This window comes from Streptomyces sp. NPDC041200 (genome assembly GCF_055591805.1).
Genome location: NZ_JBVIZF010000012.1, coordinates 113,671 through 167,837, shown reverse-complemented (window position 1 = coordinate 167,837; position 54,167 = coordinate 113,671). Strand labels below are relative to the sequence as shown.

Here is a 54,167-nt window from a genome sequence, read left to right as displayed (position 1 = left end):
CGCCGCGCTGTACGGGAGCCTGGACAACACGCTGCTCAGCGAGGTGCTGGAGGCGTTCTGGGACGCGTTCCACCGGGTGCGTACGGACCTGGTCGACGTGCCGACCGACCCCCACGTCACCCTCTCCCAGCACCGGCAGATCCTCGAAGCGGTGCGGTTCGGGGACGCCCTACGCGCCGAAGAGGCGATTCGCGACCACTTCTGCAACATCCGCAACAGATTGCGTTCGCCGCATCACGAATAAGCCGTTTTCGCGACCGGCCGCGACGGCTCTTCCTTGCGCTCCTTTGTCCGAATAAGGGTGCGTTTCTCCTTGCGATCACACAGGCGTGTTCGAGACCCTGATCTGGGTGCATCGCACACCAACACGGCCTGTGACACGGGGTGTTGGGATGCCCCGGGGGGAAACCGGACGGGAGGGGTCCGGCACACTTCGTACACAAGCAGAACGCGGCCATTCCATATTCGATTCCATTCGACGGACGCGGCCGCTCCACTATCGTGCCCGTACGGCCGTGGGGGGTCGTGCCGGCCAGGAGAACGTGACGACACGCACCAGCCCGCGTGCGGGGGGAATGACTCATGACGTCGACGCCGACAGGCGCCCGGCAGCATCCGCATGGCCAGAAGCCGCATGACCAGCGGTCGCAGGACCAGGATTCGTACGACTCGTCGACCACGACTCGCTTACGCATCCCGCGTCAGCAGCGCCCTCATCGGCGGCGGCCGCTGCCGAAGTACGACTACGAGCACTACAGCAGACTCGCGGGACCGCTGACCCAGCCCGACCCGACCACCGCCTATCGCGTGCGCTACCGCAGCCTGCTGGCGGACGAGCCGCACCGCATCCGCGCCGCGCTGCTGCTGGGCGCGGCGCCGCTGGTGTCGCTGGGGCTCCTCTTGTGGCTCATTCAGCCCGCGCACTGGACGGAGCGGGACGGCCAGAGCCCCACCATGGCGGTCCTGGACACCATCATGCTGGTCTCGATCGGGCTGATCGAGCTGTTCCGCACGATGAACGTCGCGTCCAACGCGCACGCGACGCTCGTGGCCCGCGATCCGGTCCCGGTCGTGCCCGAGACCGGGACGAAGGTCGCCTTCATCACCACGTTCGTGCCCGGCAAGGAGCCGATCGAGATGGTGACGAAGACGCTCCAGGCGGCGGTCAGGGTACGGCACCGGGGCGAGCTGGACGTCTGGCTGCTGGACGAGGGGGACGACCTTGAAGTGAAGGAGGTGTGCGCGCGCCTGGGCGTGCGCCACTTCAGCCGCAAGGGCGTCGAGAAGTGGAACCAGGCCAAGGGCCCGTACCGGGCGAAGACCAAGCACGGCAACTACAACGCCTGGCTGGACGCCCATGGCGACGCGTACGACCTCTTCGCCTCGGTCGACACCGATCACGTGCCGCTGCCGAACTACCTGGAGCGGATGCTCGGTTACTTCCGCGACCCGGACATCGCGTTCGTCGTCGGCCCGCAGGTGTACGGGAATTACGACGCGGCGGTGACGAAGGCCGCCGAGAGCCAGCAGTTCCTGTTCCACGCGCTGATCCAGCGCGCCGGGAACGCGTACCGCGCGCCGATGTTCGTCGGCACCAACAACGCGGTGCGGATCAGCGCCATCAAGAGCATCGGCGGGCTGTACGACTCGATCACCGAAGACATGGCGACCGGCTTCGAGCTGCACCGGCACCGCAACGCCTCCACCGGGCGGAAGTGGGGCTCGGTCTATACGCCGGACGTGCTCGCGGTGGGCGAGGGGCCGAACGCCTGGACGGACTTCTTCACCCAGCAGCTGCGCTGGTCGCGCGGCACGTACGAGACGATCCTCGGACAGTTCTGGAAGGCGCCGTTCTCGCTCCCGGCGGGCAAGCTCTTCAACTACACCCTGATGGTGATCTTCTATCCGATGTCGGCTCTGAACTGGATCCTGGCCGGGATCAGCTGCGCGCTGTTCCTCGGCTTCGGGGCGTCCGGCATCCAGATCGACCCCGCCATCTGGATGATGCTCTACGGCAACGCGTCCGCGCTCCAGATCGGCCTGTACATCTGGAACCGGCGGCACAACGTCTCGCCGCATGAGCCGGAGGGGTCGGGTGGCGTCGCCGGAATGGTGATGTCCGCGATGTCCGCGCCGATTTACGCGCGCTCCCTGATGGATGCCGTACTACGCCGCAAGAGCCGCTTCGTCGTCACCCCCAAGGGCGACTCGTCGAGCCCCGACACCCTCTTCGGGACCTTCCGGATCCACCTTTTCTTCCTGGTGGTCTTCGGCGGGTCGCTCGCCTCTTCCTTCTACTTCGGCCACAGTCATCCAGCGATGACCGTTTGGGCATCACTCGCCCTGGCTATCACAGCCGCTCCGATCATCGCCTGGCGGTGGACCGTCCGCCAGGAGAAACGGACAACGCAGCCCGCTCTTGGGGGACGATAAGACGTGAAGTACCGACCGAGTCGCCGCACCCGCCGCTTCGGAATCGGTGCGGCGGCCGTGACCGTGCTGGCCGGGATGAACGGCCCGGCACTCTACCGATTCAGCTCCGCGCAGTATCACGATTACAAGATCAACCAACCGGAGTACATGGCCGAGAACGGCCATTGGGGCGTGGTGAACGTCCCGGAGGAATATCGGATCAATACGATCCACGCCGCTCTGCTGCACACCGGCAAGGTGCTGCTGGTCGCCGGTTCCGGGAACAACGCCAAGAACTTCGACGCCAAGTCCTTCCGTACCGTCCTGTGGGACCCGGAGAAGAACACGTACCGGAACATCCCCACGCCCAAGGACCTCTTCTGCTCCGGACACACCCAGCTGCCGGACGGCAAGCTGCTGGTGGCGGGCGGCACGCAGCGGTACGAGAAGCTCCGGGGCGACGTCGAGAAGGCGGGCGGGCTGATGTTCGTCCACAACGAGGACCCGGACAAGCCGAAGACCTTCCCGTCCGGGACCCGCTTCACGGGCAAGAAGAACGGAAAGACGTTCGAGTCCAAGGACCCGGTCCTCGTCCCGCGCGCGAAGAAGAAGACGAACGCGAAGACGGGAAAGGTCACCGTCACCGCCAGCACGGCGCGGGTCTATGTCGAGGCGCGGCAGAAGGGCAAGAAGTACCAGACCGGAACCGAGGACAATTACCGGATCTCCGGGCTGAAGGGCAAGGACAAACAGAACTACTACGGCATCGCGCAGAAGCTGTCGTTCGACAAGAAGGACTTCCAGGGCATCAAGCAGGCCTACGAATTCGACCCGGAGTCGGAGCGGTACATCACCATCGACCCGATGAACGAGGCCCGCTGGTATCCGACCCTGACGACCCTGCAGGACGGCCGCGTGCTGGCCGTGTCCGGGCTCGATGAAATCGGCCAGGTCGTGCCGGGCAAGAACGAGATCTACAACCCGAAGACGAAGAAGTGGAAGTACCTGCCGAAGCGGCGCTTCTTCCCCACCTACCCGGCGCTCTTCCTCACCGAAAAGGGCCGCGTCTTCTACACCGGCTCGAATGCCGGATACGGACCGGCCGACAAGGGCCGCACCCCCGGCATCTGGGATCTGAAGAGCAACAAGTTCCAGGTGGTGCCGGGCATCAGCGACCCGAAGCTGCTGGAGACGTCGATGTCGGTCATGCTGCCCCCGGCGCAGGACCAGCGGTTCATGGTGCTCGGCGGCGGCGGCGTCGGCGAGTCCACCGAGTCCACCGCCGGGACGCGGATCGTCGACCTGAAGGACGACCAGCCGCGGTTCGAGGACGGACCGGACATGTACGAGAAGGCGCGCTATCCGAGCAGCGTCATCCTGCCGGACGACACGATCCTGACCACCAACGGCTCCGGCGACTACCGCGGCCGCAGCGACACCAACGTGCTGAAGGCCGAGCTGTACGACCCCAAGACCAACCGCACGCGCGGGGTCGCCGATCCGCTGGTCGGCCGCAACTACCACTCGGGCGCGCTGCTGCTGCCGGACGGCCGGGTCATGACCTTCGGTTCCGACTCGCTCTTCCAGGACAAGGCGAACACCAAGCCGGGCGAGTTCCAGCAGCAGATCGACCTCTACCGGCCGCCGTATCTGTACCGGGACTCGCGGCCCAAGCTCGACGCCGAGGGCGGCCCGAGGACGGTCAAGCTGGGCGCGACGACCACGTACAAGACCGAGCACGCCTCGGCGATCAAAAAGATGCGGCTGATCCGGCCCAGCTCCTTCACCCATGTGACCAACGTCGAGCAGCGGTCGATCGCACTCGACTTCAAGCAGACGAAGGAGGGCGTCTCGGTGACCCTGCCGAAGGACCCGTCGCTGGTGCCGCCGGGCTACTACATGCTGAACGCGGTCGACGACCAGGGAACGCCGTCCAAGTCGGTGTGGGTGAAGGTGCCCGCGACGGCCGCCCCCAAGGCCGCCAAGGCCGCCAAGGTCATCGGCGGGGCGGGCACCGCACGCTGAGCGCGAGCTAGGTGGCGTTCCGGGCGAGGTCAAGTGCGTAGCGCGGCCACCACTGGCCCGCCCGGGGGCCGCCCTTGCAGGGGCCGTCGGACTCGCCCGGGCGCTTGATCCACAGGTAGGCGTCGACCTTCTGGTCGCCGGTCTCGACCGTCGGCGGGTCGCCGAGCGCCCGGCCCTTCGGGTTGCACCAGGCCTCCGGGTCGTCCTTGCCGGGGGCCGGGCCGTTCCCGTTGCGGCCGGTGTCGATCACGAAGGGCTTGCCGCCGACCATCGCGGACAGCTTCCTGCCGTAGGCCTTGTTCTCGGCGGTGCTCTGGAAGTTGGAGATGTTGAGCGCGAAGCCGTCCGCCTTGGCGATCCCGGCGCGCTTGAGCGGCCCGGCCATCGCCTTCGGGTCCTTGATCCAGCGCGGGTTTCCGGCGTCCAGGTAGACCTTGGTGCGGGGCAGGCCCTTGAGCTTGTCGACGGCGCCGGTGAGCAGGTCGTACCGCTCCTCGTGGAACTTCTTCGGCGTGCAGCCGTCCGCCACGTGGGGCAGCGCGTCGGGCTCCAGGATCACCGTGGCCGGGCGGTTGCCGATGCCCCGGACGGCCTTGTCGAGCCACGCCCGGTAGGCGGCGCCGTCCGCCGCGCCGCCCTTGGAGTACTGGCCGCAGTCGCGGTGCGGGATGTTGTAGAAGACCAATAACGCGTCGCGGTCCTCGTGCGCGGCGGCCTGGGTGAAGCCGCGCGCCTGGCCCTCCGGGTTGTCCACCCCCAGCCACTCCGCGACCGGCTGCTCGGCGATCTTCTGTATCAGCCGGGCGTCGTCGGCCTCGCCCTTCTCGCGGTACGCGGCGACCTGCTTGGCGGCGCTGCCGTCGGGGTTGACCCAGTAGGGCACGGTGGCCTTGGGGCGCTGCTTCTGACGGTCCGGCGGGGCGGCGTTGTTCTTCTCCTTGGGGCCCTCGGAGGCGCCGAAGCAGCCGGTGAGCGTCGCAAGCGACAGCAGCGCTCCGGCGGCCGCCACGCCGTTGCGCCGGAGATTCCGCTTACGGTTGTGGTGGCGGGCAACAGTGTGCCGACGGCCGGTGTAACTGCCGTACATCCACTCCCCCTTGGGTGCACGCTCCGGGGGAGGAAAGTGAGCCCCCGGGTGAGACAAGCCGGTCGAATCCATCCTTGCACAGGGCCCCTGCCGCCCGGGCCCGCATCCTCAACCGGAGGCGGGTTTTCGCCCGTCCGGCGCGATTCGCACGGCGTTCTACCGACGGAAGCGGCGGCGCAGGCTCCGGCGGAGGCGGCCCCGGCGGGAAGCGCGGGCCGCGGGGCGGGGCGAGCCGAGGTCGCGGCTCGCCGGATGCCAGGGGTGGTCGGGGGACTCGATCGGTGCTTTGCGTTCCGCTTGCGCCCTGACCTCCAGGTGGGACTGATACCCCGACACCTGCCACGCCTGGTCATGTGCCGCCACGGCCGCGCGGATCGCCGACCCCGCGACACCCCGGCGGCGGGCCAGGACGGCCAGCCAGCCGAAGAAGCCCATGACGGCGACCAGCGCGCCGACGAAGATCACGTACGGCAGGACCCCACCCATACAGCCACCGCCTTCGCGTCCACCGAGTCCCCGGCTCCAGAACGGGCGGGGGTCAGCCCGCGTTCCCGGGGGTGGCCCGGGGGGCGTGCGGCCTTGCGCTCGTGCTCGTGCTCGTGCTCGTCAGGTACGCGGACACCACCACGTTCGCCGAGTACGTCCGGGTCTCCCGGTCGAACCGGCCGCCGCAGGTGATCAGCCGTAGCTCCGCCCGGCCTCCGGTTCGCGGGCCGTACACGCGGCGCGCGTCGAAGCGCTTGGCGGTCACCATCGCCACGTCCTCCACCGTGAACTCCGCCGTCGTACCGTCCGACCGCGCGACCCGGACCGTCTCACCGCGCCTGAGGTCGCGCAGCCGGTAGAAGACGGCGGGCTTGGAGCGGGTGTCGACGTGGCCGACCAGCAGCGCCGCCCCCGGCGTGCCCGGTTCGGGCCCGCCCCGGTACCAGGCGACGGAGTCCGCGCGGCTGAAGGGCGGCGGCTTCACCGCACCCTTGCGGTCCAGGCCCGCGCCGATGACCGGGGCGTGGACCCCGGCCGCCGCGATGTCGACCCGTTCCGGCCGGGCGGCCGGAAGCGGGGCGTGCGCCACGGGCAGCGGATGGGCCGGGGGACGGCCGACCGCGGCCGCGTCCCCCGTCATGGGCGCAGGGGCGCCCGTACCGTCGGTGATGTCCCGGCCCCACATCCACAGCCCGAGCAGCAGCGCCACCCAGGCCAGGCCCATGGCCAGCCGTCCGGTTCCGGCGAAGCGCGTCTCAGACATCGCCGCCCACCCGCTGCCGCTGCCGTCGCCGCCGTACCGCGAGCCCGGCGACGGCCACCGCCGTACCGCCGGACAGCACCAGGCCGTAGGCCTCCGCGCCGCCGAGGCCGCTGTGGGGTGTCTCGACGTCGGGCGCGGGCCGTGGGGCGCCGCCGCCGCCCGCGCGCACGGGCGCGACGGGCGAGGGCGGGCGCTCCACGGCGACGGACACCTTCCCGGTGCCGGTGCCCGGATCCGCGCCGCCGCCGCAGTCCACGGCGACCCGGTGCGCGCCCTTGGCCGCCGTCGAGCGGATCGTCGCCTCGCTGAACAGCCCGTCGCCGTCGGGGGTCAGCTCCGCGTCGCTGACGAACACCGGTGAGGTGGCCGTCGCCGCCCTGCCCTGGCAGCCGAAGGCCCGCACCTCCACCTCGGTGCCGGGCGCGATGGCGAGCGGACTGACCCGGATCGTGGCGGTGCCGTCGTGGCGGTGGTCGGCGAGTGCGGGGCCCGAGGCGATGAGGCAGAGCGTTGCCGCACAGAGTGTGAGGGTGCCGATGCGCATCGTGAACCTCCCACTTCGAGGCTCACGCGCCGGGCCGGGCCCCGCATCCGCTGCGGACCCGGCCCTGCTCCATATGGGTGCTCGGAAAGGTGCTCAGGCGGCTACTCAGCCGACTGCTCAGACGACGCGGTCCACGAGGTCCGCGATCGAGTCGACGACGGTGGACGGCCGGTACGGGAAGCGGTCGACCTGGTCGGCCTGGGTCACCCCGGTGAGCACGAGGAACGTCTCCATGCCCGCCTCCAGACCGGCCCGTACGTCCGTGTCCATCCGGTCGCCGATCATCGCACTGCTCTCGGAGTGCGCCCCGATCGCGTTCAGCCCGGCCCGCATCATCAGCGGATTCGGCTTGCCGACGAAGTACGGCTCCTGGCCCGTCGCCTTGGTGATCAGCGCCGCGACCGAGCCGGTGGCGGGCAGCGCGCCCTCGGCCGAGGGGCCGGTCTCGTCCGGGTTGGTCGCGATGAACCGGGCCCCGTCGTTGATCAGGCGGATCGCCTTGGTGAGCGCCTCGAAGCTGTACGTACGCGTCTCGCCGAGCACGACGTAGTCCGGCTCGACGTCGGTCAGTACGTAGCCGATGTCGTGCAGGGCGGTCGTCAGCCCCGCCTCCCCGATGACGTACGCGGTGCCGCCGGGGCGCTGCTCGTCCAGGAACTGGCCGGTGGCCAGCGCCGACGTCCAGATGTTCTCCACCGGTACGTCGAGGCCGATCCGGGACAGCCGGGCGTGCAGATCGCGCGGGGTGTAGATGGAATTGTTCGTGAGCACGAGGAACGGCCTGCCGGATTCGCGCAGCCGCTTGATGAAGGCATCGGCCCCGGGCACCGGTATGCCCTCGTGCATCAGCACCCCGTCCATGTCGGTGAGCCATGACTCGATCGGCTTGCGCTCTGCCACTGGTTGCTCTCCGCTCGGCTTGCCGTTTGAACGTTCGACCGTCTGGGCGACGTCCACAGCCTAACCGGGGGCTCCGGAGGCTCGGCGCGACAGACCCGCACAGGTGTCCGATCCTGTGGGGAGGGGGAAACGCGAGCCGACGGTGAGGAGACCGCCATGGGCATCATGGACAAGCTGAAGGACGCGATCGCCAAGAACCCGGACAAGAGCCGACAAGGCGCACGCAAGGGGGCGGAAGCCGCCGACAAGAAGACCGGCGGCAAGCACTCGGAGCCGATCCAGCGCGGCGCGGACAAGGCCGACGACGAACTCCGCCGCCGGGGCGAGGGGCCCCGGGGCGGTGAGCGGTAGCGTCCTCAGCGCCTAGTGCGCCGGGACTTCACGACGAGGGCGACGCCCCCTGCGACGAGCCCGACACTGACGACACCGAGCCCTGCGAGCCGGACGTTCTGCCCGGTCGCGGCCAGCTCGGGCCTCCAGTGCCCGGGGCGGCGGGCGTCGTCCTCGCCGTCGTGCCGGGCGTCGCCCTTGTCGGCGTCCTCGCCGGGGGCGTCCTCGCCGGGGGCGGTCTCCTCGGGGTCGGTTCCGGGGTCTTCCGTGTCGTATCCGGGGTCGGACGCGGGCGGGGTTTCGGTACCGGGGTCGGTGCCGGGGTCGGTACCCGTTTCGGTGCCGGGATCGGTTTCGGTCTCGGTACCGAGGTCGGTTCCCGGGTCGGTTTCGGTCCCGGTGCCCAGGTCAGTTTCGGGCTCGGGGTCGGTGTCGGTGTCGGAGGATCCCGTCTCGGTGCCCGTGTCCGTGCCAAGGTCCACGTCGGCGTCCAGATCCTCGTCGGTGCCGGAATCCGCCAGGTCCTCGGTGCCCTGATCCGTCTCACTGTCGGCGCTCGGCGGCACCGCGACCGGGCTCCGGTCCAGGCGGCGGGTCGGGCTCGGCGCGACGCTCGGCTCAGCGGGCTCGGCGCTCGGCTCGGGGTCCGGCTCCAGCTCGGCGCTGGGCTCGGCCTCCAGCTCCGCCCTGGGCTCGGGTTCCGGCTCGGCGCTCGGCTTCGTCTCCGGTACGACGGGTGCGCTGTCCGCCCCCGACGTACCGTCGTCCGCGTCGGCGCCCGTCCCCGCCCCCGTCCCAGCGTCGATCCGGAACGCGTAGTCGTTCGACTGCCCGACCCAGCCCCCGTCGTCCGCGCGCCGCTGTACGGCGATGGCGTTGGCCGTGACCGGGCCCAAGGGGGCATCAGAGGTGAAGCGGGAACGTATGTCGACGTCGACCGTCTTCCCCGCCGCGACCGTGAACCCCTTGAAGTCCTTCTCGAACACCCCGATGTTCTCGTCCTCATCGGTGGTCTGGAACGAAACGTCCCGCCAGGTGCCGCCGTCCGCGTACGGGTCCAGGAACTCCAGCTGGATCTGGCGGGGCCGCAGTGCGTGGCCGTGGTCGACGAGGACCGTGACGGGGTGGATCGCCCGGCATCCGGTGTTCGTGGTGTTGCGCAGTTCCAGGTGCCACTGCTGCCACCCGGCCCCCCGCGCGTAGTGGTCCGGCCCGCCGCGCAGCCGGGTTTCTATCGGGAAGTCGGAGGCGGTCTCGTCGCCGCAGGCCGGGGCGGGTTCGGGCGCGGGCGCGGCGGCGTGCGCTCCGACCCCGTACAGGGCCGGGGCGAGCGCGAGCGCGGCCGCGGGGAGGGCGGCGCGGAGGGACAGGGCGGCGCGGAGGGACAGGGCGGTGGGCAGGCGCATGGGTGACCTCTGCTGGCAGCGGCGTATCCCCGAGCACTCCGCCACATTCCGCGTGCGCACGCCGACACACCGCCGGGGCGGCCGATTGACCCCGACTGGCCGTCAACAAACCCTCGATCAGCCCAATGCGAAGAGCGGGGCGAGGACGAGCTGGGCCGCCCCCTCGACCACCGCCCGCGCCCCGCCGCGTACGACATCGACGGGGACCGTGGAGCGGTTGGTGCGGGCGGCGTCCTCGGCGAGCACGGCGGCCACGCCGCGTACATAAGACTCGGGCGCGGCCAGCACGATCCGGCCGCCGAGGAGCACCCGGTCGATGTCGAGGAGCCGTACGAGGTTGGCGGCGCCGACACCGAGCAGCCGGGCCGCCTGCGTCTGTGCGCCGCGAGCCACGGCGGCCAGGCACAGGGCTTCGAGGCAACCGTAGTTGCCGCAGCCGCAGCGCGGTCCGTCGAGCTGGACCACCTGGTGCCCGAACTCCCCCGCGTCCGTCCGCGCTCCCCGGTACACGCCGCCGTCGAGCACGAGCCCGGCGCCGAGGCCGGTGCCGAGGTGCAGATACGCGAACGAATCGACGGGGACGGCCGGGGCCGCGAGGCCGAGGGCGGCGGCGTTGGTGTCCTTGTCGAGGACGACGGGCAGGCCGAGCCGCCGGGCGAGCGCGTCGCGCAGCGGGAGCCCGTCCCACTGCGGGAAGCCGGTGACCCGGTGCAGTACGCCGGAGCCGTGGTCGAGCGGGCCGGGCGCGGCGACGCCCACCCCGAGCAGCCCGTTCGCCGCCGTATCGGCGATCAGCGCCCCGACCTCCGACGCCGCCGCCGTCAGCGCCCGGTCCGCCTCGGCGCCGAAGTCGAAGCGTGCCGTACGGAAGGCCACCGGCGTGCCCGCGAGGTCGACCAGGACCGCCGTCAGCTCGTCGCGGTCCAGGTGGAGGCCGATCGCGTGGCGGGCGTCCGGGACCAGGCGGAGCACGGTGCGCGGCTTGCCGCCGGTCGAGGCGCGGCGGCCCGCCTCGGCCGCCAGGCCCTCGGCCCGCAGCCGGGCGGTGATCTTGCTGACGGCCTGCGGGGTGAGTCCGGTGCGTTCGGCCAGTTCCAGCCTGCTGACGCCGTCCTCACCCGCGTCGCGCAGCAGGCGCAGGACGAGGGCGGCGTTGTGGCTGCGCAGGGCGGACAGATTGGCTCCGGGCCCGGCCGCCCCCGACATCGTGCTGTTCACACCCCCATTGTGGTCATCGCTTGCGCTTTAGCAACACTGTTGTCAAAGTGGCGGCATGGATGCCAATAGCAGGGATGACAGCAGCACGGATGAGCGCGGCAGGGACAAGAGCACGCTCCGGGCCGGACTGATCGGTTACGGCCTCGCGGGCTCCGTCTTCCACGCCCCCCTGATCGCCGCCGCCGAAGGCCTCGCCCTCGACACCGTCGTCACCGCCAGCCCCGAGCGGCAGCAGCAGGCCCGCGACGAGCACCCGGGCGTGCGGATCGCCGCGTCCGCCGACGAGCTGTGGGCCCGCGCCGGTGAGCTGGACTTGATCGTCATCGCCTCCCCCAACCGCACCCACGTCCCGCTCGCACGCGCCGCGCTCCAGGCCGGGCTGCCCGTCGTCGTGGACAAGCCGCTGGCCGCGACCGCCGCCGAGGCGGAGGAGCTGGCCGCGCTCGCCGAGGCGCGCGGGCTCCTGCTGAGCGTCTTCCAGAACCGCCGCTGGGACAACGACTTCCTCACCCTGCGCTCGCTGCTCGCCGACGGCGCGCTCGGCGAGGTGCTGCGCTTCGAGTCGCGGTTCGAGCGGTGGCGGCCGCAGCTCAAGGGCGGCTGGCGGGAGTCCGGCGACCCGGCCGAGATCGGCGGGCTGCTGTACGACCTGGGCAGCCACGTGGTCGACCAGGCGCTCACCCTCTTCGGCCCGGCCGCCTCCGTCTACGCCGAGGTCGACGTACGCCGTACCGGGGCGCAGGCCGACGACGACACGTTCATCGCCATCACCCATGCGAACGGCGTCCGCTCGCAGCTGTGGATGAGCGCGATCACCGCCCAGCTCGGCCCGCGCTTCCGGGTGCTGGGCAGCGAGGCGGGCTACGTGAAGTACGGCCTGGACCCGCAGGAAGCGGCCCTCCGCGAAGGGCTGCGCCCGGCCGAATCCGGGGCGTGGGGCGCCGAGCCCGAGTCCGCGTGGGGCCGTCTCGGCGCGGGCGAATCGCCGCTGACCGGCGGCGGACGGCCCGTCCCCACCGTCCCCGGCGACTACCCCGCGTACTACGCCGCCATCGCGACCGCCCTCCGCGACGGCACCCCGCCCCCGGTCACCGCGGCCGAGGCGGCGGCGGCGCTGCGGGTGCTGGAGGCGGCCCGGGTGTCGGCTACGGAAGGCCGTACGGTCCACCTCGGAGGCGCCGCGTGAGCACCCCCGCGTCCGATCTCGCGGACCTCGTCGCCCGGTTGGAGGAGCAGGAGCGCCGGCTGCGCCTGCCGTCCCTCAGTAACGACGACGCCTGGCGCCTCGGCTGCCTGATCGCCGACATGGCCGGGGCGCGCGACGCGGCCGTGACCATCGGCATACGACGCAACGGCCAGCGCCTCTTTCACCGCGCCCTGTCCGGCACCACGGCGGACAACGACGCCTGGCTGGAGCGCAAGTGCCGGGTCGTCGACCGGTACGCCGCCTCCTCCTATCTCGTCGGCACCCGCTTCCGGGCGAAGGGCACGACCTTCGAGGAGTCCTCCCGGCTCGACCCCGACCGCTACGCCGCGCACGGCGGCGCCTTCCCGCTCCATGTGACGGGCACGGGCGTCATCGGCACGGTCGCCGTCTCCGGTCTGCCGCAGGCGGAGGACCACGCGCTGGTGGTGGAGGCCCTGGAACGGTTCCTCGCGATCGGGGCCTGACCTGCGTCATCGCGCGGCGTCGCTGCTACATCGCCGCGCCATCGCTTCGCCGGGCACCGAAGTTTTCCGCGCCTACGGTGACGTGCATGGCGACGAAAACCCGTACCCCGGCAACCGGTACCCCGGCCGTTCTGTCGTGCGCGCTGGTCGCGGTGTGCACGGGCTACTTCATGGTCATCCTGGACAGCACGATCGTGAACGTCGCCCTGCCCGCCCTGCGGACCGATCTGCGGGCGGGCGTGAACGGGCTCCAGTGGGTGGTCGACGGCTATCTGCTGGTGCTGGCGGCCGGGCTGCTGTCCGGCGGGGCGCTCGCGGACCGCTTCGGCGCCCGGCGGGTGTTCCAGGCCGGGCTCGCGGTGTTCGTGGCGGCGTCGCTCGGCTGCGGGCTGGCCCCCGACGTACGGGTCCTGGTGCTCGCGCGGGTGGCGCAGGGAGCGGGAGCGGCGCTCTCGGTACCGGCCTCGCTGGCGCTGCTGCGGGCCGCGTACACCGACCGGACGGCGCGCGCCCGCGCGGTCGGGGTGTGGGGCGGTATCGCCGGGGTGGCCGCGGCGGGCGGTCCGATCCTCGGCGGCGTGCTGGTGGCGGCGGTCGGCTGGCGGTGGGTGCTCTTCGTCAACGTGCCCATCGGGCTGGCCGCGATGGCGCTGACCGCACGGTACGTACCCGCGCCGCGCGCGCGGACCGGCCAGGGGCTGGACCCCGCCGGGCAGATCACCGGCGTAGTCGCGCTGACCGCGCTGGCCCTCACCATGATCGAGGGCGGCCGCTCCGGGGTGAACGCGCTGGTGGCGGGCGGTGCGCTGGTGTTCGTCCTGGCGGGTGCCGCGTTCCTCGCCGTCGAACGGGCGGTACGCGCGCCGATGCTGCCGCTCGGGCTGTTCCGCAACGCCACCTTCGCCGGGGGTACGGCGGTCGGGCTGCTGATCAACCTCGGCTTCTACGGCGAACTGTTCGTCCTCAACCTCTCCTTCCAGCAGACCCTGCACTACTCCGCGCTGCTCGCCGGGCTCGCGCTGCTGCCGCAGATGGGCGTGGCGGTTGCCGGTTCATGGCTGTCCGGGCGCTTCACCGCCCGGGCCGGCAGCCCGCGGCCCACCCTGCTCATCGGCCTGGTCACGGGCGGAGCGGGGCTGCTCGGGCTCACCGCGGCGGTCGCGCACGTTCCGTATGCGCTGCTGGTACTCCCGCTGATGGCCACCGGCTTCGGGATGTCGTTCACCATGCCCGCCGTGACGACGGCCGTCACCGAGGGCGTGCCCGGGGAGCGGGCCGGGCTCGCCTCCGGCGTGATCAACGCGGCCCGCCAGACCGGCGGCGTCATCGGCGTCGCCCTGCTCGGCGCCCTGGCCGGTGGGGGTGCGGTTGCCGGGCTGCGTACGGCGCTGGCCGTCGCGGGGCTGGCCTTCCTCGCCGGGGCCCTGATAACCCTGCGCACCGTCGACCGCGCCGTGCCATGATCCTGCGGTGCCCGCCTCTGAGATACGTCCCCGCACCGACCAGGACCTGGCGGCCTGCGTCAGCGCGCTCGCGACCGTCCAGCGGGCCGACCGCTACCCGGTCCACTGGCCCGACGATCCGGAGGGCTGGCTGACCCCGGACGCCATGCTCGGCGCCTGGGTCGCGGCCGAAGGCCCCGCCGTACTCGGCCACGTGACGCTCACCCGGACCGATCCCGCCCTCGCGGACGCCATCGGCGCACCGGCCGAAGGGCTCGCCGCGATCGCCAGACTGTTCGTCAGCACCACGGCACGCCGCCGCGGGCTCGCCGCCGAACTGCTCGGGCACGCGGCCCGGTCGGCGGAGGCGGACGGGCTGCGGCCCGTACTGGAGGTCGACTCGGGCGCCACGGCGGCCATCGGGCTGTACGAGCGCGCCGGGTGGCGCTTCGTCAGGGCCATGACCGCCGACTGGCACACCGCGGACGGACGGCTCGCCGTGGTCCACGCGTACAGCGGACCCGCTGGTCGTTGAACACTTCCGGCCGCCGGACCGTACGGGGTGACGGCGGCCCTTGACCCCCGAGCCTGGTCCGCCGTGCCACCACCGGGCCCCGCACGGAAGGACCTTCGGGATGCGTCAGCTGCCGGACAAGGACGACGCCGACAAGGCTGCCCCGAAGGAGGGCGAAACCCCGGAGGACCGCTCGCCGGAGCGGAAGCCGGACGCCGCCGCCGAGAGCCAGGGCAGAGACCCCGGCGACCCCAAGGGCGAGGACGACACCAAGAACGACGCCGACGGTGATGACGACGGCGAGGACAACGCCGACGACGAGGCTGAGGCCAAAGCCCCCGACGACACAGCCGCTGACGACAAGGCCACCGCCCCCGACGACGACCCACCCGCCGAGCTGCTCGGCGCCGCCACCCCCGGTGACGGCACCGACGACGAGGTCCCGGAGCGGGCCGTGAGCGGCGGGCGCGGCGGCTGGCGGGGCCGGTATCCCGTCGCGGCGCGCGCCCTGTCGTGGACGGTCACCGGGCTGTCCCTCGCGCTGGTCTTCGTCGCGCTGCTGCTGCCGCAGAAGCTGGAGCTCCTCACCACCGAGCACTTCGCCCGCATCCCGGTGGAGCTGATCTTCGGGGCCGGTCTGCTGCTGCTCCTGCCGACCGTCGCGCGACGGGTGGTCGCGGTGCTGGCGGGGCTGTTCCTGGGCGCGCTGGCCATCCTGAACATGCTCGACATGGGCTTCAACGAGTTCCTGGGCCGCGGCTTCAACGTGGTGCTCGACTGGATCCTGTTCGACGACGCCCAGGCGTACCTGGAGGACTCGGTCGGCCAGACGGCCGCGGCGGCCGCCGTGGTCGGGGTCGCGGTGCTCGTCCTCGCCGTGCTCACCCTCATGGCGCTCGCGGTGCTCCGCATCGGCAACGTCATGGCCCGCAACAGCGTCGTGGCGACCCGCACCACCCTCGTGGCCGGGACCGTCTGGGTCGCCTGCGCGTCGGTCGGCGCGCAGGTCGCGGGGCTGCCGGTGGCCTCCCGGAGCACGTCCGAGCTGGTCCAGGACCGGGCCGAGCGGGTGGAGAAGACCATCAAGGACGAGGAGGAGTTCAAGAAGATCGCCGCCTTCGACACGTACGGCGACACCCCGGGCGACCAGCTGCTGACCGGGCTGCGCGGCAAGGACATGATCTTCACCTTCATCGAGAGCTACGGCCGCAGCGCGATCGAGGACCCGGCGATCGCGCCCGGCGTCGACGCGACGCTCACCAAGGCGACCGAGCGGCTGGACAAGGCCGGATACGCCGCCAAGAGCGGCTGGCTCACCTCGGCGACGTACGGCGGCAACAGCTGGCTGGGCCACTCCACCTTCCTGACCGGGCTGTGGATCGACAACCAGAACCGCTACCGCACCGTCACCGCGGGCGACCACCTGTCCATCCCCCGCGCCTTCCAGCGCACCGGCGCCTGGCGGACGGTCGGCATCATGCCGGGCGTCCAGAAGAGCTGGCCGGAGGGCACGTTCTACGGCCTCGACCACGTCTACGACTCGCGCGAACTGGGCTACAAAGGGCCGAAGTTCAGCTGGTCGACCATGCCGGATCAGTACGCGCTGAAGGCGTTCGAGCAGCTGGAGCACGGCAAGAAGCACGACAAGCCGCTCATGTCGCTGAACATCCTGACCTCCAGCCACCAGCCCTGGGCGCCCATCCCGAAGACCATCCCGTGGAGCAAGGTCGGGAACGGCTCGGTCTACAAGGACATCGAGAAGGCGGGCAAGCGGCCCGAGGACGTGTTCACCGACTCCACCCAGGTGAAGCAGGAGTACGGCAAGTCCGTCCAGTACTCGGTGAACAGCCTCATCGACTACGTGATCAAGTACGGCAACAAGGACACCGTGCTCGTCTTCCTCGGCGACCACCAGCCGCTGGCCCGGGTCAGCGGCAACAACGCGAGCCGGGACGTGCCGGTCTCGATCGTCGCCCGTGACCCGAAGGTGCTGGACCGGATCGCCGACTGGAAGTGGGCGGACGGCCTGATGCCCCGCGCGGACACCCCGGTGTGGAAGATGAACAGCTTCCGCGACCGCTTCTTCAAGGCGTACGGCTCGACGCCGAGCGCCAAGACCAAGGTGCCCACGCCCTCTTCGTCTTCGTCGAAGTAGCGGGCGGCGGCCCCCGGCGTCAGGCGTCCTTGAACTCCTGGCGCTGGCGGCCCAGTCCGTCGATCTCCAGCTCCACCACGTCCCCGGCCCGCAGGTACGGCTTGGGCTCGGGGCGGCCCATGGCGACGCCCGCCGGGGTGCCGGTGTTGATGACGTCGCCCGGGTAGAGGGTCATGAACTGGCTGAGGTAGCGGACCACCTCGGCGACGCCGAAGATCTGCTCGGCCGTCGTGCCGTTCTGCTTGATCTCACCGTTGACCCACAGCCGCAGGCCGAGGGCCTGCGGGTCCGGGACCTCATCGGCGGTGACCAGCCAGGGGCCCAGCGGGTTGAACGTCTCGCAGTTCTTGCCCTTGTCCCACTGGCCGCCGCGCTCGATCTGGAAGGCGCGCTCGGAGACGTCGTGCGCGACCGCGTAGCCCGCGACCGCGGCGAGGGCGGCCTCGTCGGAGTCGAGGTAGCGGGCGGTGCGGCCGATGACGATGGCCAGCTCCACCTCCCAGTCCGTCTTCAGACTGCCGCGCGGGACCAGCACCGTGTCATCGGGGCCGATGACCGTGTCGGGCGCCTTCATGAAGACGATCGGCTCCTCCGGGAGCGGGGCACCGGTCTCGGCCGCGTGATCGTGGTAGTTCAGCCCGATGCACACGATCTTGCCGATACGGCCCAGCGGCGGGCCGACCCGTACGCCGCCGTCCTGGATCACCGGCAGCGCGTCGGCGCCCTCGGCCGCAGCCGCCGCGCGGATGCGGGCGAGCGCCGCCTCGTCGGCGAGCAGGGCCCCGTCGATGTCCGGGACCAGGCCGGACAGGTCGCGGAGGGTGCCGTTCTGGTCGAGGAGGGCCGGGCGTTCCGCCCCGGCCGGTCCGACGCGCAGCAGCTTCATCCTCACAACTCCCTGGGCTCAGGACGGTGGGCAGGGGCAACTCCATGGCCTCTGGCCGCTCGATCCTCCATGAGCCCCTTCCAGCCCGCAAGACCTCGTTCACGGACTGGACCCGCCCCTCGCTGTCTGCTTTTCCCGCTCACCGTCCGCGGAGCAGCAGGGCCCGCTCCACCGCGGTCCAGGTGGTGGTGGTCGCGAGGTAGAGCGCGGCGGCGAGCGGCACCACGGCGGCGGTGACGAGGGTGCCGAACGAGAGCAGCGGCAGCACCCGCGCCAGCCCGGACGCGCCGGGGACCGCCGCCGCGGGGGCCGCGTCGCGGGCCGTCTTGCGGGCGCGCAGATACGTCCAGGTCGCGACGGCCGCGATCAGCGCGAACAGGCCGAGGTACACCAGCCCCTGCTGACCGACGAGCGCCCCGCTCCAGCGGCCGTCGAGCGGCGCACCGGCCAGCGTGTGGTCGAGCAGGTCTCCGGCGCCGCTGCCGGTGGAGAACACGTGGTACATGACGAAGAAGACCGGGAGCTGGATCAGGGTCGGCAGACAGCCCGCCAGCGGGGACGCGCCCTCCTTCGTCTGCAGGTCGGCCACCGCGCGGCGCAGCCGCTCGGGATCGTTCTTGTGCTTGCGGCTCAGCTCGGTGATCTTCGGCGCCAGCGCGGCACGGGCCTTCTCACCGCGCGCCGCCGCCCGGGCGAGCGGATGGAGCGCGGCCCGGACGCACAGGGTGAACAGGACGATCGCGGCGGCCGTCGCCGAGGCGCCGAACAGCGGATCGAGCCGGTCGGCCAGGGTGGTCAGCAGGGTACCGAGGGATGCGAAAACAGACATGGGAGCCCTCCACGGGTCTCGTCATGGGCCGGATGACCGAAGAAATACGGATCGGCGTGACGAGCCGCGTGGGCGCGGCGGGGTACTGCGGGGATGCTGCGGGTGCGTGCGCCTACGCGGTCGTCGGAAGGCGACGGCCGGGCGCCCGGGGCCTGGGGCGGCCCGCGGCATCGGGGTCCCGCTGCGGCAGGAACGCGGTGCGGCGCTCCCGGTCCCGTATCGCGGTGCGTACGCGCCCCGGGGGCGCGGGCACCCGGGCCCGGGCGGCGAGCACCGCGCAGGTCAGCAGCGCGGCCGCGACGGCGGCGGTGGCAGCGGTGGTGGCGGCGAGGGCGACGGCGCTGATCAGCCCGGTCTGGGTGAGCAGGGTGCCGGTCAGCAGGAAGAGGAGCACGCCCAGGTGCACGCGCAGCGTCTCGACGCGATGGGTCATCCGGCTCTCCCCCTCTCCACTCGGCCAGACCCAAGTCTAAGGGGCACCTCCGACAACGCGCGGCGCGGCCATCGTCAGCCGGGCCCACACCACCAGCCGGTAGCGGGAGGTGTATTCGGGGGTGCAGGTGGTCAGCGTGAGGTAGGAGCCGGGTTCGGTGAAGCGGTAGCGCGGATGGGCCGAGCTGTACGGCACCTTCGCGATCACCGTGCCGTCGGAGGGCGAGGTGCGCGGCAGGGTGCGCTCGACGACGTACGTATAGCGGGCGTGGTAGGTCTCCACGCTCACCCGGTCCCCGGGGCGCAGCTCATCGAGGTGGCGGAACGGTTCGCCGTGCGTATTGCGGTGGCCCGCGAGCCCGACGTTGCCCAGCTGGCCCGGCTGGGCGGTTCCCGGGTAGTGGCCCACGTACCCCCGGTTGAGCACCTTGGACTTGCTGATGCCCTCGGCGACGGGGGCCGTGAGCCCGATGCGGGGGATGCGGAGCACCGCGTACGTCTGGTCGCGGCGCGGGGTCCCGTCGCGCACGGTCACGGTCACCTCGCCGTCGTTCCTACGAGGCGCGGCGCCCGAACCCCCGGACTCCGTACCGCCGGATTCCGACCCCCCGGCCTCCGTACCGTCCGCGTCCGCTCCCCCGGACGGGGGCGTGACCGTGGGCTCCTCGGCGCCCCACCGCCGCTCCAGCTCCGCCACTTGGCGCTTCGCGCCCTGCCGTGCCTCCCGGTTGGTCCACCACAGCTGATGGGCGACCAGCAGCAGCACGACGAGCCCGATCGTGACCGCGAACTCGCCGCCGGTCCACAGCACCCGGGCCACCAACCGCCGCCGCACACCGACTCGCACACCGACCTCCCCACCCAGGCCACTGGGAGGGGCACCATAGGCCCTGCGGCGCGCACCTGCCAGAGACGCGCGCCCCGGGCCTTCCCGCTACCCGCCGCCCAGCGCCCGCGAGACGGTGTAGATGACCAGCCCCGCGAGCGCGCCCACCACCGTGCCGTTGATCCGGATGAACTGCAGATCGCGGCCGATATGAGCCTCGATCTTCCGGGAGGTGTGCTCCGCGTCCCAGCCCGCGACCGTCTCGCTGATCAGCGAGGTGATCTCGTTCCGATAGGTCGTCACCACATAGACGGCCGCGTCCTCCAGCCAGCCGTCGATCTTGCCCCGCATCCGAGCGTCCGTCACCATCCGCGTGCCCAGCGACAGGATCGCCGCGCGGGCCCGGAGCCGCAGCTCGCTGCGCTCGTCCTCGGCCGCCGCGACGATCATCGACCGCACCGAGGCCCAGGTGGAAGCGATCAGGTCCTGCACCTCGCCGCGGCCCAGCACCTCGCCCTTGAGCCGCTCGACCCGGGCGCGGGTCTCGGTGTCCGACTGGAGGTCCCCGGCGAAGTCGGACAGGAAGCGGTCCACGGCGCCGCGCGCCGGATGGTCCGGCATGTCGCGCATCTCCCGGACGAACCGCAGCAGTTCGCGGTAGACCCGCTCGCCGACCTTGCGGTCCACGAACCGCGGCGTCCAGCCGGGCGCGCCGCCGGTCACCGCGCCCATCACCGACTCGTTGTGCTCGACCAGCCAGTCGTGGGCGTGGACGCACACCAGGTCGACGGCCCGTCGGTGGCCGCCGTCCGCGACGATCCGCTCCAGCAGCTTGCCGAGCCCCGGCGCCACCTCCTGGGCGTCCGCGCGCCGTGTGATGGCCTCGCCCACCACCGCCTGCACGTCGGCGTCGCGCAGCACGGTGAGCGCGCCGCGCAGCGCGGTGGCCAACTCGGCCGTCACCCGGTCGGCGTGCTCGGGTTCGGCCAGCCAGGTACCGAGGCGGCTGCCGATGCCGACGGCGCGCAGCCGCAGCCGTACGACATCGCCGGACAGGAAGTTCTCGCCGACGAAGTCGCCCAGGGTCGCCCCGAGCTGGTCCTTCTTCGTCGGGATGATCGCGGTGTGCGGGATGGGCAGCCCCATCGGCCGCCGGAACAGGGCGGTGACGGCGAACCAGTCGGCCAGCGCGCCGACCATGCCCGCCTCGGCGGCCGCGGCCACATACCCGGCCCAGCCCCCGGCGCCGGAGTTCTGCGCCCACTTGGCGAGCACGTACACCAGCGCGACGGCGAGCAGCATGCCCGTGGCGATCGTCTTCATCCGGCGCACACCGCGCCGCCGCTCCTCGTCGAGCGGGGTGTCGGCGAACGCGACGACCCCACCGGCCGCCGCTCTCGCGCCGGGCGGCGTCGGCCCTGTTTCGTCCGTCGTTGTCCGGTTCATACGCTCCACCCGGTCGAGCCGTCCCCTCTGCATTGTCTCGTTCCTGTCTCACTCGCTCTCTGAGTGGAACGAACGGCGAGTTCCCGTCGTCTGTCTGGGGGAGCGACCCCGTCCAACCGGGGGCAGGCCGACAGGCGGACCTCTGTCCGGACATGGGATCATGGAGGACCGACCGGACCGCATCGGCGAAGCACCGTCGCTCGCCGTTCCCGTTCACTTTCGGAGCCTCGGGCTCCGGCTGCCCGAGGAGACCTCCGCCCATGAGTGTGCCCCCTATGCCCAGACGCACGGCCTACGCCGTGTTCGCTGCGCTGGCGGCTGTGGTGGTCCTCGTCTCGACCGCGATATTCGTCGGCGTGGGCGGCCGGGACCGGAATGTGAACGAGTCCGCGCAGGGTACCCGTAACTCCGCGGCCCCGGCCTCGTCGGGGTCCTGGGTGGGCACCTGGTCGGCGTCCGCCGCGGCGGCGGAGCCGAACACGCTCCGCGGCCTCTCCGGCATGTCCCTGCGGAACGTCATCCACACCAGCATCGGCGGCACCGGCGCCCGCATCCAGCTCTCCAACCTGTACAGCGCCCACCCGCTGACGATCACGCATGCCTCGCTGGCGCTGGCGGCCGCCCCCAGCAACCCGACGGCCGCGGCCGACACCATGCGGCGGCTCACCTTCGACAACCGCTCCTGGGTGACCATCCCGCCCGGCCAGGCCACCACCAGCGACCCGGTGCGCATGAACATCCCGGCCGCCGCCGACCTGCTGATCACCACCTACGCCCCGCAGGCGTCGGGCTCGGTGACGTACCATCCGCACGCCCGCCAGACCTCGTACCTGGCGCGCGGCGACCGTACGGAGGACACGGCGGGCGCCGCGTACACCGAACAGACCCCGTTCTGGCGCTATCTGAGCGGCGTGGACGTGTGGTCCAAGGAGTCGCAGGGCGCGGTCGCGGTGCTCGGCGACTCGATCACCGACGGCATCACCTCCACCGCCGGGGCCAACCGCCGGTGGACCGACGTCCTCTCCGAGCGGCTGCGCACCGAGCCGGGGGCACCCCGCCTCGGCGTCCTCAACCAGGGCATCAGCGGCAACCGGGTGCTGAGCGACGGCACCCAGTTCCCGCCGAACAACCCCAGCGGGCTCTCCCGCTTCACCCGTGACGTGCTGGACCGTACGAACGTCAAGGCCGTGATCATCGAGCTGGGCGTCAACGACATCCTGCGGATCCCCCATCAGACCGACCCGAACAAGATCGTGGACGGGCTGCGACGGCTGACCGAGCAGGCGCACGCCCGGGGCCTGCGGGTCATAGGGGCCACCCTGTCGCCGTTCTACGGGCACCGCGGCTACACCCCGCTGCTGGACTCCGTGCGCGAGCGGGTCAACGCCGAGATCCGGTCCGGGAAGGTCTTCGACGAGGTCGTGGACTTCGACAAGGCGCTCCGCGACCCGGCCAGCCCGCTGCGGCTGCGCCCGGCGTACGACTCGGGCGACCATCTGCACCCGAGCGACGAGGGCTACCGGGCGATGGCGCACGCGCTCCCCCTCGACTACCTCCGGGGGAGCGCGGCCGCCGAGCTGTGAGGACCCGGGGGCCAGTACGGCCTAGTGGCCGAGGTCGTGCCTGCGGGCCCGGCGCTCGGCCCGCTGGTCCTCCAGCTCCGCACGGCGCGCACGGCGCTCGGCGCGCAGCTCATCGCGGTGCGCCTCCTTCTCCCGGCGGCGCTCCGCCTTGAGCCGCTTGTGGTCCTCCTTGCGGAGCTTGCGCTCGACGCTGACCCCGCCGAAGATCGCCAGGCCCGTGATGGTCACCCGTGGGCCGGTGGGGTCGCCGTCGGCCGTCCCGCTGTGGTCGAAGCCGCCCATGATGCCGATGCCGCTGACATGCGTCTCCAGGTCCGGCGGCACGATGACCTGCACGCCGCCCATGAACGCGAAGCAGCGGATCACGATCTCGCGGTCCTCGAAGCGGGCCTCGCGCAGATCGATCTCGCCGCCGCCCATGAGGGTGAAGGCGGTGAAATTGCGGGGCGCGGTCCAGGTGCCCTTGCGCCCGAAGCCGCCCATGATCGCGATCGCCATCCGCGACGTCGGGGCGCCGCCGATCCGCCCGGCCCAGCCGTCCCGGCCGGCGGGAGCCGTGGCGTCAGCGGACAGCGGGGCGGGGACGGCCGCCGCACCGGACGCCGGGAGGTCCCGGATCAGCGGCTCCAACTGGGCGTGGGTGCGCGCCTTGTAGGCCGCGTCCAGCCGCTCCTCGAACTCCTCCATGTCCAGGCGGCCTTCGGCGACGGCGTCCCTCAGCACCTCGGCGACGCGCTCGCGCTCGGCGTCGGAGGCACGCATATGGGACCCGCCCGGAAGGTCGGGGGCCGCACCCTGAGGAGATCCCTCAATTGTCATACGGACAGACTAATGCGGACCGACCGACCTGACCGCCCCACGCGCGGCCTCCCCGGCCGGGTCCGTCTCCGCACCCTCGCCGGGGAACAGCATGCGGGCGATGACGTCCTCGATCTCCGGTTCCCGCACCGACAGGTCCACCAGCGGATATCCGTCCGCCACCGCCGCGACCAGGGGTGCCGCGCTGGCGGCGGCCGGGAACGCCAGCCACTGCCGCGGCCCCTCGACCCGCACGGTCCGCGCGCCGGGGACGTCGATCGGCGGCAGCTCCCGCTCCAGGTCCACGACCAGGGTGCGTTCGCTGCCGCCCACCGCGTGCAGTCCGCCCAGCCCGCCGTCGTAGACCAGACGACCGTGGTCGATGACCATCACCCGCTTGCACAACTGTTCGATATCGGTCAGATCATGAGTGGTCAGCAGCACGGTGGTGCCCTGCTCCGCGTTCACCTCGCGCAGGAAGCCCCGCACCTTCGCCTTGCTGATCACGTCAAGCCCGATCGTCGGCTCGTCCAGGTACAGCACCTCGGGGTCGTGCAGCAGGGCGGCCGCGATGTCGCCGCGCATCCGCTGGCCGAGCGAGAGCTGACGGACCGGCACGTCCAGCAGGGCGCCGAGGTCCAGCAGTTCGACGCAGCGGTCGAGGTTCCGCCGGAAGCGGTCGTCGGGAATCCGGTACATCCGCCGCACCAGCGCGTACGAGTCGCGCAGCGGCAGGTCCCACCACAGGGTGGTCCGCTGCCCGAAGACCACCCCGATACGGCGCGCGAGGCGCGTCCGCTCCCGCGAGGGGTCGATCCCGGCGACCCGCAGGCGGCCGCCGCTGGGCACCAGGATCCCGGTCAGCATCTTGATCGTGGTGGACTTCCCGGCGCCGTTCGGGCCGATGTAGCCGACCATCTCGCCGCGCGGCACCCGGAAGCTGATGCCGTCCACCGCGCGCACCTCGCGCCGCTCCCGGCGCAGCAGCCCGGCCCGGCGCCGCACCTCGAACACCTTCTCGATGCCGTCGAGTTCGATGAAGTCGTCTTCGCCGAAGCCCTCTTCACCGAAGCCATCCGTCCCGCTCATGGCGCTCCCCTCTCAGCTCCCCGTGCTCTGATACGCCCGCAGCCCCGCCCGCCAGGCCAGCCCCGCGATCGCCGCGCAGCCGCACGCGACCAGCGGCGCGGCGAAGCCGATCCAGCCCGGCAGCCCCAGCGGGTTCGGGCGGCCCAGGACGTACAGCGCGGGCAGCCAGTTGACGAAGGCCAGCGGGAGGACGAACGTGACCCCGCGCAGCAGCTCCTCGGCGAAGACCGTCGGCGGGTACTGGAGCATCGTCGTCCCGCCGTACGTGAACGAGTTCTGCACCTCGGAGGCGTCCTTGGCCCAGAACTGGAAGGCGCCGCCCAGCACGAACACCGCCCCGAAGATCACCGCCCCGCTCAGCAGCATCAGCGGCACCAGCAGCACCCGGTCGGCCGTCCAGCCGATGTCCAGCCGGGTCAGCGACCAGCCGAGCAACAGCCCGCCCTGGGTGATCCGGCCCAGGCGGCGGAGCGCGAAGCGGTCGGCGGCGACCTGGGCGAGGATCGGCACCGGCCGCACCAGCAGGGTGTCCAGCGTGCCGTCGCGGACGCGGCGCCCGACCCGCTCCATGCTGCCGAGCACCAGGTCGGCCAGCCCGAAGGCGGTACTGGACGTGCCGTACAGGAAGGCGACCTCGGCGAGGGTGAAGCCGCCGAGGGTGTCGACGTGCGAGAACATCAGCGCGATCGCGGCGAAGTCCAGCGCGCTCACGGCGAAGTTCCCGAACGTCATGATCAGGAACGAGGTGCGGTACGTCATCGTGGACCGCACCCACATGCCGACGATCAGCACATAGGCACGCAGCCCGTCGTACGCCCGGGACCGGGGCAGGGCCCGGGACCGGGGCAGGGGCTCGGTCACCCTGGCCGACGGCTCAGCCACCCTGGACCACCACCTTCCGGGTCGCGACCGACTGGAGCGCCCGCCCGGCCGCGAACAGCACCACCGCCCACCCCGCCTGGAAGGCCAGCGCCCCCGCCACCGCGGCCCCCCGGTGATGCCCCAGGAAGACATCCGCGGGCACCTGGAGCATCGCCGCCCACGGCAGCGACCCGGCGATCTCGCCGAGCCGCCCCGGGAACACGTTCAGCGGCAGCACCATCCCGGAGAAGAACATGGACAGCAGCCCGCTCATCAGACTCAGCCCCGACCCGTCCAGCAGCCAGAACGCGGCCAGCGCGACCAGGTAGCGCACCGCGAACCCCACACACACCGCGAGCCCCACCGACAGCAGGAACCACAGCCACGTCAACGGGGAGCCGGGCAGGGTGAGTTCGAACGCCAGCGCGCCGCACACCATGGGCAGGATGCCGCGCCCCAGCAGCTGGAAGGCGGCCCGGCCGAGGTCCGAGGCCAGCCACCACAGCTGGAGGTCGGCCGGGCGGTAGAGGTCGACGGCGATGTCGCCGGAGCGGATCCGCTCCTGCAGCTCGTCCTGGAATCCGCCGCCGAACAGCGCGACGGTCGCCAGCAGCGCCTGGCCGAGCCAGACGAAGGTGAGGGCCTGGGAGAGGTCGTACCCGCCGAGACGCGGCCGTTCGTCCCACAGCGCGGCATACGTGTACGCGACGATGAAGCCGAAAACGGTGTTGGTGAACACCCCGGCCACGGTGGCCACCCGGTACGTCGCGTAGCGTTTGAAAGCACTCACCGCGACGGCCGCGTAGAGCCGCATCAGCCTGTCTCCCCCTCCCCCGTCCGCACCGCGCCCAAAGGCACCAAAGCGTGGAAGCCTAGTCCGCGGGCAGGTGATACAGCCAGGCATTTTTCACTGGATGGTGTGAGGGGAATCACCCGTTCGGCCGGTCACAGACCAGTCACGGGTGCGTGCCACGTCCCTGGCCCGGAACGGATGATGCGACAGTGTTTTATGGGGCGTACGACGCGAATCGCCCGACCATGCAAGATTCCGCCGCGGCGCAACCCTCGACGGCGGCCGAGGAGTCTCAGGAGACATGAGCGACGAGCCCCAACTGATCGACGGCGGCGCGGCCGGCGTGGATGACCCGAGCAGCCGCGACGGCTCCGGCAAGGGCGGCACCGCGGGCAGAAAGGGCCGCCCCCACCGCACCGGCTGGCGCCGGCTGCTCCCCACCTGGCGGATGGTGCTCGGCGGCTCGCTGCTGTTCCTCGTCCTCGTCGCGGGCGCCCTGGTGAGCGGCTATCTGCTCGTCGACATCCCGGCGGCCAACAAGGCGGCCATCGCCCAGAGCAATGTCTTCCTGTACTCCGACGGCTCCCCGCTCGCCCGCGAGGGCAAGGTCAACCGGGAGAACGTGCAGCTCAGCCAGGTGCCCAAGCGGACCCAGCACGCGGTGCTGGCCGCCGAGGACCGGGACTTCTACAGCGAGTCGGCGATCAACCCCGAGGCGATGGTCCGCGCCGCCTGGAACACCGCCACCGGCAAGGGCAAGCAGTCCGGCTCGACGATCACCCAGCAGTACGTGAAGAACTACTACCTGGACCAGGAACAGACGGTCACCCGCAAGGGCAAGGAGTTCTTCATCGCGATCAAGCTGGATCGCGAGGTGAGCAAGGACAAGATCCTTGAGGGTTACCTCAACACCAGCTACTTCGGCCGCAACGCCTACGGCATCCAGGCCGCCGCCCAGGCCTACTACGGCAAGAGCATCGACAAGCTGGACACCGCCGAGAGCGCCTATCTGGCCACCCTGCTCAACGCCCCCAGCGCGTACGACATCATCGCCCACCCGCAGAACAAGCCCCGGGCGGTGGCCCGCTGGAACTACGTCCTCGACGGCATGGTCAAGAAGCACTGGCTCAGCCGCGCCGAGCGCAGCAAGATGACCTTCCCGGCCCCCACCGAGGCCAGGGCCCCCTCCGGCATGTCCGGCCAGCGCGGCTACCTCGTCGAAGCGGTCGAGGACTACCTGACCAGCAACGGCATCATCGACGAGCAGACCCTGGCCCGGGGCGGCTACCGGATCACCACCACGATCGACAAGGGCAAGCAGGACGCCTTCACCAAGGCCGTCCGCAACCGGCTGATGGACAAGCTCAGTGACGACCGCAAGGTCGACCAGTACGTCCGGGCGGGCGGCGCCTCGATCGACCCCAAGACGGGGAAGGTGGTCGCCCTCTACGGCGGGATCGACTACACCCAGCAGTTCGTCAACAACGCGACGCGCCGTGACTACCAAGTGGGATCCACTTTCAAGCCATTCGTCTTCACCTCGGCGGTGGCCAATGGGTCCACCACCCAGGACGGCCAGACGATCACCCCGGACACCCTCTACAACGGCGACAACAAGCGCGAAGTGATCGGACCGGACGGCCCCACCGGCTACGCGCCCGCCAACGAGGACGACGTCGACTACGGCGACATCGACGTCACCACGGCCACCGACAAGTCGGTGAACTCGGTGTACGCGCAGATGGCCGAGGACGTCGGCCCCGCCAAGGTCAGGCGGACCGCGCTCGACCTCGGCATCCCCAAGGCCACCCCCGACCTGCACGCCTCCCCCTCCATCGCGCTCGGCCCCGCCACCGCCAGCGTGCTCGACATGACCGAGGCGTACGCGACGCTCGCCAACCACGGCAAGCACGGGCAGTACAGCCTGGTCGCCCAGATGACCAAGGACGGGGCCCAGGTCAAGCTGCCCGACCGGGAGCAGCGGCAGGCCATCCCCCGGACCGCCGCGGACACCACCACCTCGATACTGCAGAGCGTCGTCGAGGGCGGCACCGGCACCGCGGCGCAGGGCGCCGAGCGCCCGGCCGCGGGCAAGACCGGCACCGCCGAGGAGGACAAGGCGGCCTGGTTCGCGGGCTACACCCCGGACCTGGCGACCGTCGTGGCCGTCATGGGCCAGGACTCGAACACCGGCGTCCAGAAGCCGCTGTACGGGGCCACCGGACTGGACCGGATCAACGGTGGCGGCTACCCCGCCGAGATCTGGGCCGACTACGTCTCCGGGGCGCTGGACGGGAAGCCCCCGGCCGAGTTCGACCTGAAGCTGGAGGACGGCATCGGCACGCCCGAGCTGCCGCCCGCCTCCAGCCAGGCTCCGCCCTCCGCCCCGACGGTCCCCACCACACCGCCCAGCACGGCGCCCACGGCCCCGACCCAGCCGCCGACGTTCCCGACCAGCCCGCCGACCCAGCCCACGGCCGAGCCTCCGCAGACCCCGCCCACGGACTTCCCGACCGGCCCGCCGACCGACGGCGGCCCCGGCGGGCCCGGTGACCCGGGCGGGGACATAGGAGGCCCGGACGGCGGCTGAGCCCCGGCACACGAAGAGGGTGGTGACGGAATCGTCACCACCCTCTTTTACGTCTGGTCGCCTCTACAGGTACAGCCCCGTGGAGTCCTCCGCGCCCTCCAGCCGCTCGGCGGCGACGGCGTGCAGATCGCGCTCGCGCATCAGCAGATAGGCGACCCCGCGGACCTCCACCTCGGCCCGGTCCTCCGGGTCGTAGAGCACCCGGTCGCCCGGCTCCACGGTCCGCACGCTCTGCCCGACGGCGACCACCTCGGCCCAGGCCAGCCGCTTGCCGACCGCCGCGGTCGCGGGGATGACGATACCGCCGGTGGACCGGCGCTCACCCTCCGGAATGTCGGTACGGACCAGCACACGGTCGTGCAGCATCCGGATGGGCAGCTTGTCATGGGACGTGTTCGCACTCACGGTCATGACCGTACCCGCCCGAACGGCGTAGCGGTGCCACAGGCCGCCAGGAAGCCCCTAGACCCCCGGTCCCCTACCTACGGCTACCTACGGCGCTTGCATCCCTTACGACCGCCACTCCTGCCGCCACCCCGTGTCGACGACACGGCCAGCAGCCCGACCAGCCCCACCACGACGAGCGCGACCGGCACGATCCGCTCCAACCGCGGCGCCCCGTCCTCGGTGACCAGCTGGCCGCGCACATTGGTGACCACCCGGTTCGCGGACACATACGCCCGCCCCGCCGTCCGGTCCACCGCCGACGCCGCCTTCGCCTTGGCATCGCCCATGATCGTCTTCGGATGCACCCGCACCCCGATCTCGTCGAGCGTCACGGCGAGCTCCTGCCGCCTCCGGGCGATGTCCGCCTCGATCTGCGCAGGATTCCTGGCATCCGACACCGCGCTGCCTCCGTCGTCGTCCCGATGATTCCTGGTGAACAGTCTGTCAGCTTCCCCCCTCCCCCGCCCCACGGCACCCCCGGCAACGATGCTGGCTAATGTCGTCACGTAACGCCTGCCGTTACGGAACACCCGACGCCACGAGGAGCACCCGACCATGAGCGAGCGACTGCAGCCCGGCGACACCGCCCCCGCCTTCACCCTCCCCGACGCGGACGGCAAGCAGGTCTCCCTCGCCGACCACGCGGGCCGCAAGGTCATCGTCTACTTCTACCCCGCCGCCCTCACCCCCGGCTGCACCAAGCAGGCCTGCGACTTCACCGACCAGCTCGAATTCCTCACCGGCCACGGCTACGACGTCATCGGCGTCTCCCCCGACAAGCCGGAGAAGCTCGCCAAGTTCCGCGACCAGGAATCCCTCAAGATCACCCTGCTCGCCGACCCCTCCAAGGAGACCCTGGAGGCCTACGGCGCCTTCGGCGAGAAGAAGCTCTACGGCAAGACGGTCACCGGAGTCATCCGCTCCACCGTCATCATCGACGAACAGGGCAAGGTCGAACGCGCCCTCTACAACGTCAAGGCCACCGGCCACGTAGCCAAAATCATCAAAGACCTGGGCCTCTGACCCTCGCCCCTCCCCCGCGAGGTCCCGCACCGCTGGGTGCGGGACCTTTCGCATGGTTGTGCGTAACCGCCGGGCGGGTGGTTCGTTACTCAGTGCGATGGTGCGACATGTGGTCGCAGGGGGAGGGAGCGGAATGCCCGCCAGATACACCTACGAACGGCTCGCCGAATCCGCGCACACCGCGAAGACCATTGACGAGGCAATACGGCAGTGCGGTGGCGAACCGACCACCGGGAGCAGGAGCTACCTCCGCCGAAAGTTCGCCGAAGCAGGTATCGACGCCTCACACCTGCGTACGCCACGAGAACGCCACAGCGAGGCGACACTTCGCGAGGTCGTGGCATGTTCGACCAGCGTGGCCGAGGTCGTTCGTCGTCTGGGGATCAGCCCCGTGGGTGGCAATCAGGCCCATATCGGCCGACGCATCACCCGGCTCGGCATCGACACGTCGCACTTCTCGGCCCGAGCGCCTCAGCGCCCCAGGAAACCGGCCGGTGATCGCCTGATTCTGGGGTCACCTTCGGACGGCAGAACCCCTGGAGAACGGCTACGGAAGGAACTCGTCCGACGTGGCGTTCCGGAGGTGTGCGCGACGTGCGGGACGGGTCAGGAGTGGAACGGGAAGCCGCTGCGCCATGAAGTCGACCACATCAACGGCGACTGGTGGGACAACCGGCCTGGCAATCTGCGGCTGCTGTGCCCCAACTGCCATGCGGTGACCGACACATACCGTGGCCGGAAGCGACGTGTGGCCCGGTGAGCGATCGGTACAGATACCCCCGCGAACCGCTGACCCGAGTCGCGGCCGCCTCCACAAGCCTCGTCGACATGATGCGGCGGCTCGCCATGCCCCTCGGAAGCGGCCCGCGCAGATATCTGCGCACCCGGCTGCGGCACTACGGCATCGACACGTCCCACTTCGTCGAGGAGCCACTTCCCACGCGTAAGCCTGTCGTGTACACGAGGGAGCTTCTGGAAGAGGCCGCCACCCGGTCACAAGGTATTCGGGAGATGCTCGACTACCTGGGTGTCCCCCCGTACGACAGCGCCTACGCCCATCTCCGGAAGAAGCTGGCGCAGTTCGGCATCGACACTTCGCACTTCACCCGCCGTCACGGCCAAGCGCCCATTCCTCGCGATGATCTACTCAAGGCTGTGGCCGAGTCGTACAGCCTGGCGGGCGTGCTGCGCGCACTGGGCCGCCCCAACGGAGGGGCGGGCCGCGCCTTCGTCCGGCGCAGCATCCATGAGCACGGCATCTCCACGGCCCACTTCGTCGGGCAAGGGCATCAGCGCGGAAAACGGTCGCCCCACCGCAAGTCCGCCGCTGACATCCTTCAGCGAGGTGAGCCCGGCTCTCCCCGGCTGAAGACCGCGTTTCTCCGGCGCGCGCTCGACGAGACCGGGGTACCCCGGATCTGTGCCGCCTGTGGCATCGGTGACGTGTGGCAGGGCCGACGGCTCGTCCTGGAGATCGACCACATCAATGGCGACCGGCTGGACAATCGGATCGAGAATCTGCGGTATCTCTGTCCTTCCTGCCACAGTCAGACCGAAACGTTCTCGGTCCGGGGCCGACGGCCGCCCGCCACTTGGCGTCAGGGAGCCGACACGCAGTAAAGTTGCCCTCGCGGGCCCGTATCCCAGCTGGCAAGAGGATGCCGGTTTAGATCCGGTACGTCGTGGGTTCGAGTCCCACCGGGCCCATCGCGGAAGGCGCGGCACCAGTCCGGTGCCGCGCCTTCGTGTCGCTCAGCCCAACAGCTCCCGGACCACCGGCGCCATCGCGCGGAACGCCTGGCCTCGGTGGCTGATGGCGTTCTTCTCTTCGGGGGTGAGTTCGGCGCAGGTGCGGGTGTCGCCGTGGGGCTGGAGGATCGGGTCGTAGCCGAAGCCGCCGCCGCCCGTGGGTTCGTGGCGGAGGGTGCCGGTGAGGCGGCCGGAGACGACGCGTTCGGTGCCGTCGGGGAGGGCGAGGGCCGCGGCGCATTCGAAGTGGGCCGTGCGGTGCTCGTCGGGAACGTCGCGGAGCTGGCCGAGCAGCAGGTCGAGGTTGGCGCGGTCGTCGCCGTGGCTGCCGGACCAGCGGGCGGAGAAGATGCCGGGGGCGCCGCCCAGGACGTCGACGCACAGGCCCGAGTCGTCGGCGATGGCCGGGTGGCCGGTGGCCCGGGCCAGGGCGTGGGCCTTGAGGAGGGCGTTCTCGGCGAAGGTGACGCCGGTCTCCTTGACGTCCGGGACCTCCGGATAGGAGTCGGCGCCGACGAGTTCGACGTCGAGCCCGGCATCGCCCAGGATCGAGCGCAGCTCGGTGATCTTGTACGCGTTGCGGGTGGCCAGGATGAGGCGGCGGGGGTGTGCGCTGTCCGCCCCTGCGGAGTGCTGTTGCTGCATGGCTGCGATTACATCAGGGCGTGCAGACTTTGGTCAGTTCGCCGGTGGCGTCCTTGACCGGGGTCAGGTCGGGGCGGTCGCCGCTGTCGACGGAGGTCTGGACGTTGTCCAGGGCCTTTCGGAGGTGGTCGAGGGCCTTGCCGACGTCCGTGTCGTCGGTGCGGTCGCCGACCTTGTCGATGTCCTTGTCGAGGGCGTCGAGGACCTTGTCGGCCTCGGTGGGGTCGAGGGCGGCGCCGGTGACGGCGTCCTGGAGGTTGTCCACGTCGTTGGATATCTCGACCGCGAGACGGCCGCAGTCGAGGGCCTTGTCCACGGCGTCGCAGCCGGTGGTGAGCGGCACCAGGATGGCGGCTGCGGCGAGCGCGCCGACGGCGGTGAAACGGCGGCGGTGGCGGTGGGCCTGGCGCGACGTCATGGACGGTCCCTCCCCTGGGATCAGACGCGGGCGCGCGCGGGTATCGCACGCGCCCGTCATCTGACTAAACGCCAAGCGCCGCCCGCTGGTTGCCCGCCAGGTCGACACAGCCGCCGACGGCGAGGTCGAGCAGGCTGTTCAGCTCCTCGCGGGCGAAGGGCTCGCCCTCCGCGGTGCCCTGGACCTCGACGAAGCGGCCGTCGCCGGTGCAGACGACGTTCATGTCGGTTTCGGCGCGTACGTCTTCCTCGTAGCACAGGTCGAGCAGCGGAACCCCGCCGACGATGCCGACGCTGACCGCCGAGACGGTGCCGGTGAGCGGCTGGCGCCCGGCCTTGATCAGCTTCTTGCCCTGGGCCCAGGTGATGGCGTCGGCGAGTGCCACGTAGGCGCCGGTGATGGCGGCGGTGCGGGTGCCGCCGTCGGCCTGGAGGACGTCGCAGTCGAGGACGACGGTGTTCTCGCCGAGGGCCTTGTAGTCGATGACGGCGCGCAGCGAGCGGCCGATGAGGCGGGAGATCTCGTGGGTGCGGCCGCCGATCTTGCCGCGGACGGATTCGCGGTCGCCGCGGCTGTTGGTGGCGCGCGGCAGCATCGCGTACTCGGCGGTGACCCAGCCCTCGCCGCTGCCCTTGCGCCAGCGCGGGACACCCTCGGTGACGCTCGCGGTGCACAGGACGCGGGTGTCACCGAAGGAGACGAGGACGGAGCCCTCGGCGTGCTTGCTCCATCCGCGTTCGATGGTCACGGGGCGGAGCTGGTCGGGCGTACGGCCGTCGATACGAGACATGGGATGAGCCTATCGGCAACACCGACGGCCCCGGTCCGGGGCGACCGACGGCCCCGGTCCGGCGCGGAGGAGCGGGGCCGGGCGGCACCAGGCCGGGGCGTCCACAGACCGGCGCGCGTCCGCGCGCTCACGCGGGCGCGCGTGCTTACATCAGGTCTTCGATCTCGGCGGCGATGGGGTCGGCGTCGGTGCCGATGACGACCTGGATCGCGCTGCCCATCTTCACCACGCCATGGGCGCCGGTGGCCTTCAGGGCGGCCTCGTCGACCAGGGAGGGGTCCTTGACCTCGGTGCGGAGACGGGTGATGCAGCCCTCGACCTCGACGATGTTGTCGATGCCGCCGAGCCCCGCGACGATCTTCTCAGCCTTACTGGCCATGTCCACTCCCTGTTGTCCTGAGCTGTCCTGTGTTGTCCTGTTGTCTCGGCCCTTCCGGATACCGGGTGAACGCCATCCCTACGGTAACCACGCGGGCCCGGCAGCGCAGGATCGTCAGTGGTTCAGACCACACCGGAATGAAAGATTCCTTTATCCGATCCTCACGTGCTACAACAGGTCTACACCACATGTGGTGTAGACCATATCGCGGGCCGTCCCCAGTATCCCGAGCGCCCGCCTCACCAGGAGGAATCCGATGAGTACGGCCACCGCCTCGGCGGCGCCCGCCCAGAAGCGGGGCGCCGGTCTGATCAAGGGTATGCAGAAGATCGGACGCAGTCTCCAGCTGCCCGTCGCCGCCCTGCCCGCAGCGGGCATCCTGAGCCGACTGGGACAGGACGACGTCTTCGGCAAGGCGGGGCTCGGCTGGAACAAACTCGCGGAGATCTTCGCCCACGCGGGCGGCGCGCTCTTCGACAACCTCGCCCTGCTGTTCTGCCTCGGCGTCGCCATCGGCTTCGCGAAGAAGTCGGACGGCACGACGGCGTTCGCGGCCCTGGTCGGGTTCCTCGTCTACAAGAACGTCCTGACCGGCTTCGTCAGCGATGTCACCGGCAAGCCGCAGGACCCGGGCGTGCTGGGCGGCATCGTGGTCGGCATCACCGCCGCCGTGCTGTGGGAGAAGTACCACCGCACCCGGCTGCCGGACTGGCTGGGCTTCTTCAGCGGCCGCCGCTTCATCCCGATCCTGATGTCCTTCGCGGGCGTGCTGTACGGCGTCCTCTTCGGCTACCTGTGGGGGCCGATCGGCGACGGGCTCAACAGCTTCTCCGAGTGGCTCTCGTCCAATGGCGCGGCCGGTGCCGGAATCTTCGGCCTGGTCAACCGGCTGCTGATCCCCGTCGGCATGCACATGCTGCTGAACTCGTTCGCCTGGTTCCAGTTCGGTGACTTCTCCTCCGGCGGCCAGACCTGGCACGGCGACATCGCGCGCTACTTCCACGACGACCCGTCGGCCGGAATGTTCATGACCGGCTTCTTCCCGATCATGATGTTCGCCCTCCCCGCGGCCGGTCTCGCGATCGCGCACTGCGCGCGTCCGGAGCGCCGCAAGGCCGTGATGGGCATGATGATCTCGGTCTCGCTGACCGCGTTCGTGACCGGTGTGACGGAGCCGATCGAGTTCTCGTTCATGTTCATCGCGCCGGTGCTGTACGGGATCCACGCCGTGCTGACGGGCGTGTCCATGGCGCTGACCTGGGCGCTCGGCATACGCAGCGGCTTCACGTTCTCGGGCGGGCTGTTCGACTACCTGCTGGGGTGGTCGCACAGCGAGCAGGCCTGGATGATCATCCCGATCGGGCTGGCCTTCGCGGTCCTGTACTACGTGGTGTTCCGCTTCGTGATCACGAAGTTCAACATCCCGACCCCGGGCCGCGAACCGGAGGACTCCCTCGACGACGCGGCCGCGGCGGACGCGGCGAAGGGCACCGCCAAGGGTGCCGCGAAGGGCGCCGCCGCGAAGGGGTAGCCGGGCATAGCGACGGGACGGGCCGGATCCGCTGAGGCGGATCCGGCCCGTCCCGTCGTATCAGGACCCCAAAAAGCCGCAGAAAGCTCAGACCTCGTAGACGGCGCCCGCGCGCGCCAGGGTCACCGGGCCGTCGAAGACGGCCTCGGCGTCGCGCTGGTTGAGGTGCGGGTCGGTCCACGGCGGGATGTGGGTGAGGACCAGGGCGGCGGCGCCCGCGTGCCGGGCGTGCTCACCGGCCTGGCGGCCGTTGAGGTGCAGCTCGGGGATGTCTTCCTTGCCGTGGGTGAAGGCCGCCTCGCAGAGGAAGAGGTCGGCGCCCCGGGCGAGGTCGGCCAGGGCGTCGCAGGGGCCGGTGTCACCGGAGTAGACCAGGGTGCGGCCGCCGTGCTCGATGCGGAAGCCGAACGCCTCCACGGGGTGGCAGACCCGGGCGGTACGGATCGTGAAGGGGCCCAGTTCGAAGGTGCCCGGGGTCAGCGTGCGGAAGTCGAAGACCTCCTGCATCGACTTCTCGTCGGGCACGTCGTCGTACGCCTGGACCAGGCGGCGTTCGGTGTCCTCGGGCCCGTAGACCGGGATCGCCTCGGCGCGGCCTCCGTCGTGCCGGTAGTAGCGCGCGACGAAGTAGGCGCACATGTCGATGCAGTGGTCGGGGTGGAGGTGGGAGAGGATCACGGCGTCGAGGTCGTAGAGACCGCAGTGGCGCTGCAGCTCGCCCAGGGCGCCATTGCCCATGTCGAGGAGCAGCCGGAAGCCGTCGGCCTCTACGAGGTAGCTCGAACAGGCCGATTCCGCGGACGGGAACGACCCCGAGCATCCGACGACGGTGAGCTTCATGGAGCAGGAACCTCCTTGAGGGGTCCCCCCATGCCGAGGGCCATGGGCGAGGCGGCGGGTGCGGGGTCATACGGGGTGCCCACGAGCGTAAGGCGCTAAAGCCCTGGTAGCTCCTCCACGGGCCCGCGTTGTGGGCGGAATCACCAGGACGGAGCCCCGATCGGCCCCGTAATCCCCGCTCCCGCCGCCGGGAGCCGCGAGGCGTGGCTACGCCCAGAGCTGGCCGTGCAGCGTCTCGACCGCCTCCTCGGTGGTGGCCGCGGTGTAGACGCCGGTCGACAGGTACTTCCAGCCGCCGTCGGCGACGACGAACACGATGTCAGCGCTCTCACCCGCCGTGACGGCCTTGCGGGCGACGCCGAGCGCGGCGTGCAGCGCGGCGCCGGTGGAGACACCCGCGAAGATGCCTTCCTGGGCGAGGAGTTCACGGGTACGGGCCACCGCGTCCTCGGAGCCGACGGAGAAGCGGGTGGTGAGGATGGACTCGTCGTACAGCTCGGGGACGAAGCCCTCATCCAGGTTGCGCAGCCCATATACGACGTCGTCGTAGCGCGGCTCCGCGGCGACGATCCGCACCCCGGGCTTGTTCTCGCGCAGGAACCGGCCGACGCCCATCAGGGTGCCGGTGGTGCCGAGACCCGCCACGAAGTGGGTGACGGAGGGCAGGTCGGCCAGGATCTCGGGGCCGGTGGTCGCGTAGTGGGCGCCCGCGTTGTCCGGGTTCCCGTACTGGTAGAGCATCACCCAGTCGGGGTGCTCGGCGCTCAGTTCCTTGGCCACCCGGACGGCGGTGTTGGAGCCGCCCGCGGCGGGCGAGGAGATGATCTCCGCGCCCCACATGGCGAGCAGCTGGCGCCGCTCCTCGCTGGTGTTCTCCGGCATGACGCACACGATGCGGTAGCCCTTGAGCTTGGCCGCCATGGCGAGCGAGATGCCGGTGTTGCCGGAGGTCGGTTCCAGGATGGTGCAGCCGGGCGTCAACCGGCCGTCCTTCTCGGCCTGTTCGATCATATGGAGCGCGGGGCGGTCCTTGACCGAGCCGGTCGGGTTGCGGTCCTCCAGCTTCGCCCAGACCCGGACGTCCGGGGAGGGCGAGAGCCGTGGCAGCCGGACGAGCGGCGTGTTGCCGACCGCTGCCAGGGGGCTGTCGTACCGCATCAGCGCATTCCACCGGCGACGGCCGGGAGGATCGTCACGCTGTCGCCGTCCGAGAGCTTGGTGGAGATGCCTTCGAGGAAGCGGACGTCCTCGTCGTTCAGGTAGACGTTGACGAAGCGGCGCAGCTCGCCACCGTCGACCAGGCGCTCCTGGATGCCGGTGTGCCGGGACTCCAGGTCGGCGAACAGCTCGGCGACCGTGGTCCCGCTGCCCTCGACCGCCTTCTGGCCGTCGGTGTAGGTGCGGAGGATGGTCGGGATGCGGACCTCGATGGCCATTCTTAAGCTCCTGTGGGAGGGCGGGGTGGACTTCCGGACCGTGACCGGGCCGGGAGGGCGTCGTCGAAGGACTTCGGGCTTCGCTTGCGGGGCTTGCGGGCGGGCTTCGGGCGCCGGAGGCGCGCGCTCAGACGGCCTCGGCGCGGCGCGGACACATCGCACTGGCGAGCCGGCACAGGTCGACGTGAAGCCGCGCCACGAGCAGCATGCCCGGCGCCTTCTCGCTCACGTCATCGAAAACCATGAACTCATCGTATCGATTCCCGATCCGCCCCCCGGAAGCTCATCCCGTGATACGGACGGGTAACAACCACTATGCGAGACGACATCAGAGGTCATCCCGGGATGATCTCGACATCTTCCTCGGTGACCTCACCGTCGACGATCCGGTAGGAACGGAACTGGAAGGGCCCCTCGTCGTTGCCGCAGTCGGCGGTCGACACGAGGACGTAGTGGGCGCCGGGCTCATTGGCGTAGGTGATGTCCGTGCGCGAGGGGTACGCCTCGGTCGCGGTGTGCGAGTGATAGATCACGACCGGCTCTTCATCGCGGTCGTCCATCTCGCGGTAGAGCTTGAGCAGATCGGTCGAGTCGAACTCGTAGAACGTGGGAGAACGGGCCGCGTTCAGCATGGGGATGAACCGCTCGGGGCGGCCGCTTCCGGCCGGGCCCGCGATGACACCGCACGCCTCGTCGGGGTGGTCGGCCCGGGCGTGCGCGACGATCTGGTCATGGAGGGCCTGGGTGATGGTCAGCATGGTGCACAGAATAGGAGGCGGGCTCCGGACCGAGGTCCGGAGCCCGCCTGCTGAGACGACGCGCCCAAGGGGCGGAAGCGGTCAGTCCCGCGCGTACTCGACCTCGCGCTCCTGCGCGGCGACCTCGGGCGTACGGCTCTTGAGCACGAACCAGCCGATCACCAGGAGCACGGCCCAGACGGCCCCGACGTACAGCGAGATCCGCGCGTCCTTGTCGTACGCGATCAGACCGGTGACGCCGATGAGGAAGATCAGCGCCACCCAGCTGAAGACCGAACCGCCGGGCGCCGGGAAGGACGAGGCGGGCAGCCGCCCGGCCACGACCGCGCGGCGGTAGCGGATGTGGCTGACGAGGATCATCGCCCAGGCCCAGATCCCGGCCGCGGTGGCCACCGAGGTGACGTAGAGGAAGACCTTGTCCGGGACGGTGTAGTTCAGCACCACGCCGATGCCCATGAGGAAGGCGGAGAGGGCGATACCGGCGAACGGGGTCTTACGGGCGTTGAGCTTGCCGAAGACACCCGGCGCCTCGCTGTTGGCGGCCAGGTCGCGCAGCATGCGGCCGGTGGAGTACATGCCGGAGTTGCAGGAGGACAGGGCCGCGGTGAGGACGACGAAGTTGACGATGCCCGCCGCGAAGGGGATGCCGATCACCGAGAAGGCGTGCACGAAGGGGCTCTCGCCCGCGGAGAACTCGGTCCACTTCACGACGGAGAGGATGACGAGCAGGGCGCCGACGTAGAAGACGATGATGCGCCACGGCAGGGTGTTGATCGCCTTGGGCAGGGTCTTCTCGGGGTCCTCGGACTCGCCCGCGGTGACGCCGACCAGCTCGACGGCGAGGTAGGCGAACATCACGCCCTGGAGCGTCATCAGGCTGTCGCCGATGCCGTTCGGGAAGAAGCCGCCGTGCGACCAGAGGTTGGAGGCGGCCGCGGTGTCACCGGCCTCCGAGAAGCCGAGGGTCAGCACGCCGAGACCGATGACGATCATGCCGATGATCGCGGTGACCTTGACCATCGAGAACCAGAACTCGACCTCGCCGAAGATCTTCACCGAGATCAGGTTGACGCCGAAGAGCACGACCAGGAAGACCAGCGCGCTGACCCACTGCGGGATCGACGGGAACCAGAAGTGGATGTAGATGGCCGCGGCGGTCAGCTCGGCCATGCCGGTGACGATCCACATGAGCCAGTAGGTCCAGCCGGTCACATAGCCGAAGAACGGACCCAGGAACTCACGGGCGTACTCCGCGAAGGAGCCCGAGACAGGGCGATACAGGAGCAGCTCTCCGAGCGCTCGCATGATGAAGAAGATGACGACGCCCGCGAGGGCGTACATCAGGATGATGCTGGGGCCCGCCTTGGCGATGTTCGCCCCGGCCCCCATGAACAGACCGACACCGATGGCACCGCCGATGGCGATCATCTGTACCTGGCGACTGCCCAAGCCGCGCTCATAGCCTTCTTCAGGCGCCGCTGAGGTCATGTGATGTGCCTTTCTCCCTGTGCGGCTGGCGATCGTGAAGATTTATCACGAGGGCAACACTGATCGACTCAGCCGACTGTGAGGCACGCCACAGGGAGAACCGGACAAACGTTGTCACGTACAACAAAGCGAGTGATCGCAGTGATGCGATCGTTATCCGGAGTTGAGCACTCTCTAAACGAACACTCAGTGATCAAAAGTGATCAGAAAAGGCGACGATCACGCCATTAGGGTCTCGATCAGCGTCTCCTGCAGCCCGCCGAGCCAGAAGTACGCCATCACCATCGGCTTGCGCGGATCGGAGTCGGGCAGCCCGAGCAGCTCACCGCCGTCGTCATCGTCGGTGACCTCCAGACGGGTCCCGATCGCCAGCCGCAGATCGTTGAGGGCACCGAGCCACTGCCGGGACTTCTGCGGGGCCAGCTCCAGCACCGCCGGCTCCTTGGCGGCCGACCCGGTGGACCCGGCAGCCAGCGAGTCCAGGTCGCGCACCATCGCCAGGGCGTCATCGCGCTTGCGCGCCCGCAGATCGTTCTCGGTGTACCGGCGGAACTCCGCCGAGGCGGCCCGCGCCTCCTTCTCCGCGTCCCCCTCCAGCTTCTGGTCCGGCGCCCCATAGGCGTCCGGGAACAGCCGGGCCAGCGCCGGGTCGCTCGGCGGCTTGGTGGGCCCCTCGGCGAACAGCGCGTCCAGCGGGTCCTCGGCCCCGGCCGGCTGGTCGCCCGGACCGATCAGCTCCGCGAGCTGCACGGCCAGGCTGCGCAGGATGGAGATCTCCACCTCGTCCAGGGCGACGGCGGCACCGCCGCCCGGCAGCGGCTCAAATCGTCCCGACATCAGCGCTCCTGCGTGAGCGTCGCCCACAGCCCGTACCCGTGCATCGCCTGCACGTCGCGCTCCATCTCCTCGCGGCTGCCACTGGAGACGATCGCGCGCCCCTTGTGATGAACGTCGAGCATCAGCTTGTGCGCCTTGTCCTTGGAGTAGCCGAAGTAGCTCTGGAACACGTACGTGACATAGCTCATGAGATTGACGGGGTCATTGTGGACCACCGTCACCCAGGGAACGTCCGGCTCAGGCACCTCCATCGGCGCCTCGCTGGATTCTGGACGTTCGATCTCCACCGGACTGACACTCACACCCCCAATGCTGCCACCCGGTAGGGCCGGTCGCCTAAACCGGCACCCAGATCTCGTCACTCTGACGAGTATGCGAGGTAACATCATCAACATGGACACTGCGGACTTGGGACTGCCGGTGGACGTGCCGTCGACTGCGCTGTTCACCGACCGGTACGAACTCACCATGCTGCAGGCCGCGCTGCGGGCGGGCACCGCCGACCGCCGCTCGGTCTTCGAGGTCTTCACCCGGCGGCTGCCCGAGGGGCGGCGCTACGGCGTCGTCGCGGGCACCGGACGGGTCCTCGACGCCGTCGAGAACTTCCGTTTCGACGGCGGCGTCCTGGACTTCCTCGCGCAGCACCGGATCGTGGACGAACCGACGCTCGCCTGGCTCGCCGACTTCCGGTTCCGCGGCGACATCTGGGGCTACCCGGAGGGTGAGGTCTACTTCCCCGGCTCGCCGATCATGCGGGTGGAGGGCACGTTCGCCGAGGCCGTGCTGCTGGAGACCGTGATCCTCTCCATCCTCAACCACGACTCGGCGGTCGCCGCCGCCGCGTCCCGGATGTCCGTCGCCGCGGGCGGCCGTCCGCTGATCGAGATGGGCGCGCGCCGCACCCATGAGCTGGCCGCCGTGGCCGCCGCGCGGGCCGCGTACGTCGGCGGCTTCGCCACCACCTCGGACCTAGCGGCCGGATTCCGCTACAACATCCCCACCGTCGGTACCAGCGCCCACGCCTTCACCCTGCTGCACGACAACGAGCGCGACGCCTTCACCGCCCAGGTCGCCTCGCTCGGCAGCGACACCACCCTGCTGGTGGACACCTTCGACGTCGCCGAGGCGGTGCGCACCGCGGTGGAGATCGCGGGCACGGAGCTGGGCGCCGTCCGGATCGACTCCGGCGACCTGCTGCTGCTCGCCCACCGGGTGCGGCAGCAGCTGGACGACCTGGGCGCCAAGGGCACGAAGATCGTGGTCACCAGCGATCTGGACGAGTACGCGATCGCCTCGCTCGCCGCGGCCCCGGTGGACGCGTACGGGGTCGGCACCCGGCTGGTGACCGGCAGCGGCCATCCGACCTGCTCGATGGTCTACAAGCTGGTCGCCCGCGCCCAGTCCGACGCGGCCGACGCGCCGCTGGTGCCGGTGGCGAAGAAGTCCATGGGCGCGAAGACCTCGATCGGCGGCCGCAAGTGGGCGGCCCGGCGGCCGGACGCGGACGGGGTGGCCGAGGCCGAGGTGATCGGCAGCGGCCCCGTCCCGGAGGCCCTGGCCGCCCACACGATGCAGATCGAGCTGGTGCGCGGCGGCGAGATCGTGGCCCGGGAGCCGCTGGACGCGGCGCGCGACCGCCACGCGGCGGCGCGGGCGGGGCTGCCCCTGTCGGCGACGCAGCTCTCGCAGGGCGATCCGGTGCTGCCGACGGAGTACTCGCAGGCGTGAGGGGTACGTCCATGACGACCATGGCGTCGATAGCGATCATGCCGATCGCCCCTTGCGCCGCTGCTACTGCTGTGACCACCACGGGCCGAGCCGGAAGGCGTGCGCGATGCACCGGGCACTGATCGTCGTCGACATCCAGAACGACTTCTGTGAGGGCGGAAGCCTCGCGGTGACGGGCGGCGCGGACGTCGCCGCCGCCATCACCGACTACATCGGGGAGGCGTCGCCCGGTTACCGCCACATCGTGGCCAGCCGCGACCGCCACATCGACCCGGGCGATCACTTCTCCGACCACCCGGACTACGAGCGCACCTGGCCGCCGCACTGTGTCGCGGGCACGGAGGGGGTCGGCTTCCACCCGAATTTCGCGCCCGCGGTGGCGTCGGGCGCGATCGACGCGGTCTTCGACAAGGGCGCGTACAGCGCGGCGTACAGCGGCTTCGAGGGCGTCGACGAGCACGGGACGACGCTGGCGGCGTGGCTGCGGGAGCGGAGCGTGACCGAGGTGGACGTGGCCGGGATCGCCACCGACCACTGCGTGCGGGCCACCGCGCTGGACGCGCGCCGCGAGGGGTTCGTGACGCACGTCCTGCTCGGGCTGACCGTGGGCGTGGCCCCCGCCACCACCCAGCGCGCCCTGGAGGAGCTGCGGGACGCGGGCGTCCGGCTGAGCGGGCAGCCGGTGACCTGAGGGCCCTCAGGCGCCCGTCAGGCGGTCGCCGCGGGGCGCAGGAGGGCGGCGATGGGGTGCCACAGCTCGCCGCCGATGTCGGGGGACGTGCGCCAGATGAGGCCGTCGGGGTGGTGGAGCACCGCCGTCACCTCGTCGGGCGTCGGTGGCGCGCTGTTGCCGCGCAGATACACGGCGCGAAGCCCCAGGTTGCGCAGCCTGGTCAGGGCGCGCGCCCGGTTCGCGGCGTGGACCAGGACGCGGACGCCGCCCTCGCCCAGCGGGCGGGGCAGGGTCAGTGCCACCACCACGCTGCCGCCCGGCAGCTTCGTGAATCCTCCATCAGCCATACGGTTCATGTCCCCCGTGAGACGTGGTGTCAATAAGAAGGTCTAGGTGCATCTAAACGTGAACGGCCGTCGCCCGCTAGTGGGTGACGGCCGTCACTGCTTTGACCTGCGGTTATGACGAGGGACCCACCTGGACGGTCATCGTCTGGCCGTCCGGGCGCTCCCGGAGGATCGAGATCCGGGTGTTGGTGTCAGCAACCTGGACCCCGGCGGTGGGGTTGGACTTGTCCCAGTACGTACCCTTGCGGTCGTCGAAGACCGGGACGCCCCGCTTGCCCTTGATCTTCGTGGCCTTCCCGTCCTTGTGGAGGGTGAAGCCGTCCGCCCGGTACCAGCTGAAGGTCGAGTCGTACGCCTGAACGCGGTTGCGCATCAGCGTGCCGTCCGCCCACTTCTCCGGGGCGGCGTGCGCGTCGACCGGGAGGATCTGACCGGAGCCGGGGTGGACGCCGGTGTTGTTGTCCGGCTGCGAGGTGTCCCACTGCCAGATCAGCAGACCGTTCTGGTACGGGAAGTGCTCGACCCAGGACGGCCGGGTGGAGGCCCAGCCGAAGTTGTACGGGCCGGTCTTCAGGGTCTTGTCGTAGCTGACGTACTGGCGGTTCTCGGCGAGGTAGTACTGCGGGTAGTCCTTGGTGAAGGACGCGCCGACGCGCGAGAAGCCGTCCGCCGTCCAGCCGTTGTCGTCACCCTCGGCGCCGTCGGTGACGACGGGCTTGCCGTCCGCGGTCAGGGAGATGGCGTCGGCGGTGAAGCCCTTCTGCGCGACCCCGCCGTCCGTCTGGTAGCGGAAGCGGAGGTCGATCTTCTTGCCCGCGTAGGCGTCCAGCGGGAAGGAGAGCTTCCGGTACGCCCCGGAGGTGCCGGTCAGCGCGGGCTTGTCGCCCGCGTCGCGCGGGATGGCCTTGCCGTCCGCGGTGCCGTCGACCGGCGTCCAGTTGGCGCCGCCGTCCGTGGAGACCTCGGTGTAGAGGTAGTCGAAGTTCTCCTCGATGTCCCACCAGCCCTGGAGGTCCAGGTTCGCCTTGGCGGCGCCCGTGAGGTCGACGGACCGGGTGAGGGTGTTCTTCAGGTCGTCGCCCATCCCGGACCACCACTGCTTGGTGCCCTCGGCGGGCGCGGTGATCTCGGTGGTGACGGCCTTGTCGGGGAGGTTGACGACCAGGGCCTGCTTGTTCTTGGTGTTGTACTCGGCGACCCCGAGGGTGTGCCGGGACTTCGTACCGGCCTTCGCGGTGCCGTAGTTGAGCCAGCCCAGCTGGAGCTTGTCCCAGGCGGACATGTCGCCGGGGAGGTCACCGATGGAGTCCTCGCCGGTGCCCAGCCAGGAGCCCGCGGACATCAACGACCAGTAGGCGACGGAGGATTCGCCCTTGCCCGTGGTGTCGTACTCGTCGGGCAGGCCGAGGTCGTGGCCGTACTCATGGGCGAAGACGCCGAGGCCGCCGTTCTCCGGCTGCATGGTGTAGTCGCCGACCCAGATGCCGGTGTCGCCGATCTGGGTGCCGCCCGCCTTGTTGGCGCCGGGGCCGGTGCTGCCCGCGTCGGTGCCGTACGCGTACCAGCGGTGCGCCCAGATCGCGTTCTCGCCCTCGGCGCCGCCGCCCGCGGACTCGTCCTCACCGGCGTGCACGATCTGGAAGTGGTCGATGTAGCCGTCCGGCTCGTTGAAGTTGCCGTCGCCGTCGAAGTCGTAGCGGTCCCACTGGTCGTACTGGGCCAGGTCCGTCTTGATCTGCGCGTCGGTGCGGCCGGCCGCCTTCTGGGCCTTCGCCCACTGGTTGACGCCGTCGCGTATCAGGTCCCAGGCGTTGGCGCAGTTGGTGTCGCCGCAGTAGTTGGAGCCGTAACGGGCCTCGTTCCAGTCGACCTTGACCCAGTCGGAGACCTCGCCGTCGACCGAGTAGCGGCCCGAGGACTGCTTCTCGTAGTACTTCTTCAGGGACTCCTTGCCCTTGGCCTCGGAGAAGTAGAGGTCCTGGAAGTGCTTTTGGTTGTAGTCCTTCTGCCAGGCGGTGCTGTTGTCCTGGGCGCGGTCCGGCTCGGCGATCGTGTTGTGCGCCGGCCCCGGGGCGCCGCCGTACTTCTTCACCGGCGGCTCGGGGCCGTCGGCGCCGTCCGGGTCGTACATCGTGGTGTCGTCGACCTTGTCGCCGAACTCCACGAGCACGGTGAAGATCTTGTCGGTCTTCTCCCGGGCCAGCTCGACGTACTTGCCCTTGCCGAGCTTCACCACCTCCGACGCGCCGCGCCGGGTGGTCTCCTTGTCCCCGGATATGACCTGGCGCAACGCGTCCTGGCGCTGCGCCTCTTGCTGCTTGCTGAACGGGCCCGCCAGATCGTGCTCGACGTCCGTCTTCGCGGGCGCCGGGTCATGGCGTTCGACACGCGTAGATGGCGCGTCCGCCTGGGCGACGCCCGTTGCCAGCGCGGCCGCGCCGAGCGCGGCCACCACCGTGGCGACCGCGGCCGATCTGGCCGCCCTCCGTTGGCTGTTCACTTGTTCCTCCCCTTCCACACACCGGTGCCGCACATTTGACCGGAGTGTCAGGAGAAAAGACAGTCCTTGACTTTGCATGTGACGGGTCGGTACGTGACTCCGTGCGCCCCCCGTGCACCTTCCCCGTGGGTGAGGTCACGCTTAGTCCCGCTCCCCATCGGGCATCCAGGACCGTAGAGTCTTTTTGACGGCGCACATCAGCCCGACTCATACCCCCGCATATCGATGCCCCTGAGGACGGATCCCGCCATGCCGCGTCCGACTTCTGCCCAGCTCGCCTACGGTTCGGCCACCGTCGTCCTGTCGACACTGGCCATGCTGCTGCTCTCCGAAACCCGCTCGGGGCTCGGGGTGGGCATGGTGACCGTGGCCGGTTTCGCACTCGGGCTGCTGGTAGCCCTCACCGTGCCGGTGTCCCGCCCCTCTCGCGTCGCCCGTGCTGGCCGTACCGGCCGCCCGGTGCGCGGCCACCGCCCGCTGGCCGGGTCCGCGGTGGCCGAATCGCCGCGGGAGCACTCACTGCACGGCTGACACCACGACCGTCCGCGCCGCCTTGTCGTGCAGGCAGCGCTGGAACGGCTTGTCCCACAGCAGCGAGACGACGTTCACCACCCAGAACAGGGTGCCGACGAGCACCGGGATCAGCAGTCCCGGCAGTGTGTAGACCGCCGCGCGCACCCAGCCCTGGCCGCCCGGAATGTTTCCGTCCGAGAGCATCGCCACGCGGATGCGCATCGCCTTCTTGCCGAGCGTCTGACCGCTGCGGGCCAGCATGGCGCCCTCGTAGCCGAAGTAGACCGCCATGGTGATGAGCAGCCCGCCCATCACCTTGCCCAGATCCTGCTCGCCCGAGTGCTCCATGCCGTACTGGAGCGCACCCGTCATGCCGAGCGCCACGGTCCAGATGACGCCGAGCACGAGGCCGTCGATCAGCCGGGCGACGAAGCGCTGGCCGGGCGTGGCCAGCGGGGGCATCCCCGCGAGGTCGGGGTACGGGGGCGACGACAGCTGGTCGGGGCTCATGACCCCGATTACATCAGCAGCCCTCCGGGCCCCTCGCGGCGGGCCGAGGGCAGATGCGTCACGGCTCGGCCGAGACGACGACCGTTTTGGCCGCCTTGTCGTGCAGACACTGCCTATACGGCCGGTCCCAGGTGCACCACAAGACATTGACCAGCCAGAAGACAGCGCCGCAGCAGGGCACGATCTCGGGGAGCGCGTACACGGCGGCCCGCACCCAGCCGGGCCCGCCCGCCGGGGTCTCGCCGGTCTCCAGCATGGCCACCCGGATCTTCATCGCCTTCTTGCCGAGGGTCTGGCCGTAGCGGGTCAGCATCATCCCCTCGTAGACGAAGTACACCAGGACGTAGGCGAGCGTGAACACGGACGAGCGGGCGTCGCTGCCGTCGCCCATCGGGTAGTAGGTGCCCAGGACCAGGGCCATGATCAGGCCGACCGGGATGCCGATGATCAGTCCGTCGATGATCCGGGCGGCGAGGCGGCGGCCGAGGTGGGCGAGCGGGGGCATGCCCGCGAGCGGGTCGTCGCCGCCGTCGTGGTCGCCGTAGGGGGAGCCGTTCGCCCGGGGCGGCGGCTGCTGCTTGGCGAACGGATCCCGGTCGTGGGGCTCGTCCCCGGGTGGCGGCGGCTGGTCGGTGCTCATGGCCCGAGTCGACCGCCGATCGAGGACGGCCGCATCCGGCACGCCCCGTTCGGGCGATCCGGATGGTCCATCCGACTGGATGAACCATCCCCCTCAGGACCCCGGTCAGTCCGCCGTGGCGACGAAGGTGCGGGCGGCCTTGTCGTGCCAGCACTGCCGCCAGGGGCGGTCGAACAGGCACCAGAGCACGTTCACCACGCCGACCACCAGCACGCCCAGCACCCCGTACACCAGCCAGCGGCGCAGGGCGGCGCCGAACGCCGGGGTGTCGTGCTCCTCGATGTCCAGGACCCGCACCCCGCACAGCTTCTTGCCGAGCGTACGGCCCCACAGGGACACCGGCAGCGCCTCCAGCAGGACCCCGCCGAGCAGCAGCACGCCCAGCACGATGGCGAGGTAGCCGCCGGTCGTGCCGTCGAGCAGATAGACGGTCACGGTCTCGCCGGACTGCTTGGCCGCCTCCACCTTCTCGTCGATGTGGTCGGCGGCCTTCCCCCACAGCGGGAACCCGGCCGCCCCGGTGATGGCGAGCAGCACGGCCATGTCGATCAGCCGGGCGGAGAAGCGGCGGCCGAGCCCGGCGGGCCGCCCCTCGGCCTGGGCGGCCTGCAGGAACGGGTTGTCGACCGGCGGCTTCCAGGGGATGACGCTCTCGGGCGCGCCCTGCTGGGGCGCCGGGGGCTGGGGCTGCTGGGGCTGGGGCTGCTGGGGCTGGTGTGGCTGCTGCTGGGCGAGCTGGTGGACCTGCTGCTGCCAGCCGCCGGGGGCGCCGTGGGACGGCTGGGCCGGGATGCCGCCGTAGGGCTGCTGCGGCGGGGACTGCTGCTGGTGGGGCGGAGGCTGCGGGGGCTGGTGCTGCTGGGGCTGGGACGACTGCTGGGGGCCCTGCGGGGCGTCGCGGTCGAGCGCACGGAACGTCATCGTGCCCTCGTCGCGGCCGGTCGGCCGCAGCGCGCGCATCGCCATCGTGCCGTCCGCCCCCGCCCTACCGGCGTCGGCCGAGGGCGCGCTCAGCTCCGGGGTGCTGCGCACGGCGGGGAGGGCGTGGGTGGCGCGATCCTTGCGGTCGCCCGTAGCTCCCGGAGCTCCCGGAGCGCCCGTACCGTCGCCGCGCATGGTCAGCGTGCCCGGGTCGCGACCGCCTTCACCACGGCCGCTCCCGTCGCCACCGGCATCACCCGCACCGCGCGGGTCGGGCAGCCCCGCCCGTGGGTCCTCCGGCTCCGGCGAACCCCAGGAGACCCGGCGGTCCGGCTCACCGCCGAACCCGGCCTGGTGGGACGCGTCGGCCTGCCAGGCGGCCCCGGCGCCGGGGCGGGTGCCGTGCAGCCGCTGCGGATCGTCCCAGTCCACCGGGGCGGCCGTGCCGCCGGGCGGCACCGGCTCGGTGCCCATGACGCCGCCCGGGGCGGGGTCATGGACGGCGGGGTCCCGGACGTCCATCTCGGCGCGCGCCCGCAGCTCGGGCAGGGCCCCGCCGACCTCCGGCGCGGGCAGCGGCTGCGGGTCCTCGTCCAGGAACATCGGACCGGTCTCGTCCGGTACCGGCGCGGTGACCTGGGTGTGGGTGACTCCGGGCGGCGCTGCGGGCATGGCCTCGCCCTCGGCCGGTGCGGGCCGACTCGTGCCGGGCACCCATGCGGCGCCGTTCCAGTACCGGATGTAGTTGGGAATGGACGGATCCGGATAAAAACCAGGAATGGAGCTGCCGTCAGCGGATCCTGAGGAAGGGGCGCTCATGATCTCCGATGTCCCGTATCTGTGCTCGCCGTGCTGCTGTGCTGCGCTGCCGCAGTGCAACTCGGAGCGCGATGTCAAGGTCTATCAGACGGGCCCGCGGCCCGTACCTACTGTGGCACCGCCCCGTACCGTTTTGGCGGGCAATGGGGGAAGCCAGGACAGCGAGCATTCCGTGAAGTATTAGAAGAGCTTTCCCGGGTTGAGCAGACCCAAGGGGTCGAAGACCTGCTTGATACCTTTCTGCAACTCCACCCCCACCGGTCCCAGTTCGCGCGCGAGCCACTCCCGCTTCAGCACGCCCACCCCGTGCTCCCCCGTGATCGTGCCGCCGAGCGCCAGCCCCAGCGCCATGATCTCGTCGAACGATTCGCGCGCCCGCCGCGACTCGTCCGGATCCCCGGGGTCGAAACAGACCGTCGGATGGGTGTTGCCGTCGCCCGCGTGGGCCACGACCCCGATCGTGAGGGCGTACTTCTCGGCGATGGCGGCCGTGCCGTCGATCATCTCGGCGAGGCGGGAGCGCGGTACGCAGACGTCGTCGATCATCGTGACGCCCTTGACCGCCTCCAGCGCGGTCAGCGTCATGCGGCGGGCCTGGAGCAGCAGATCGGACTCGGCCGCGTCCTCCGCCGGGACCACCTCGGTCGCCCCGGCGGCCGTGCACAGCTCACCCACGGCGGCCAGGTCGGCCGCCGGGTCCGGGGTGTCGAAGGCGGCCATCAGCAGGGCCTCGGTGGACTCGGGGAGGCCCATGCCGCCCAGGGCGTTGACCGCGCGCACGCTCGTACGGTCCATCAGCTCCAGCAGCGACGGCACGTGGCCGCGCTCCATGATGCGGCAGATCGCGTCGCACGCGGCCGCGGTGGAGGGGAACTCGGCGGCCAGGACGAGCTGTTCCGGCGGGGCGGGCTTGAGCGCGAGGACGGCCCGTACGACGATGCCGAGGCTCCCCTCGGAGCCGACGAAGAGGCGGGTCAGGTCGTAGCCCGCGACGCCCTTCGCGGTGCGGCGGCCGGTGGACAGCAGCCGTCCGTCCGCGAGGACGACGTCCAGGCCGAGGACGTACTCGGCGGTCACGCCGTACTTCACACAGCACAGCCCGCCCGAGGCCGTGCCGATGTTGCCGCCGATGGTGCACTGCTCCCAGCTGCTGGGGTCCGGGGGGTAGTACAGCCCTTTCTCCAGCACGGCGCGCGACAGCGCCGCGTTGACCACGCCCGGTTCGACGACCGCGATCCGGTCGACCGGGTTGATCTCCAGGATGCGGTCCATCTTGATCAGGGACAGCACGACGCAGCCGTCGGACGCGTTGGCCGCGCCCGACAGGCCGGTGCGCGCGCCCTGGGGGACGATGGGGACACGCAGCGCCGTGGCCGTACGGCACACGTGCTGCACCTGCTCGACAGTGCGCGGGAGGACGACCACGGCGGGCGCGCCCGCGTCGCAGAAGCTCGCCATGTCGTTGGCGTACGCCGCCGTGACATCGGGGTCGGTCAGCACCGCCTCCTCGGGGAGGCCCTCCCGCAGCGACTCGATGAGGTCGGTCATACGCCCAGGCTCGCACTCGGCGGGGCGCCAGGGAAGATCGGCGCGGCGAGTGGGTTATCGCGCTCCGGTCACTGCGGCTTGTAGTAGACGCTCAGTTCGCGGGCGCCGGACGCGCCCGACGCGAAGCCCATGCACAGCCGCCGCGGGCTCGTGAGCTGGACGGCCATGCCCTCGGGCTCGCGGTAGTCGAGCGAGTATCCGGCCTCGGTGCGGGAGCGCTGGACCAGCTCGCCGGTGCGCAGGTCGACGCACGAGACATGGGCGTTGCCGTGGCCGGAGGGCGGGTTGGTGCCGTTCTCGGCGGTGTAGTTGGTGCCGGTGAGCTGGTACACGTAGTCGCCGAGCAGCGTGAAGCCCTGGAAGACCTCGCCTTCCTCGATCCCGGCCTGGGGTATGTCGTCGTACACCGCGGTGTAGTCGCCCGCCGTGACCCCGGCCAGGCTCATCAGCCGGTAGCGGACCTGTTCGCCCTGGCGGTAGCGCAGCAGCAGCCGCTTGTTGAGCATGTCGACGGCGGGCTGGTTGCTGGTCGAGCCGGGCACCGGGCGGTGGGTGGCCAGGGCGGACGAGCCGCTGTCGAGGACGGCGCCGTCCCGGTACGCGAAGCGGCTGATGGCGCGCCCGTAGCCGGAGTCGGGGTTGGCGTCCGACTCGGTCCACAGATAGGCGGTGGCACCCACCGGCTCGCAGCCGATCGAGACGCCGTGGCCGAAGCCTCTGACGTACATGTGGCCCAGCTTGGTGCCGGTGAGGGACAGCCGGGTGACGCACATGTCGCCGCGCTCGGCCCGGTCGGGGCCGGAGACGGGGGCGGATTCGCCGCTGAGCCGGATGCCGCCCTGCATCATCTGGATCGTGTAGAGGTGGCCGTTGACGTCGTCGAACGCGAAGGACTGCAGCACGGTGCTGTTGTGCGGCGCCTTCTCGCGGATCAGCTGCGCGGAGCGCACCGAGAGGTCGAACCGGCCACCGGCGGCTTCGGCGGCTCCAGATGCGGCGGCTCCGGCCTCGGCGGCCTCAGCCTCAGCGGCCTCGGCTTCGGTGGGCCGTACCGCGAACGCCCCGAGCGCACCCGCGGCGGCGGCGCCACCGGCCAGGGCGAACCTGCGCCTCGTCAACCGACCCGTCGCGTACTTGTCCGTCTGCATGCGAACTCAACAACTCCCAAGAGAACACACCGTGTTGGGGTGAACAGGAAATGCCGAGAGTGTAGACGGTGCGATTCTCCAACCGAGCTGGTGTTCCATTTTTCTGGCACGAGCGGCGCATTGTGTGCTGTATCACTCCGTTTCTTCCCGGTTGGGTAACCCGAATGTCGTACCGCAGGTGAATATGGGAGCGACGACGTGACGTACCCACCCGAGACGACGTCTCCCCCAGGAGACAGCCTCACGTCTACGCGAAAGATCCCCGTATGTCAGTCGCACCTCCCGAGCCACGCCACCCCGCACCCCGCCGCCCCGCGTGGGCCGCCGCGGCGCGGGAGCCCTCGACGCGTCGGCGGGTCCCGCGGTTCGTCCGCCTGCCCTCCCGGCTGCGCGACCGGCTGCCCGGCTGGCTGGGCCCGGGCGACCGCGAGGTGCTGTGGCTGTACCTGCTGACCCGGATATCCATATGGATCACGGCCTACTGCGTCCGCTGGATGTTCCCCGGGGACGGCGGCGCGCACCAGCCCTCCCGCCTCCTCGAACCGTTCGAGCGGTGGGACTGGGGGCACTACCTCCACATAGCGCGCGACGGCTACTTCCCCGGGGAGAGCGGCCCCTGGGACAAGAAGTGGGACAGCCGGGAGGCGTTCTTCCCCGGCTTCCCGATGCTGCTGCGCGCCCTGCACACCGTCATCCCGAGCTGGGGCGCGGCCGGGCTGCTGATCTCCTTCGTCGCCGGGGCCGTCGGGGTCCTGGCGCTGGCCCGGATCGCCCGGCTGTATCTGCCGGGCTCGGACGGCGACCGGCGCGCCGTCCTGTTCTTCCTGCTCTCCCCGTGCGCGGTCTTCCTGGCCGTCGGCTACACCGAGGCGCTCTTCCTCGCGTTCGCCCTGCCCGGCTGGCTCGCCGCCCAGCGGCAGCGCTGGGCCGCCGCCGCCCTGCTGACCGCGCTGGCCACGACCGTGCGCATCAGCGGCCTCTTCGTCGCCGCCGCCATCGCCGTCCACTTCGTCCTCACCGCCGTCCGCGCCCGCGGGCACTGGCGGTCGCTGCCCTGGCTGGTGCTGCCCGCGCTGCCCCCGGCCTTATTCGGCTGGTATCTGCACGCGCACACCGGCGACTGGATGGCCTGGCGGCACGCCCAGGAGCGCGGCTGGTCCCGCGCCTTCGAGTCCCCCTGGAAGAGCTGGTCCCAGACCTGGGACGCGGCCTTCGGCGGAGGCCAGTCCACCGGGTTCGCCGCCATGTTCCAGGCCGAGCTGGTGGCCATGGCCCTCGGGCTTCTCCTGCTCGGCGTGCTGCTGTGGCGGCGGCGCTGGGCCGAGGCCGTCTACATCGCCCTCACGCTGTGGGCGCTGGGCACCTCGTACTGGTTCATGTCCGTCCCCCGCTC

The 54,167-nt window shown here is 70.8% G+C and carries 56 protein-coding genes and 1 tRNA gene (2 of these 57 only partly in view); 20 read left to right on the top strand and 37 right to left on the bottom strand.

Annotated elements, in window-relative coordinates; translation table 11 throughout:
• From ACZ6CL_RS25490 to glxA, 3 genes are all read left to right on the top strand, one after another.
• Positions 1 to 244 carry the final stretch of a FadR/GntR family transcriptional regulator gene (locus tag ACZ6CL_RS25490; RefSeq protein ID WP_468939143.1) on the top strand. 437 nt of this gene lie to the left of the window's left edge, so the window shows 244 of its 681 coding nt (coding positions 438-681); the start codon falls outside the window, past its left edge; the stop codon is at positions 242 to 244.
• Positions 245 to 582: 338 nt separating this feature from the next.
• Positions 583 to 2,433, top strand: coding sequence for a glycosyltransferase family 2 protein (locus tag ACZ6CL_RS25485; RefSeq protein WP_468939140.1), 1,851 nt, complete (start codon positions 583 to 585; stop codon positions 2,431 to 2,433).
• A gap of 3 nt (positions 2,434 to 2,436) precedes the next feature.
• Positions 2,437 to 4,437: a radical copper oxidase GlxA gene (glxA, locus tag ACZ6CL_RS25480; RefSeq protein WP_468939138.1), complete on the top strand. Its 2,001-nt coding sequence runs from the start codon at positions 2,437 to 2,439 to the stop codon at positions 4,435 to 4,437.
• Positions 4,438 to 4,444: 7 nt separating this feature from the next.
• Here the strand turns inward: glxA and ACZ6CL_RS25475 are convergent, their stop codons facing one another.
• The 5 genes from ACZ6CL_RS25475 to ACZ6CL_RS25455 form a co-directional block, all read right to left on the bottom strand.
• On the bottom strand, positions 4,445 to 5,524 hold the full coding sequence (locus ACZ6CL_RS25475) for a glycoside hydrolase family 6 protein (protein WP_468939135.1): 1,080 nt from the start codon (positions 5,522 to 5,524) through the stop codon (positions 4,445 to 4,447).
• 156 nt (positions 5,525 to 5,680) lie between these two features.
• On the bottom strand, positions 5,681 to 6,010 hold the full coding sequence (locus ACZ6CL_RS25470; RefSeq protein WP_468939132.1) for a hypothetical protein: 330 nt from the start codon (positions 6,008 to 6,010) through the stop codon (positions 5,681 to 5,683).
• Between the two features lie 52 nt (positions 6,011 to 6,062).
• On the bottom strand, positions 6,063 to 6,773 hold the full coding sequence (locus tag ACZ6CL_RS25465) for a class F sortase (RefSeq protein ID WP_468939129.1): 711 nt from the start codon (positions 6,771 to 6,773) through the stop codon (positions 6,063 to 6,065).
• Complete coding sequence (locus ACZ6CL_RS25460; protein WP_468939126.1) at positions 6,766 to 7,317, bottom strand: hypothetical protein; 552 nt, start codon at positions 7,315 to 7,317, stop codon at positions 6,766 to 6,768. Before ACZ6CL_RS25460 ends, ACZ6CL_RS25465 begins: the two co-directional genes overlap by 8 nt.
• A gap of 117 nt (positions 7,318 to 7,434) precedes the next feature.
• The gene (locus ACZ6CL_RS25455) at positions 7,435 to 8,217 is read right to left on the bottom strand and encodes an HAD-IIA family hydrolase (RefSeq protein WP_385437024.1); all 783 of its coding nucleotides are present in this window, start codon (positions 8,215 to 8,217) and stop codon (positions 7,435 to 7,437) included.
• 156 nt (positions 8,218 to 8,373) lie between these two features.
• Here ACZ6CL_RS25455 and ACZ6CL_RS25450 point away from each other — a divergent pair, with 156 nt between their 5' ends.
• A complete protein-coding gene (locus ACZ6CL_RS25450; protein WP_468939123.1) occupies positions 8,374 to 8,568 on the top strand; it encodes an antitoxin in 195 nt (64 codons plus the stop codon).
• Positions 8,569 to 8,573: 5 nt separating this feature from the next.
• Here the strand turns inward: ACZ6CL_RS25450 and ACZ6CL_RS25445 are convergent, their stop codons facing one another.
• The gene (locus ACZ6CL_RS25445; protein ID WP_468939121.1) at positions 8,574 to 9,953 is read right to left on the bottom strand and encodes a hypothetical protein; all 1,380 of its coding nucleotides are present in this window, start codon (positions 9,951 to 9,953) and stop codon (positions 8,574 to 8,576) included.
• A gap of 117 nt (positions 9,954 to 10,070) precedes the next feature.
• Positions 10,071 to 11,159, bottom strand: coding sequence for an ROK family transcriptional regulator (locus ACZ6CL_RS25440; protein WP_468939324.1), 1,089 nt, complete (start codon positions 11,157 to 11,159; stop codon positions 10,071 to 10,073).
• Between the two features lie 67 nt (positions 11,160 to 11,226).
• Here ACZ6CL_RS25440 and ACZ6CL_RS25435 point away from each other — a divergent pair, with 67 nt between their 5' ends.
• From ACZ6CL_RS25435 to ACZ6CL_RS25415, 5 genes are all read left to right on the top strand, one after another.
• Entirely contained in the window at positions 11,227 to 12,357 is a 1,131-nt protein-coding gene (locus ACZ6CL_RS25435; RefSeq protein WP_468939118.1) for a Gfo/Idh/MocA family oxidoreductase, read from the top strand.
• Entirely contained in the window at positions 12,354 to 12,842 is a 489-nt protein-coding gene (locus ACZ6CL_RS25430; protein WP_468939115.1) for a heme-degrading domain-containing protein, read from the top strand. Before ACZ6CL_RS25435 ends, ACZ6CL_RS25430 begins: the two co-directional genes overlap by 4 nt.
• A gap of 86 nt (positions 12,843 to 12,928) precedes the next feature.
• A complete protein-coding gene (locus ACZ6CL_RS25425; RefSeq protein ID WP_468939112.1) occupies positions 12,929 to 14,305 on the top strand; it encodes a DHA2 family efflux MFS transporter permease subunit in 1,377 nt (458 codons plus the stop codon).
• Positions 14,306 to 14,312: 7 nt separating this feature from the next.
• Positions 14,313 to 14,819, top strand: a complete 507-nt coding sequence (locus ACZ6CL_RS25420) for a GNAT family N-acetyltransferase (RefSeq protein WP_468939110.1) — start codon at positions 14,313 to 14,315, stop codon at positions 14,817 to 14,819.
• A 100-nt stretch (positions 14,820 to 14,919) separates the two neighbouring features.
• Complete coding sequence (locus tag ACZ6CL_RS25415) at positions 14,920 to 16,953, top strand: sulfatase-like hydrolase/transferase (protein ID WP_468939107.1); 2,034 nt, start codon at positions 14,920 to 14,922, stop codon at positions 16,951 to 16,953.
• A 19-nt stretch (positions 16,954 to 16,972) separates the two neighbouring features.
• Here ACZ6CL_RS25415 and ACZ6CL_RS25410 read toward each other — a convergent pair whose 3' ends face one another.
• The 5 genes from ACZ6CL_RS25410 to ACZ6CL_RS25390 all read right to left on the bottom strand — a co-directional run bounded on the left by ACZ6CL_RS25410 (position 16,973) and on the right by ACZ6CL_RS25390 (position 21,372).
• Positions 16,973 to 17,839 (bottom strand): fumarylacetoacetate hydrolase family protein, encoded by an 867-nt coding sequence (locus ACZ6CL_RS25410; protein WP_468939104.1) that lies wholly within the window; start codon positions 17,837 to 17,839, stop codon positions 16,973 to 16,975.
• Between the two features lie 139 nt (positions 17,840 to 17,978).
• Positions 17,979 to 18,668 carry a YidC/Oxa1 family membrane protein insertase gene (locus ACZ6CL_RS25405; RefSeq protein WP_468939101.1) on the bottom strand — a complete coding sequence of 230 codons (690 nt, stop codon included), beginning with the start codon at positions 18,666 to 18,668 and terminating at the stop codon, positions 17,979 to 17,981.
• Positions 18,669 to 18,780: 112 nt separating this feature from the next.
• The gene (locus ACZ6CL_RS25400; protein ID WP_468939098.1) at positions 18,781 to 19,101 is read right to left on the bottom strand and encodes a DUF6412 domain-containing protein; all 321 of its coding nucleotides are present in this window, start codon (positions 19,099 to 19,101) and stop codon (positions 18,781 to 18,783) included.
• Between the two features lie 36 nt (positions 19,102 to 19,137).
• On the bottom strand, positions 19,138 to 19,947 hold the full coding sequence (locus ACZ6CL_RS25395; protein ID WP_468939096.1) for a class E sortase: 810 nt from the start codon (positions 19,945 to 19,947) through the stop codon (positions 19,138 to 19,140).
• Between the two features lie 87 nt (positions 19,948 to 20,034).
• Positions 20,035 to 21,372: a DUF445 domain-containing protein gene (locus tag ACZ6CL_RS25390; protein ID WP_468939093.1), complete on the bottom strand. Its 1,338-nt coding sequence runs from the start codon at positions 21,370 to 21,372 to the stop codon at positions 20,035 to 20,037.
• A 275-nt stretch (positions 21,373 to 21,647) separates the two neighbouring features.
• On the opposite strand from ACZ6CL_RS25390, the gene ACZ6CL_RS25385 reads away from it, so the two are divergent.
• Positions 21,648 to 22,955, top strand: a complete 1,308-nt coding sequence (locus ACZ6CL_RS25385; RefSeq protein ID WP_468939091.1) for an SGNH/GDSL hydrolase family protein — start codon at positions 21,648 to 21,650, stop codon at positions 22,953 to 22,955.
• 21 nt (positions 22,956 to 22,976) lie between these two features.
• Here the strand turns inward: ACZ6CL_RS25385 and ACZ6CL_RS25380 are convergent, their stop codons facing one another.
• From ACZ6CL_RS25380 to ACZ6CL_RS25365, 4 genes are all read right to left on the bottom strand, one after another.
• Positions 22,977 to 23,774: a DUF1707 SHOCT-like domain-containing protein gene (locus ACZ6CL_RS25380; RefSeq protein ID WP_468939089.1), complete on the bottom strand. Its 798-nt coding sequence runs from the start codon at positions 23,772 to 23,774 to the stop codon at positions 22,977 to 22,979.
• 9 nt (positions 23,775 to 23,783) lie between these two features.
• Positions 23,784 to 24,842 (bottom strand): ABC transporter ATP-binding protein, encoded by a 1,059-nt coding sequence (locus ACZ6CL_RS25375; RefSeq protein WP_468939086.1) that lies wholly within the window; start codon positions 24,840 to 24,842, stop codon positions 23,784 to 23,786.
• 12 nt (positions 24,843 to 24,854) lie between these two features.
• Positions 24,855 to 25,619 (bottom strand): ABC transporter permease, encoded by a 765-nt coding sequence (locus tag ACZ6CL_RS25370; protein ID WP_468939323.1) that lies wholly within the window; start codon positions 25,617 to 25,619, stop codon positions 24,855 to 24,857.
• A gap of 97 nt (positions 25,620 to 25,716) precedes the next feature.
• Entirely contained in the window at positions 25,717 to 26,517 is an 801-nt protein-coding gene (locus tag ACZ6CL_RS25365; protein WP_468939085.1) for an ABC transporter permease, read from the bottom strand.
• A gap of 280 nt (positions 26,518 to 26,797) precedes the next feature.
• On the opposite strand from ACZ6CL_RS25365, the gene ACZ6CL_RS25360 reads away from it, so the two are divergent.
• On the top strand, positions 26,798 to 29,086 hold the full coding sequence (locus ACZ6CL_RS25360) for a transglycosylase domain-containing protein (protein WP_468939082.1): 2,289 nt from the start codon (positions 26,798 to 26,800) through the stop codon (positions 29,084 to 29,086).
• A gap of 63 nt (positions 29,087 to 29,149) precedes the next feature.
• On the opposite strand, the gene ACZ6CL_RS25355 is transcribed toward ACZ6CL_RS25360, so the two are convergent.
• Together ACZ6CL_RS25355 and ACZ6CL_RS25350 are read right to left on the bottom strand one after the other, a co-directional pair.
• Complete coding sequence (locus ACZ6CL_RS25355) at positions 29,150 to 29,497, bottom strand: GroES family chaperonin (RefSeq protein WP_468939080.1); 348 nt, start codon at positions 29,495 to 29,497, stop codon at positions 29,150 to 29,152.
• 77 nt (positions 29,498 to 29,574) lie between these two features.
• Positions 29,575 to 29,931: a DUF3618 domain-containing protein gene (locus tag ACZ6CL_RS25350; RefSeq protein WP_468939077.1), complete on the bottom strand. Its 357-nt coding sequence runs from the start codon at positions 29,929 to 29,931 to the stop codon at positions 29,575 to 29,577.
• A 157-nt stretch (positions 29,932 to 30,088) separates the two neighbouring features.
• On the opposite strand from ACZ6CL_RS25350, the gene bcp reads away from it, so the two are divergent.
• The 4 genes from bcp to ACZ6CL_RS25330 all read left to right on the top strand — a co-directional run bounded on the left by bcp (position 30,089) and on the right by ACZ6CL_RS25330 (position 32,263).
• Positions 30,089 to 30,556: a thioredoxin-dependent thiol peroxidase gene (bcp, locus tag ACZ6CL_RS25345; RefSeq protein WP_468939074.1), complete on the top strand. Its 468-nt coding sequence runs from the start codon at positions 30,089 to 30,091 to the stop codon at positions 30,554 to 30,556.
• Positions 30,557 to 30,689: 133 nt separating this feature from the next.
• The gene (locus ACZ6CL_RS25340) at positions 30,690 to 31,316 is read left to right on the top strand and encodes an HNH endonuclease (protein ID WP_468939071.1); all 627 of its coding nucleotides are present in this window, start codon (positions 30,690 to 30,692) and stop codon (positions 31,314 to 31,316) included.
• 68 nt (positions 31,317 to 31,384) lie between these two features.
• Positions 31,385 to 32,176, top strand: a complete 792-nt coding sequence (locus ACZ6CL_RS25335; RefSeq protein WP_468939070.1) for an HNH endonuclease signature motif containing protein — start codon at positions 31,385 to 31,387, stop codon at positions 32,174 to 32,176.
• Between the two features lie 12 nt (positions 32,177 to 32,188).
• A tRNA-Leu gene (locus tag ACZ6CL_RS25330) sits at positions 32,189 to 32,263 on the top strand.
• A gap of 45 nt (positions 32,264 to 32,308) precedes the next feature.
• Here the strand turns inward: ACZ6CL_RS25330 and rdgB are convergent.
• The 4 genes from rdgB to ACZ6CL_RS25310 form a co-directional block, all read right to left on the bottom strand.
• Positions 32,309 to 32,950 (bottom strand): RdgB/HAM1 family non-canonical purine NTP pyrophosphatase, encoded by a 642-nt coding sequence (gene rdgB / locus ACZ6CL_RS25325; protein WP_468939068.1) that lies wholly within the window; start codon positions 32,948 to 32,950, stop codon positions 32,309 to 32,311.
• Positions 32,951 to 32,963: 13 nt separating this feature from the next.
• Positions 32,964 to 33,368, bottom strand: coding sequence for a hypothetical protein (locus ACZ6CL_RS25320; RefSeq protein ID WP_468939065.1), 405 nt, complete (start codon positions 33,366 to 33,368; stop codon positions 32,964 to 32,966).
• Positions 33,369 to 33,432: 64 nt separating this feature from the next.
• Entirely contained in the window at positions 33,433 to 34,158 is a 726-nt protein-coding gene (rph, locus tag ACZ6CL_RS25315; protein ID WP_385436977.1) for a ribonuclease PH, read from the bottom strand.
• Between the two features lie 145 nt (positions 34,159 to 34,303).
• Entirely contained in the window at positions 34,304 to 34,597 is a 294-nt protein-coding gene (locus tag ACZ6CL_RS25310) for a PTS sugar transporter subunit IIB (RefSeq protein ID WP_361487530.1), read from the bottom strand.
• A 196-nt stretch (positions 34,598 to 34,793) separates the two neighbouring features.
• Here ACZ6CL_RS25310 and ACZ6CL_RS25305 point away from each other — a divergent pair, with 196 nt between their 5' ends.
• Positions 34,794 to 36,068, top strand: coding sequence for a PTS transporter subunit EIIC (locus ACZ6CL_RS25305; protein WP_468939062.1), 1,275 nt, complete (start codon positions 34,794 to 34,796; stop codon positions 36,066 to 36,068).
• Between the two features lie 87 nt (positions 36,069 to 36,155).
• Here the strand turns inward: ACZ6CL_RS25305 and ACZ6CL_RS25300 are convergent, their stop codons facing one another.
• The 8 genes from ACZ6CL_RS25300 to clpS form a co-directional block, all read right to left on the bottom strand.
• The gene (locus tag ACZ6CL_RS25300) at positions 36,156 to 36,908 is read right to left on the bottom strand and encodes an MBL fold metallo-hydrolase (protein ID WP_468939060.1); all 753 of its coding nucleotides are present in this window, start codon (positions 36,906 to 36,908) and stop codon (positions 36,156 to 36,158) included.
• Between the two features lie 207 nt (positions 36,909 to 37,115).
• Positions 37,116 to 38,066 carry a PLP-dependent cysteine synthase family protein gene (locus ACZ6CL_RS25295; RefSeq protein WP_468939058.1) on the bottom strand — a complete coding sequence of 317 codons (951 nt, stop codon included), beginning with the start codon at positions 38,064 to 38,066 and terminating at the stop codon, positions 37,116 to 37,118.
• On the bottom strand, positions 38,066 to 38,344 hold the full coding sequence (locus tag ACZ6CL_RS25290; RefSeq protein WP_468939057.1) for a MoaD/ThiS family protein: 279 nt from the start codon (positions 38,342 to 38,344) through the stop codon (positions 38,066 to 38,068). The genes ACZ6CL_RS25295 and ACZ6CL_RS25290 overlap by 1 nt, the downstream gene beginning before the upstream one ends.
• Before the next feature lie 127 nt (positions 38,345 to 38,471).
• A complete protein-coding gene (locus tag ACZ6CL_RS25285; protein WP_450878890.1) occupies positions 38,472 to 38,588 on the bottom strand; it encodes a putative leader peptide in 117 nt (38 codons plus the stop codon).
• Positions 38,589 to 38,679: 91 nt separating this feature from the next.
• Complete coding sequence (locus tag ACZ6CL_RS25280) at positions 38,680 to 39,102, bottom strand: M67 family metallopeptidase (RefSeq protein ID WP_468939054.1); 423 nt, start codon at positions 39,100 to 39,102, stop codon at positions 38,680 to 38,682.
• 81 nt (positions 39,103 to 39,183) lie between these two features.
• Positions 39,184 to 40,590 (bottom strand): amino acid permease, encoded by a 1,407-nt coding sequence (locus ACZ6CL_RS25275; RefSeq protein WP_468939051.1) that lies wholly within the window; start codon positions 40,588 to 40,590, stop codon positions 39,184 to 39,186.
• Positions 40,591 to 40,809: 219 nt separating this feature from the next.
• On the bottom strand, positions 40,810 to 41,427 hold the full coding sequence (locus tag ACZ6CL_RS25270) for a DUF2017 domain-containing protein (protein ID WP_468939049.1): 618 nt from the start codon (positions 41,425 to 41,427) through the stop codon (positions 40,810 to 40,812).
• Positions 41,427 to 41,738, bottom strand: a complete 312-nt coding sequence (gene clpS / locus ACZ6CL_RS25265) for an ATP-dependent Clp protease adapter ClpS (RefSeq protein WP_385437129.1) — start codon at positions 41,736 to 41,738, stop codon at positions 41,427 to 41,429. Before clpS ends, ACZ6CL_RS25270 begins: the two co-directional genes overlap by 1 nt.
• 82 nt (positions 41,739 to 41,820) lie before the next feature.
• Between clpS and ACZ6CL_RS25260 the strand changes: the two genes are divergently transcribed.
• Positions 41,821 to 43,155, top strand: coding sequence for a nicotinate phosphoribosyltransferase (locus tag ACZ6CL_RS25260; RefSeq protein ID WP_468939047.1), 1,335 nt, complete (start codon positions 41,821 to 41,823; stop codon positions 43,153 to 43,155).
• 106 nt (positions 43,156 to 43,261) lie between these two features.
• Entirely contained in the window at positions 43,262 to 43,846 is a 585-nt protein-coding gene (locus ACZ6CL_RS25255) for an isochorismatase family protein (RefSeq protein ID WP_468939045.1), read from the top strand.
• 17 nt (positions 43,847 to 43,863) lie between these two features.
• On the opposite strand, the gene ACZ6CL_RS25250 is transcribed toward ACZ6CL_RS25255, so the two are convergent.
• Both ACZ6CL_RS25250 and ACZ6CL_RS25245 read right to left on the bottom strand, forming a co-directional pair.
• Positions 43,864 to 44,175, bottom strand: coding sequence for a hypothetical protein (locus ACZ6CL_RS25250; protein WP_468939042.1), 312 nt, complete (start codon positions 44,173 to 44,175; stop codon positions 43,864 to 43,866).
• A 112-nt stretch (positions 44,176 to 44,287) separates the two neighbouring features.
• Complete coding sequence (locus ACZ6CL_RS25245) at positions 44,288 to 46,675, bottom strand: immune inhibitor A domain-containing protein (RefSeq protein ID WP_468939040.1); 2,388 nt, start codon at positions 46,673 to 46,675, stop codon at positions 44,288 to 44,290.
• A gap of 249 nt (positions 46,676 to 46,924) precedes the next feature.
• Here ACZ6CL_RS25245 and ACZ6CL_RS25240 point away from each other — a divergent pair, with 249 nt between their 5' ends.
• The gene (locus ACZ6CL_RS25240; protein ID WP_468939039.1) at positions 46,925 to 47,206 is read left to right on the top strand and encodes a hypothetical protein; all 282 of its coding nucleotides are present in this window, start codon (positions 46,925 to 46,927) and stop codon (positions 47,204 to 47,206) included.
• On the opposite strand, the gene ACZ6CL_RS25235 is transcribed toward ACZ6CL_RS25240, so the two are convergent.
• The 5 genes from ACZ6CL_RS25235 to ACZ6CL_RS25215 form a co-directional block, all read right to left on the bottom strand.
• Positions 47,192 to 47,698, bottom strand: a complete 507-nt coding sequence (locus tag ACZ6CL_RS25235; protein ID WP_468939036.1) for an RDD family protein — start codon at positions 47,696 to 47,698, stop codon at positions 47,192 to 47,194. The two genes, ACZ6CL_RS25240 and ACZ6CL_RS25235, sit on opposite strands and share 15 nt — an antisense overlap.
• 58 nt (positions 47,699 to 47,756) lie before the next feature.
• Positions 47,757 to 48,338: an RDD family protein gene (locus tag ACZ6CL_RS25230; protein WP_468939033.1), complete on the bottom strand. Its 582-nt coding sequence runs from the start codon at positions 48,336 to 48,338 to the stop codon at positions 47,757 to 47,759.
• Positions 48,339 to 48,443: 105 nt separating this feature from the next.
• Positions 48,444 to 50,078 carry an RDD family protein gene (locus ACZ6CL_RS25225; RefSeq protein WP_468939031.1) on the bottom strand — a complete coding sequence of 545 codons (1,635 nt, stop codon included), beginning with the start codon at positions 50,076 to 50,078 and terminating at the stop codon, positions 48,444 to 48,446.
• Between the two features lie 180 nt (positions 50,079 to 50,258).
• A complete protein-coding gene (locus ACZ6CL_RS25220) occupies positions 50,259 to 51,626 on the bottom strand; it encodes an FAD-binding oxidoreductase (RefSeq protein ID WP_468939028.1) in 1,368 nt (455 codons plus the stop codon).
• 68 nt (positions 51,627 to 51,694) lie between these two features.
• Positions 51,695 to 52,774 (bottom strand): phage baseplate protein, encoded by a 1,080-nt coding sequence (locus tag ACZ6CL_RS25215; protein ID WP_468939025.1) that lies wholly within the window; start codon positions 52,772 to 52,774, stop codon positions 51,695 to 51,697.
• 266 nt (positions 52,775 to 53,040) lie between these two features.
• Between ACZ6CL_RS25215 and ACZ6CL_RS25210 the strand changes: the two genes are divergently transcribed.
• Positions 53,041 to 54,167: the 5' portion of a mannosyltransferase family protein gene (locus ACZ6CL_RS25210; protein ID WP_468939022.1), read on the top strand. The gene runs 145 nt beyond the window's last position; only the first 1,127 of its 1,272 coding nucleotides appear in the window; its start codon is at positions 53,041 to 53,043; its stop codon lies beyond the right edge, outside the window.

Excerpts from the sequence above, each read along its gene's own strand:
- ACZ6CL_RS25465 (WP_468939129.1), bottom strand. The coding sequence starts at position 6,773 with ATGTCTGAGACGCGCTTCGCCGGAACCGGACGGCTGGCCATGGGCCTG.
- ACZ6CL_RS25290 (WP_468939057.1), bottom strand. The coding sequence starts at position 38,344 with ATGGCCATCGAGGTCCGCATCCCGACCATCCTCCGCACCTACACCGAC.
- ACZ6CL_RS25255 (WP_468939045.1), top strand. The coding sequence starts at position 43,262 with ATGCACCGGGCACTGATCGTCGTCGACATCCAGAACGACTTCTGTGAG.
- ACZ6CL_RS25405 (WP_468939101.1), bottom strand. The coding sequence starts at position 18,668 with ATGTCTGTTTTCGCATCCCTCGGTACCCTGCTGACCACCCTGGCCGAC.
- ACZ6CL_RS25425 (WP_468939112.1), top strand. The coding sequence starts at position 12,929 with ATGGCGACGAAAACCCGTACCCCGGCAACCGGTACCCCGGCCGTTCTG.
- ACZ6CL_RS25385 (WP_468939091.1), top strand. The coding sequence starts at position 21,648 with ATGCCCAGACGCACGGCCTACGCCGTGTTCGCTGCGCTGGCGGCTGTG.
- ACZ6CL_RS25230 (WP_468939033.1), bottom strand. The coding sequence starts at position 48,338 with ATGAGCACCGACCAGCCGCCGCCACCCGGGGACGAGCCCCACGACCGG.
- ACZ6CL_RS25435 (WP_468939118.1), top strand. The coding sequence starts at position 11,227 with ATGGATGCCAATAGCAGGGATGACAGCAGCACGGATGAGCGCGGCAGG.
- ACZ6CL_RS25225 (WP_468939031.1), bottom strand. The coding sequence starts at position 50,078 with ATGAGCGCCCCTTCCTCAGGATCCGCTGACGGCAGCTCCATTCCTGGT.
- bcp (WP_468939074.1), top strand. The coding sequence starts at position 30,089 with ATGAGCGAGCGACTGCAGCCCGGCGACACCGCCCCCGCCTTCACCCTC.
- ACZ6CL_RS25475 (WP_468939135.1), bottom strand. The coding sequence starts at position 5,524 with ATGTACGGCAGTTACACCGGCCGTCGGCACACTGTTGCCCGCCACCAC.
- ACZ6CL_RS25220 (WP_468939028.1), bottom strand. The coding sequence starts at position 51,626 with ATGACCGACCTCATCGAGTCGCTGCGGGAGGGCCTCCCCGAGGAGGCG.
- ACZ6CL_RS25355 (WP_468939080.1), bottom strand. The coding sequence starts at position 29,497 with ATGACCGTGAGTGCGAACACGTCCCATGACAAGCTGCCCATCCGGATG.
- ACZ6CL_RS25260 (WP_468939047.1), top strand. The coding sequence starts at position 41,821 with ATGGACACTGCGGACTTGGGACTGCCGGTGGACGTGCCGTCGACTGCG.
- ACZ6CL_RS25410 (WP_468939104.1), bottom strand. The coding sequence starts at position 17,839 with ATGAAGCTGCTGCGCGTCGGACCGGCCGGGGCGGAACGCCCGGCCCTC.
- ACZ6CL_RS25470 (WP_468939132.1), bottom strand. The coding sequence starts at position 6,010 with ATGGGTGGGGTCCTGCCGTACGTGATCTTCGTCGGCGCGCTGGTCGCC.
- ACZ6CL_RS25450 (WP_468939123.1), top strand. The coding sequence starts at position 8,374 with ATGGGCATCATGGACAAGCTGAAGGACGCGATCGCCAAGAACCCGGAC.
- ACZ6CL_RS25360 (WP_468939082.1), top strand. The coding sequence starts at position 26,798 with ATGAGCGACGAGCCCCAACTGATCGACGGCGGCGCGGCCGGCGTGGAT.
- ACZ6CL_RS25375 (WP_468939086.1), bottom strand. The coding sequence starts at position 24,842 with ATGAGCGGGACGGATGGCTTCGGTGAAGAGGGCTTCGGCGAAGACGAC.
- ACZ6CL_RS25485 (WP_468939140.1), top strand. The coding sequence starts at position 583 with ATGACGTCGACGCCGACAGGCGCCCGGCAGCATCCGCATGGCCAGAAG.
- ACZ6CL_RS25445 (WP_468939121.1), bottom strand. The coding sequence starts at position 9,953 with ATGCGCCTGCCCACCGCCCTGTCCCTCCGCGCCGCCCTGTCCCTCCGC.
- ACZ6CL_RS25320 (WP_468939065.1), bottom strand. The coding sequence starts at position 33,368 with ATGACGTCGCGCCAGGCCCACCGCCACCGCCGCCGTTTCACCGCCGTC.
- ACZ6CL_RS25415 (WP_468939107.1), top strand. The coding sequence starts at position 14,920 with ATGCGTCAGCTGCCGGACAAGGACGACGCCGACAAGGCTGCCCCGAAG.
- ACZ6CL_RS25370 (WP_468939323.1), bottom strand. The coding sequence starts at position 25,619 with ATGTGGGTGCGGTCCACGATGACGTACCGCACCTCGTTCCTGATCATG.
- ACZ6CL_RS25240 (WP_468939039.1), top strand. The coding sequence starts at position 46,925 with ATGCCGCGTCCGACTTCTGCCCAGCTCGCCTACGGTTCGGCCACCGTC.
- ACZ6CL_RS25215 (WP_468939025.1), bottom strand. The coding sequence starts at position 52,774 with ATGCAGACGGACAAGTACGCGACGGGTCGGTTGACGAGGCGCAGGTTC.
- ACZ6CL_RS25440 (WP_468939324.1), bottom strand. The coding sequence starts at position 11,159 with ATGTCGGGGGCGGCCGGGCCCGGAGCCAATCTGTCCGCCCTGCGCAGC.
- ACZ6CL_RS25380 (WP_468939089.1), bottom strand. The coding sequence starts at position 23,774 with ATGACAATTGAGGGATCTCCTCAGGGTGCGGCCCCCGACCTTCCGGGC.
- ACZ6CL_RS25280 (WP_468939054.1), bottom strand. The coding sequence starts at position 39,102 with ATGCTGACCATCACCCAGGCCCTCCATGACCAGATCGTCGCGCACGCC.
- ACZ6CL_RS25275 (WP_468939051.1), bottom strand. The coding sequence starts at position 40,590 with ATGACCTCAGCGGCGCCTGAAGAAGGCTATGAGCGCGGCTTGGGCAGT.
- ACZ6CL_RS25300 (WP_468939060.1), bottom strand. The coding sequence starts at position 36,908 with ATGAAGCTCACCGTCGTCGGATGCTCGGGGTCGTTCCCGTCCGCGGAA.
- ACZ6CL_RS25235 (WP_468939036.1), bottom strand. The coding sequence starts at position 47,698 with ATGAGCCCCGACCAGCTGTCGTCGCCCCCGTACCCCGACCTCGCGGGG.
- ACZ6CL_RS25335 (WP_468939070.1), top strand. The coding sequence starts at position 31,385 with ATGATGCGGCGGCTCGCCATGCCCCTCGGAAGCGGCCCGCGCAGATAT.
- ACZ6CL_RS25460 (WP_468939126.1), bottom strand. The coding sequence starts at position 7,317 with ATGCGCATCGGCACCCTCACACTCTGTGCGGCAACGCTCTGCCTCATC.
- ACZ6CL_RS25295 (WP_468939058.1), bottom strand. The coding sequence starts at position 38,066 with ATGCGGTACGACAGCCCCCTGGCAGCGGTCGGCAACACGCCGCTCGTC.
- ACZ6CL_RS25250 (WP_468939042.1), bottom strand. The coding sequence starts at position 44,175 with ATGGCTGATGGAGGATTCACGAAGCTGCCGGGCGGCAGCGTGGTGGTG.
- rph (WP_385436977.1), bottom strand. The coding sequence starts at position 34,158 with ATGTCTCGTATCGACGGCCGTACGCCCGACCAGCTCCGCCCCGTGACC.
- ACZ6CL_RS25390 (WP_468939093.1), bottom strand. The coding sequence starts at position 21,372 with ATGAACCGGACAACGACGGACGAAACAGGGCCGACGCCGCCCGGCGCG.
- ACZ6CL_RS25400 (WP_468939098.1), bottom strand. The coding sequence starts at position 19,101 with ATGACCCATCGCGTCGAGACGCTGCGCGTGCACCTGGGCGTGCTCCTC.
- ACZ6CL_RS25365 (WP_468939085.1), bottom strand. The coding sequence starts at position 26,517 with ATGCGGCTCTACGCGGCCGTCGCGGTGAGTGCTTTCAAACGCTACGCG.
- ACZ6CL_RS25305 (WP_468939062.1), top strand. The coding sequence starts at position 34,794 with ATGAGTACGGCCACCGCCTCGGCGGCGCCCGCCCAGAAGCGGGGCGCC.
- ACZ6CL_RS25285 (WP_450878890.1), bottom strand. The coding sequence starts at position 38,588 with ATGGTTTTCGATGACGTGAGCGAGAAGGCGCCGGGCATGCTGCTCGTG.
- rdgB (WP_468939068.1), bottom strand. The coding sequence starts at position 32,950 with ATGCAGCAACAGCACTCCGCAGGGGCGGACAGCGCACACCCCCGCCGC.
- ACZ6CL_RS25270 (WP_468939049.1), bottom strand. The coding sequence starts at position 41,427 with ATGTCGGGACGATTTGAGCCGCTGCCGGGCGGCGGTGCCGCCGTCGCC.
- ACZ6CL_RS25340 (WP_468939071.1), top strand. The coding sequence starts at position 30,690 with ATGCCCGCCAGATACACCTACGAACGGCTCGCCGAATCCGCGCACACC.